Source organism: Vibrio sp. D417a, assembly GCF_030248595.1.
GTDB lineage: Bacteria > Pseudomonadota > Gammaproteobacteria > Enterobacterales > Vibrionaceae > Vibrio > Vibrio alginolyticus.
In genome coordinates this window covers 171464-229134 of sequence record NZ_JAHGAM010000003.1, presented here as the reverse complement: position 1 = coordinate 229134, position 57671 = coordinate 171464, and the positions used below count along the sequence as shown (strand labels likewise).

Genomic DNA, 57671 nt, shown 5'->3' with positions numbered 1-57671 from the left:
AAGCCAGATATGTCCAAGGTGGAGTGGACCGATAAAAAGGTCGCAATCATTGGAGCAGGCCCAGCTGGCTTGGCTGCCGCAGATATCCTAGTGCGCAATGGCGTTAAGCCCGTCGTGTTTGACCGCTACCCTGAAATTGGAGGCCTTCTGACCTTCGGCATTCCTTCATTCAAGCTTGAAAAAGGCGTGATGGAAAACCGCCGCCGTGTGTTCACTGAAATGGGCGTCGAGTTCCGCATGAACATGGAAGTAGGCAAAGATGTCCAAATGCAAGAGCTACTTGATGAATACGATGCTGTTTTCTTGGGCGTTGGCACCTATAAATACATGCGTGCAGGTCTAGATAATGAAGATGCGCCGGGTGTGTATGACGCGCTGCCATTTTTAGTTTCGAACACCTACAAAGTCATGGATCTTGAGAGTAACCAACCCTTTATCGATATGGCAGGAAAGAAAGTCGTCGTACTGGGTGGTGGTGATACAGCAATGGACTGCGTTCGTACCTCAATTCGCCAAGGTGCCTCCAACGTAGTTTGTGCTTATCGTCGTGATGAGGCCAACATGCCAGGCTCTCGTCGCGAGGTAAAAAACGCAAAGGAAGAAGGCGTGAAGTTCATGTTCAACCTTCAGCCTTTGGGAGTGGAAGTGGATGCGTCAGGCAAAGTCTCGGGGGTCAAAGTGGTGAAAACCGCACTTGGTGAACCTGATGAAGCGGGTCGCCGACGTCCAGAGCCCGTTGAAGGCAGCGAGCACGTTCTACCAGCAGACGTCGTTATCATGGCGTTTGGTTTCCAGCCGCACAAAATGGACTGGTTAGCACCGTTTGATGTCGATTTGGATCAATGGGGTCGTATCAAAGCCCCAGCGAAGCAAGAGTTCCAGTTCCAGACCAGCAACGAAAAGATCTTCGCGGGTGGCGATGCGGTACGAGGTTCTGATCTTGTCGTAACCGCAATTGATGAAGGGCGAAAAGCGGCAGAAGGCATTCTCGATTACCTCGAAGTTTAATCTCAGCTAACCTCACAAAAAGGGTCCTGTTATTGGATCCTTTTTCTTTTGTATCCATATAATTAGAAACAAAATTATAAGAGTAAATACAATGAAAAAAGCCGCTCTCCTTTCCATTACTTTGCTCGGCTTAACTGCTTGTAGCCAAGGAGTCACAACCATGACGGATCGTTCTCAATCACCTTGTGGTGACAAACCAAACTGCGTCTCCACCCAAGACACGCGAGAAAAATACAACCTAACGCCATTCATCTTAGTGGATTCAGCGAACATCGACGCTATTGAGCAAGTTGCGCTTGAACTGCCAGGCGCGAAAACCGCGGTGAAAGAAAGCAACTACCTTCGTATCGAGTGCACATCTAAAATCATGCGCTTCGTGGATGACCTCGAACTAAAAATAGCAGGAGACCAACTGATTGTGCGCTCGGAATCTCGTGTGGGCTACTCTGACTTTGGCGTAAACAGAAAGCGCGCCGATCAATTACGAGAAAAGCTCACTCAAGCGAAGCTCATCAAATAGAAAACTGCCAACGGGGAGTGCTATACTCTCGGCCAACTAAAATATTTACTTAAAGAGAGTGTTATGAAAGTTGGTATCATCGGTGCGATGGAACAAGAAGTGACCATCCTGAAGCAAGCAATTACAAACTGCAAAACTGTAAATAAAGCAGGTTGTACGTTTTTCTCTGGTCAAATTAACGATGTTGAAGTCGTCGTACTACAATCGGGCATCGGTAAAGTTGCAGCGGCAGTGGGCACGACAATCCTTCTTGATGAATACCAACCAGACGTTGTGATTAACACAGGCTCTGCTGGCGGTTTCGATTCAAGCTTAAACCTTGGCGATGTAGTTATCTCTACAGAAGTTCGTCATCACGATGCAGACGTAACCGCTTTTGGTTATGAAATTGGCCAAATGGCCGGTCAACCAGCTGCATTCAAAGCGGATGACAAGCTAATGGACTTAGCAGAAAAAGCCCTAGCACAAATGGAAAACACTCATGCGGTTCGCGGCCTAATTTGTACTGGCGATGCGTTTGTTTGTACTGCTGAGCGTCAAGAGTTTATTCGTAAACACTTTCCGTCTGTTATCGCTGTAGAAATGGAAGCATCTGCTATCGCTCAAACTTGTCACCAATTCAACACACCGTTTGTTGTTGTGCGTGCAATCTCTGATGTCGCTGATAAAGAATCACCAATGAGCTTTGATGAGTTCCTACCTCTAGCAGCAAAAAGCTCTTCCGAAATGGTATTCAAAATGCTGGAACTCATTAAGTAAACGACTCATTCATGGAAGAAGTTTTTCAGTCATTTTATGCCAACGGTGCGCTCCTTATAATGTGGGGCGCACTGATCTTGCACCTTCTAGTGCCAATCCCCCATTCAGCGCACCCCATCACTTTATGGCGAAAGCTAGCAGAACAGCTAGCCAACAAAGTGAACAATAATCACAATTACTCACAGAGTGTAATCTCAGGCAGTCTTGCACTAGGCTTGATGCTGTTTCCTTGCTTGATATTACTGATTGCAGTAAAGCCATTTGTTTGGCAAATCCCTTTATATGAACTGGTTCTATTGATCATTGCGCTAGACTGGCGCAACAGCGAAACGTTAACGAAACAGCTCGTCACAAGTATCTCTTCGGAAGACAAAGCTCAGTGTCGAGCATTACTGAGACCATATCTTAATCGCGATACTGGTAGCCTCTCGATCGTTGGCATAGGTAAAGCTGGCTCAGAAACCCTGATTATGGGATACAGCCGCAACGTGATCGGCGTGCTATTTTGGTACGCACTAACAGGTGGTATTGGTGCGTTAATGTATCGACTCACAACAGAATTAGCGCGAGTGTGGTCCCCTAGCCGACGCCAATATTTGCCCTTTGGTAAACCTGTGATTCAACTGGTTGCTACTCTGGATATTATTCCACTTCGTCTCTTTGCCATACTTTTAGCTGCCGGAAAGAATACAAGTAATGTGCTCTCTGGAATACAACAGCAAGCGAAGTCTTGGCCCTTACCAGGACCTAGCTGGGTGTTATGTACTATCGGACACAAACTACAACTGTCTTTATGCGGCCCTGCTATCTATCAAGGTGTGCGTGCAGAGCGCGCAAAAATCGGTGGGCGCATTGCGCCATCGGCTATTCACCTTTCACAAATACATACGCTGCTCGTTTGGCGCGTCCTGGCTTGGATCGCAATCCAAAGTTTGCTTTTAGGAATAATTTATCAAGGATTATGATGAATAAATTATGCTTCGCATTAACGCTGTTTGTTTCGACAGCGACCTTCGCTCAACCCGCTCAACGCATTATAAGTTTAGCTCCACATGCCACCGAAATTGCCTTTGCAGCAGGGCTAGGAGAGCAGCTTGTTGCTGTCAGCGAAATGAGCGATTATCCAGAACAGGCAAAGCAGCTAGAAAGAGTCTCAAATTATCAAGGAATTAAATTAGAGCGCATTATTGCTCTTCAGCCGGACTTAGTGATTGCTTGGCCAGCCGGAAACCCCGCTAAAGAGTTGGAGAAAATTAAACAGTTCGGTATTCCTATCTATTACTCCACTACAGGTTCATTAGAAGATATCGCCAATAATATTGAGCAACTCAGCCAATACAGCGAAACTCCACAAGTAGGAAAAAAGGCCGCTGAAGATTTTAGAACGCAGCTGAGTACACTAAAAGAACAGTACAACACGAACGAGAAAGTTAGTTACTTTTATCAGTTGAGTGAAAAGCCTATCATCACTGTCGCTGGAAAGAACTGGCCAAGTGAAGTCTTTACTTTTTGCGGTGGTGAGAACATTTTCGCCGCATCCAGCGCGCCTTATCCTCAAGTTAGCATCGAGCAAGTCATTACTCGCCAGCCAGAGGTTATTTTTACTTCTCGTCACGCAATGAGTAACGATGGTATGTGGGCTGAGTGGAGTAATGAGCTTCTTGCTCTTAAAAACAAACACATCTGGTCCCTAAACTCTGATTGGATTAACCGTCCGACACCACGCACATTGAACGCGATCAAGGAAGTGTGTGAGCACTTTAAAAGCGTTCGTCAAAAACGCTAACGATTTCGTGGCAAATACCGTACAATTTCCGCCCATTTTTTCTCACACTATTTAAAGGTACTAAGTAACATGGACTCCATGCTGCTTTATATGATCGATTTGTTCGGTACCGCTGTTTTCGCTATCTCTGGCGTATTACTGGCGGGCCGTTTAAAAATGGATCCATTCGGCGTTATCGTGCTCGGCAGTGTGACTGCTATAGGTGGCGGAACAATCCGAGACATGGCGCTTGGTGCCACTCCCGTATTTTGGATAACAGATACGACTTACTTATGGGTGATATTTGTTACGTGTCTACTAACCATGCTTGTTATTCGAAGACCCAAGCGACTCTCATGGTGGGTATTACCCGTTTGTGATGCCATCGGTCTCGCTGTATTTGTGGGAATAGGAGTAGAAAAGGCACTCGCCTACAATGCATCTGGGATGGTCGCGGTGATAATGGGGGTTATTACTGGCTGTGGCGGTGGCATTATACGAGACGTGCTGGCTCGCGAAGTTCCTATGGTATTAAGAAGTGAAGTCTATGCTACGGCATGTATTATTGGCGGCATCTTCCATACGATGGCGGTAAACATGGGTTATGACCACTCAACGGCTTTACTCGCTGGTGTAATCTCAACGCTCATTATACGTCTCGGTGCGATTCGTTGGCATCTATCCCTGCCAACTTTCGCCATTAACCGTTAAACACCAACAACATCACTCATTATGGAGTCGACCAAGTGTCGGCTCCTCTCATTTATGCTCATTTGATTCGCCAATTCTTGGGCAATTCGCTAAATTATCTCAACCATTCCTAACTTTCATTAATCATTATGTTGCTTGAAGGTATTGAAACGTTACTTGTCCTCAGTAAAGAAAAAACCATGAGCCGCACAGGCAGTCAACTCTATATTAGTCAATCTGCCGTGAGTAAACGTATTTCAAATCTAGAGAAGAAGTTAGGAAAAAAATTGATAGAGCCAAATGGTCGGCACATAAAGCTGACCTCCGATGGCCTTGCCCTCATAAACACAATAGAACCCACGTTCAATGAGTTAAGAGGAAAAATCCACGATCAACAACAAATAGAAGATACTTCTTTAATCAAAATGGACTGCTCTGAAACCTTAGTGGCGGGATACCTCAGCATGATCATGGCAGAACACTTTGCCCATGATCAGTACATACGAATATCGACCAATCATACGCCACGCATTATTGAGAATGTGAAATCAGGCAAAGCAACATTGGGATTTTGCGCTGGCTATCTACCACCTCATCATGGATTAATGAGCCTTCACCTCGCCGATGAACCTTTCTCAATTGTCAGTCGACATTCACTTTCACAACTACCTAAAGCTATTTTGACCAATGACCTAACTAACCCTGCCAACACATATCAACAAGCTATTTTATCCAAACACGGAATCGAACCTTTGATGGAAATGGATTCGTATACTGCGGCAGCACAACTGGCTTTGGGAGGTATGGCTCCCGCTTTAATCCCTAAATCTATCCTAACGACACTTAATATCACATCTAAGTTCTGCTATGACTTTGAAGAGCTAGATCAGTTAGTTCGACCAATACATATCTGCTTACGTCACAGCACATATCGTAGCGAGCGAGTTAAAGCACTGACAGAATCCATTGCTGATGTTGTTGCCAAAGAAGTTTCGTTGCCATAAGCATCGACATCACTATAACTAGAGGACGAATCCATTTTTGCCCTTTACTTACCACGACCTTCGCCCCTAACTGAGCACCAAGAAAACCGCCAACAGCCATAGTTAAGCCAAGCTTCCACACTGGCAACCCAGCTAAGATAAAAAAGAGTAGTGCCGCTATGTTTGACGTGAAATTGAGGATTTTGGTTCTAGCTGTGGCTTCGACCAAAGAAAAGTGACCTAGTGCAACAAAACAAACAGTAAAAATAGATCCAGTCCCAGGGCCAAAAAAGCCATCATAGAAACCGATCCCGCCACCAATGCATAGCGCAAACATCGCTTCAGATAACTTTGGTTCTCCATCGATTTTTCGCGTACTTGGCGCGAGTAAAAAATAGAGGGAAATGGCTATCAAAAGAACAGGGATCAAACTGGTGAGTACGCTAGCATCAATAAACTGCACAGCCTCGGCACCGATTGCAGCGCCTATAAAAGTGCAGAGTATCGCAAAACGCATTTCCTTTAAGCTAACAATACCGTTACGCACGAAATACCAGCTAGCAGAGAAACTGCCAAACGAACTTTGTAACTTATTGGTTGCTAGAGCTTGAGTCGGACTCAACCCCGCAGCCAAGAGCGCAGGGAGCGTAATGAGCCCTCCCCCACCAGCCATCGCATCAATAAAGCCTGCGGCAGTCGCAACCAAAAATAAGGCCAACAAAATTTCAACCGTGATTTCCACTACACTTCCTTTTTGAAGAGGTATCAAAGAGGAAGAAACGGTAGCACTTATTCACAAAACTACCAATGGAAAGTCAAGACACCAATCTATTCCTAATTTTCATCAGTCAATAAATCTAGAGAATGATACATTAAAAATATCAATTACATCCAAATATAGAGCCTCACCTCAAGAGCCTCTTAATATTTTGATAGAAAAAGAAAATGCTGTCTTAATAGGAAATATTTAATCTGATAAAAAACGAAAATAATGGAAGCCTTACTAACTCGACCATCAATAAAAGAGCAGCAATTACGCTTAAAAATCGAACAGATAGTGAATGTTAATCAGCTATTCAGCGTTATTGACGCTAAACCAGAGACTAGCGGTGCGGGTGTAATTTATATTGATAACAAATTCACCGTTGTACGCTTAAGAGACTTTAAATCCACATGCCATATCAATCCTACCTTTATCATTCTACGAGAACCGATAAAATTACAATCATCTCAAGAATTTGCAAAAAAAAATAAAACAGGAAGAGTCAAAATCAAGATTCAATCAAGAGCTTCTATCAGCGAGCATTAGCTGTATTGGTGCAGCGATTGGCTGGATTGGGGTAGTTGGTTCGGGGCTAACAATACCAGTAAGTGGTCCTGTGGGCGTAACTATGTCCTATATCTCACACGCCGCTACTGTTGCTGCCACAGCTCAATGTGCTATTGGAGTAGCAAGAACCCGTATGGTATCTAAATCACCAGACAAATTATCGGATATAGACAGTAATGAGTGGTATCAAAATACAACTAAAGCTTTAGATTACATCTCCTTAGCTGGAGCGGGCGCTAGTGGATATCAAACGATAAAAATGGTTCAATCTCTTAAGCAAACCACTAAGAAAGGCGTTCCCGAGATTCTAAAAGGCTTAAACAGACAAGAAAGAACAAGATTAACTAAAGAAATCATCCGTAAAAACCTTCCGAGCATTTCGAATAAAGCTCGTAAACAGCTAATGTTGTCAGGAGAAATTCCTAAGAGGTATTCACAAGCAACAATATCCGCATCCATTTCTCATCAGCTTCTAGATGCAATTGGAGGCTCAATTAGCATAGTAGGAAGCGGTTATTCGGGAGAGTTAAGAAATCTTGCAATTGGAATCTATGAGGAATTGAAAGTTGAATACTAAATCAATTAGCATAGCAAACATCTCACTAAGTATATGTTTATACTTGGCATTGACTATTGGTCTGGCTATTAGCTTGAGCATTTGGAATGACTGGTTTTCTTTCACTCAACACATTGCTCTAGATACTTACCTTCTTACATTGGGAGCTATTACGGTTGTTTTTGTATGCATTCCAAACATTCTGACAATAAGCAAAGGATTAAGTATTGCTGCAAAAATAAACTTACTTACTATCTCTTTTATCATTCTCACTTGCAGCATTAATTTTGTTGCAGCAAGTGGTAGTACTATTTCTTCATCTTTGGGTACATTGCTTGCCATCATTAGCTTAATGATCTTCAAAAGCGAAGCATACCAATCGTTCCTAGCACACTTTAATGCTCTTCATTTTAGAAAAACCTCGATATAAAAAAGCCCGCTCAAATGAGCGGGCAATGAGGTTGTCATGTAAGCCCTGATTAATGAGCTTACTGATTTTTATCTGTTACGCGTCTAGACTCGCTTTCACTTTAGCGTGCAACTCTTGAACCGAAGTTACTGACGCTTTTGCGTCTGCAGTATGAGACATACATGTAGCGAACGCTGCATTCAGTGTCGTTGTGTAGTTCACTTTTTCTGCCAGTGCACCACGGCGTAGAACTTTCGAATCTTCAATCGCTTGACGACCAGCAGCCGTGTTTACGATATAGGTGTATTCGTTGTTCTTGATGCGGTCAAGAATGTGTGGACGACCTTCGTGTACTTTGTTTACCAAACGTGGGTTAATACCCGCTTCGCCCAGAATTACAGCAGTACCGTGTGTCGCATCCAACTGGTAACCCAGTTTCACTAACTTAGAAGCTAGGTCAACAACACGCTCTTTATCACCTTCACGTACAGACAGTAGCGCACGACCACCTTCAGGATAAACCGCACCACAACCTAGCTCTGCTTTCGCGTAAGCTTCTGCGAACGTTGCACCCACACCCATTACTTCACCTGTTGAGCGCATTTCAGGGCCCAATAGAGGGTCAACACCAGGGAATTTGTTGAACGGCAGAACCACTTCTTTCACTGAGTAGTAAGGAGGGATAATCTCTTTAGTAAAGCCTTGTGACTCTAGAGATTGACCCGCCATTACACGTGCAGCGATTTTCGCTAGAGGAGCGCCTGTCGCTTTCGATACGAATGGTACCGTACGAGCAGCACGAGGGTTCACTTCAATTAGATAAACGTCGTTGTCTTTCACAGCAAACTGCGTGTTCATCAAACCGCGTACACCGAGTTCGAATGCTAACTTCTCAACTTGCTCACGCATCTTGTCTTGAATTTCCTGACTTAGCGTGTATGCAGGCAGTGAACATGCAGAGTCACCAGAGTGAACACCCGCTTGTTCGATGTGCTCCATGATACCACCGATAACGACGCGTTCACCGTCACAGATAGCATCAATATCAACTTCGGTTGCATCATCCAAGAAACGGTCTAGCAGAACTGGAGACTCGTTCGATACGCTTACTGCTTCGTTGAAGTAGCGACGCAGGTCTTGCTCGTCGTATACGATTTCCATCGCACGACCACCGAGTACATAAGATGGACGAACAACTAATGGGAAGCCAATTTCTTTCGATTTCTCAACCGCTTGCTCCATCGTTGTTACTGTCGCGTTTTCTGGCTGAAGTAGACCTAAACGGTCAACAGCGGCTTGGAAGCGTTCGCGGTCTTCCGCACGGTCGATAGCATCTGGGCTAGTACCAATGATTGGCACACCAGCCGCTTCTAGAGCACGAGCCAGTTTAAGTGGCGTTTGACCACCGTACTGAACAATCACACCTTTTGGTTTTTCAACGCGAGCGATAGACAGTACATCTTCCAGAGTTACTGGCTCGAAGTACAGACGATCAGACGTATCGTAGTCAGTAGATACCGTTTCTGGGTTACAGTTAACCATAATGGTTTCGTAACCGTCTTCACGCAGCGCAAGTGATGCATGAACACAACAGTAATCGAATTCGATACCTTGGCCGATACGGTTTGGACCGCCACCAAGAACCATGATCTTATCTTTGTCTGTTGGGTTTGCTTCACATTCTTCATCGTAAGATGAGTACATGTAAGCCGTGTCAGAAGAAAACTCTGCTGCACATGTATCCACACGTTTGTAAACCGGATGAATATCAAACTGCTCACGAGCACGGCGAATTTCACTTTCAGCGACACCAAGCAATTTAGACAAGCGAGCATCAGAGAAGCCTTTGCGTTTCATCTGACGAAGCACTTCTTTGGTCAAACCTGCGTAGCCGCCCGCCTTGACTTGTTCTTCGAGTTTTACAATTTCTTCGATTTGAACCAGGAACCAGCGGTCGATTTGAGTCAAGTTGAACACACCGTCGACTGACATACCCGCTCGGAATGCATCGGCGATGTACCAGATACGCTCTGCACCTGCTTCTTTAAGTTCGTGACGAATCTTAGTCAGTGCATCTGGCGCTTCCAGATCGACCATCTCATCAAAACCAGTTGCGCCAACTTCTAGGCCACGCAGTGCTTTGTGAAGAGATTCTTGTTGGTTACGACCAATCGCCATTACCTCACCAACCGATTTCATCTGAGTTGTCAGACGATCGTTTGCACCAGCAAATTTCTCGAAGTTAAAGCGAGGGATCTTAGTTACGACGTAGTCGATAGTTGGTTCAAATGACGCAGGTGTTGCACCACCTGTGATGTCGTTTTGTAGTTCGTCTAGCGTAAAGCCAACAGCCAGTTTCGCGGCAATTTTCGCAATTGGGAAGCCTGTTGCTTTTGATGCTAGCGCAGAAGAGCGAGATACACGCGGGTTCATCTCGATGATGACCATACGACCATCTTTCGGGTTGATACCAAACTGTACGTTTGAACCACCTGTTTCAACACCGATTTCACGCAGAACAGCTAGCGATGCATTACGCATAAGCTGGTATTCTTTGTCAGTCAGTGTTTGTGCTGGAGCAACCGTGATTGAGTCACCCGTATGGATGCCCATTGGGTCAAAGTTCTCGATTGAACATACGATGATACAGTTGTCCGCTTTGTCACGAACGACTTCCATTTCGTACTCTTTCCAACCGATGAGTGACTCATCGATAAGAAGTTCGTTGGTCGGAGATAAGTCCAGACCACGACGACAGATTTCTTCGAACTCTTCTTTGTTGTACGCGATACCACCACCAGTGCCACCCATGGTGAACGATGGACGGATGATACAAGGGAAGCCAACCATATCTAAAACTTTGTAAGCTTCTTCCATGCTCTTCGCTGTATCTGCGCGAGGACACTCAAGGCCGATAGACTTCATCGCTTTATCAAAACGAGAACGGTCTTCCGCTTTGTCGATTGCATCAGCCGTTGCACCAATCATCTCTACGCCAAACTCTGCGAGAACGCCGTGCTTCTCTAAATCTAACGCACAGTTAAGTGCTGTCTGACCACCCATAGTTGGCAGAACTGCATCAGGACGTTCTTTCTCGATGATCTTGCGTACAACTTCCCACTGAATCGGCTCGATGTAAGTCGCATCTGCCATCTCTGGGTCAGTCATAATCGTTGCTGGATTAGAGTTAACTAGGATAACTCGGTAGCCTTCTTCGCGAAGAGCTTTACACGCTTGTGCGCCAGAGTAGTCAAACTCACATGCCTGACCGATAACAATCGGACCAGCACCAAGAATTAGAATACTTTGAATGTCAGTACGTTTTGGCATTATCTACTACTCCGAATTAAGCGCTGTGTTTTTTGATTAGTTCGATAAAGTGGTCAAATAGCGGTGCCGCGTCATGTGGACCAGGGCTCGCTTCTGGGTGACCTTGGAAGCTAAATGCTGGCTTGTCTGTGCGGTGGATACCTTGCAAAGAGCCATCAAATAGCGATACGTGAGTAGCACGTAAGTTTTCCGGTAATGTTGCTTCATCTGCCGCAAAGCCGTGGTTTTGCGAGGTAATCATCACAACGTTACGCTCTAAATCTTTTACTGGGTGGTTTGCACCGTGGTGACCAAACTTCATTTTCACCGTTTGCGCACCTGATGCTAGCGCCAGAATTTGGTGACCTAGACAAATACCAAAAATTGGCAGGCCTTTTTCTAGGAACACTTTGGTTGCTTCAATCGCGTAAGTACATGGTTCTGGGTCACCAGGGCCGTTTGATAAGAATACGCCATCTGGATTTAGTGCCAGAACTTCTTCCGCTGACGTTTCTGCAGGTACAACCGTTAAGCGGCAGCCACGGTCAACCAACATTCGTAAGATGTTGCGTTTTGCGCCGAAGTCGTAAGCGACAACGTGGTATGGCAGCTCGCTGTCATCTTTCGCCTCTGGAAGTCCACCTTCAAGCGTCCACGAACCTTGCTTCCATTGATACGCTTCTTTTGTTGTAACTTCTTTCGCAAGGTCCATTCCTTTTAAGCCTGGGAATTCTTTTGCTTTCGCTAGTGCCAAAGCTTCGTCTAGGTTGTTGCCCGCAACAATACAGCCGTTTTGAGCACCTTTTTCACGCAGGATACGAGTGAGCTTACGAGTATCGATATCAGCGATGCCAACGATATTTTGAGACTTAAGATAATCAGAGAGGGATTGTTCGTTACGGAAGTTAGAAGCGATTAGAGGAAGATCGCGAATCACAAGGCCTTGTGCATGAATGGAAGAGGATTCTTCATCTTCGGAAGTGGTTCCGGTATTGCCAATGTGAGGATAAGTGAGAGTGACGATTTGCTGAGAATAGGAAGGATCAGTGAGGATTTCTTGATACCCCGTCATCGAGGTATTAAAAACGACTTCACCAACGGAAAGACCATCTGCCCCTATGGACACTCCGCGGAACACTGTCCCATCTTCTAGGACCAACAGTGCTAATTTACCCAAGACAACCTCCAGAATAAAAATGCAAAAAAAATAAATCAAACTGCAAACATGCCTTCCTTTACCTATAAAATCTACATAAATAGGTATTTCAGACAAATTGGCGGTATTCTAAAGTTGGACTCGAAACCTGTCAACCTACAATCAAAAATAAATGATTAATTTCTAGCGAGTAAGGTCATTTTGAATCAGTAAGGCCCAAAAAAATAACTTTTACATGCTATTACATAGAGAGGCATAGAGGTTTAATGAATTTTACAAATTTGAACTTTTTAGAGATCACAAAAAAGTATGAATTTTTCACGCAAACGTTCACTCGACAAAAAAGACATTAGTTTTTAGACATCAAAACCCAAAACACCCACAAAACAACCAAAACAACGACAAAAGTAAGCACCAAAATACTTTCTGTTAGAATCATTTCATTTACAAATAATTCTATAGATATAAAAAAGCCGGCTACCGCCGGCGAATAATTATGTATTTAGAGTTCATTCAATCCCAAAACATCTGTCATGGTATAAAAGCCCGCTGGTTTGGCACTCAACCAAACAGCGGCCTTGACGGCGCCATTAGCAAACGTCATACGATCGGTCGCTTTGTGCGTTATCTCCACTCGCTCCCCGATATCAGCAAACATGGCTGTGTGCTCACCGACAATATCGCCAGCGCGAATTGTAGCAAAGCCGATCTCATCTTTAGTACGTTCACCTGTGATACCTTCTCGCGCATAGACAGCTACATCATTCAGCTTGTTGCCCATCGCACCAGCAATGGCTTCGCCCATCCCGATAGCGGTACCAGAAGGAGCATCAACTTTATGACGATGATGTGCTTCGACAATCTCAACATCACAGTAGTCGCCCATCACTTTGGCTGCTTTCTCAAGAAGCTTAAATACTAGGTTCACACCAACAGAGTAGTTAGGAGCCATGACAACAGGCACTTGCTTAGCGGCTTCGTCAATCAGTTCACGCTCTGCATCACTGAAACCAGTCGTCCCAATCACAATACTCTTTCCATGCTTCTTACACAGTTCAAGATTCGCCAACGTACTTACTGGGGCAGTAAAATCGATGATTACATCAAAATTATCGACGTCTTTAGCAAGATCATCCGTTAAGAACACATCGAATTTGCCTTCACCACAAAGTTCACCGATATCGACACCGACAAGTGAGGACTCAGGTCGTTCTGATCCCGCGCTCACTGTCGCCTCTGGGTTAAGGTGTGAAGCTTTAACCAAATTACGGCCCATTCGGCCTGCTGCTCCTGCGATTGCAATACGAACCATTGCGCTTTCTCTCCTTCTCTGGATAACGAGGTTTGCTCTCGTTCTCTCGTTTCGCTTAATCTATTTAAACTAACAACATACCGTGGTTACCACAAGCAAGTTCATCAGGCTTAAGCGAACTCTTTTACGACACGCTCCAAGATAGGCACGTTCGCTTCAGGAAAGGCATAGTTACCCAATTCTCTTATCTCAACCCAGCAACCTTCTTGACCTTCTCGGCCGTAAGGCTCATTACTGAACTTAGATACCGTAATAAAATCAAACTTAAGTGATTTGTCTGGATAGTCATATTCCAAATGCTCGAAAAGGGCTTGCTCAGTAACTTCAATTCCTACTTCTTCTTCAAGTTCTCTTGCTAGAGCATGTTCAATACTTTCTCCTGACTCGACTTTCCCGCCGGGAAACTCCCAAAACCCGCCTTTATGCTTGTCGTCTGGACGCTTTGTAATAAAAATTTTTGATTTGTCTTGGTTAAAAATAATAGCCGCGACTATGTGAATTCTTTTCATAGGGGTTCCTAACTCTCAAGCCGTTACACTTCAACGGTCTTTGCATCTCTAAAACTATCCGATGCTATCAAAACTTATGAAATTCGACAGCCACAGAATTTGCTTAAAAAAAGAGCCGCCTAGGCGACTCTTTAAAAAATTATCTGACTAATACGTTAGTCGATCTTGCCGTGGCACTGTTTATACTTCTTACCACTACCACAAGGGCAAGGCTCATTGCGACCTACTTTACGTTCATCACGTACCATTGGCTGACTTGAGCCTTCTTCAGATTCTTCACCTTCAGAAAGAGGGTTTTGTGCTGCTGCGTGTTGCGCTTGAGCACGACGAGCGGCCTCTTCAGCTTGCGCACGACGTTGCTCTTCCATACGTTCAACTTCTTCTTGTTGCTGGACTCGAACGCGAGATAGAACAGTAATCACATCAGTTTTCAGCGCTTCTAGTAGACCTTCAAACAGTTCAAACGATTCACGCTTGTATTCCTGTTTCGGGTTCTTCTGCGCATAGCCGCGTAAGTGAATACCCTGACGCAAGTGATCCATTGCTGCCAAGTGCTCTTTCCAAAGCGTATCCAGAGTTTGAAGCATAACCGATTTCTCGAAGTTACGAAGCACTTGCGCACCCACCACTTCCTCTTTCTCTTTATACACTTCAACGGCTAGATTGATGATCTTCTCGCGTAGCGCCTCTTCGTAAAGCTTATCGTCTTCTTCAAGCCATTGCTTCACTGGCGCATCAAGATCGAAGTCTGCTTTCAAGCGCTCTTGCAGACCTTCAACGTCCCACATATCTTCTAGTGATTGTGGCGGGATGTACTCATCAATAACCGCTGTTAGCACATCTTCACGGTTTTGCTCGATCATACCGCTGATGTCTTCAACGTTCATCAATTCGTCGCGCAGCTCGTAGACAACCTTACGCTGATCGTTCGCCACATCATCGTATTCTAGTAGCTGCTTACGGATATCAAAGTTACGACCTTCCACTTTACGCTGTGCTTTTTCAATTGAGCGAGAAAGCATTTTCGATTCAATTGCTTCACCTTCTTCCATACCACTTTGGATAAGGCTCGCCATACGATCAGAAGTGAAAATACGTAACAAAGAGTCTTCCATAGATAGGTAGAAGCGAGATGAACCCGCATCTCCTTGACGACCAGAACGACCACGTAGCTGGTTATCAATACGGCGAGATTCGTGGCGCTCAGTACCAATGATGTGTAGACCACCAGCATCTAGTACTTGATCATGTACCACTTTCCACTCTGCTTTAATCGCATCGATTTGTTCTTGAGTTGGGTTCTCCAAAGCTTCCACTTTTGATTGCCAACTACCGCCAAGCACAATGTCCGTACCACGACCGGCCATGTTGGTCGCGATAGTTACCGCACCAGGCATACCCGCTTCAGCAACAATTTCCGCTTCCTTTTCATGGAATTTCGCATTCAGTACGTTGTGTTTGATCTTCGCTTTCTTCAATGCGTTAGAAAGAAGTTCTGATTTTTCAATCGATACGGTACCAACCAATGTTGGCTGACCTTTCGCAACGCGCTCTTTGATATCTTCAATGATTGCAGCAAACTTCTCAGCTTCGGTACGGTACACCACATCCGGCATATCGTTACGAATCATTGGTTTGTTGGTTGGGATAACCACCGTTTCCAAGCCATAAATAGATTGGAACTCAAACGCTTCAGTATCCGCAGTACCTGTCATACCAGACAGTTTTTCGTATAAGCGGAAGTAGTTCTGGAAGGTAATCGAAGCCAAAGTTTGGTTTTCGTTTTGAATCTTAACGCCTTCTTTCGCTTCTACTGCTTGGTGAAGACCTTCAGACCAACGACGACCTGGCATTGTACGACCAGTATGTTCATCAACAATTACTACTTCACCTTCGTCAGTAACGATGTAATCAACGTTGCGCTCAAACAACACATGAGCACGCAAAGCGGCATTCACGTGATGTAACATGCTGATGTTAGTCGGAGAGTAAAGTGTGTCACCCTCTTCCATAAGACCATTTTTCACCAACAGTTCTTCAACGTACTCTTGGCCCGTTTCTGTGAGGTATACTTGCTTTGATTTCTCATCAACAGTGTAGTGACCATCACCACGATATTCTTCAGAGTCTTCTTTGTCTTGCTTTTTAAGATGCGGGATCAAAAGGTTGATTCGGGTGTATAGCTCAGAGCTATCTTCAGCAGGACCAGAAATGATCAAAGGAGTACGAGCTTCATCAATTAGGATTGAGTCCACCTCATCGACAACTGCAAAGAAGCGATCACGCTGTACACGGTCTTCGCTACGGAAGGCCATATTGTCACGAAGGTAGTCAAAACCAAATTCATTGTTCGTTCCGTACAAGATGTCAGCTTGGTACGCTTCTTTTTTCTCTTGAGGAGGCATGTTTGGCACGTTTACGCCAACAGTCATACCTAAAAATTCAAATAGAGGGCGGTTTGTCTCTGCATCACGTTTAGCTAGATAATCGTTCACTGTTACAATATGAACGCCTTTACCAGCTAGGGCATTTAGGTAAGCAGGAAGCGTTGCCGTCAGCGTTTTACCTTCACCCGTACGCATTTCCGCGATTTGACCCGCATTTAGAACCATACCGCCGATAAGCTGGACGTCGAAGTGGCGCATACCGTAGACACGCTTAGATGCTTCACGAACCGTAGCAAAAGCTTCTGGAAGTAGTTTATCAAGAGTTTCACCCTTCTCTAGGCGCTCACGGAATTCAACCGTCTTTGCTTTTAACTCTTCATCACTTAGAGCCTCGAATGTTGGCTCATAGTTATTAATTTCTTTTACAATTTTTCTAAGGCGGCGCAGTGTTCGGTCGTTGCGACTGCCAATCACTTTTGTCAGTAGCTTAGTTATCATTTTTCGTGAATCTCTCTTTATTCAGACCGTTCCCGATCTACTCATAATGCCTTCAGTCTCTGCCAGTTTGGAACTAAGAATACTGAGATAAATCATTTATCAAAGATATTGAGTTCAAACATCCATATTTCAAGGCTAAGTTTTGAAACAATGTGGCTTAGTGTAAGGATTTTTAATCGATACAACCATAAATAGACGTATTTGTTTGAAGCACTCTGAAGTTTTTACTTAAAGTGGTGACTGATTAGCCGATATTGCATACCGCAATATGTGTAATCCATCCAGAGCAAACTTTGCTTTTTACCTTGCTACATTGTAAAACTGAAGCTAAAGACGTTAATGTAAACTATACCTTGATAGAAAGCTGCTCTAGAATAGCTATATCTCAACAAAATTAGATTTTACCTATGCGTGATCACCGTCCAACCTCGACTGAAGATGTTATTGCTGAGTCACAGTTCAAGCAGATTCAAGAACATGCTGGAGAAATCTTACAGCTTAACCAAGCTTTGCAAGAGGTCTTACCCACGGGGACGGCCGATCATTGCCGAGTAGCGAATGTTCGTAACGGCCATCTATTGATCGATGTCTCTAGTGCCGCGATCAAAATGAAGATCGATTACGATCGCCTCATGATCCTAAATAAACTTCGTACTCAAGGCTTTGCCAAGCTGATGAGCGTTGAAGTGAGGATCAATCCTTCACTATATCGAAACCGCTTTCAACAAGACGACAGACCTAAGCGTCCACCACTAACAGAATCTGCAGCAAAGTCATTAATGACGATTGCCGACATGGCGCCACCGAAAATTCAAGAGCGTTTAAAACGATTAGCCGATATGGCAGAAAAGGAAGATCGTAAGTGAACGTTATTTCAATATGCTGAAAGCTTGAATGTTATTGATAAATCCAGGATTAAAGCCAAATAGCAAAAAACCAGGCATAAGCCTGGTTTTTTATTAATTCTAATGCCAAGTATTTACGCAAGCACCATATTTGGTTCTGCGAATGCTACTGGTGAGCCGACTTCTTCTTCGAATGTAGTCCACTCCCACGCTTCCTGATCTGCAAGAACAGCACGTAACAGTTGGTTATTTAAACCGTGGCCAGATTTAAAGGCACGGAATTCACCAATGATTGGGTGGCCACACATGTAAAGGTCACCAATCGCATCCAACACTTTGTGAGTCACAAACTCATTTTCAAAGCGTAGACCTTCTTCATTAAGAATACGGTAATCATCCAAAACGATAGCATTGTCAAAACTACCACCCAAAACTAGGTTTTGAGATTGTAGATATTCGATATCACGCATAAAGCCAAACGTACGTGCTCGAGAAATCTCACGAACAAAGCCTTTTGACGAGAAATCAAACAGCAAACGTTGCTCGTCTGATTCAATCGCTGGGTGATTAAACTCAATTTCGAAGTCCATACGGAAGCCGTTAAATGGTACAAATTCTGCCCATTTATCACCATCTTCAAAACGAACTGGCTTTTTGATACGGATGAAGCGTTTTGGCGCATTTTGCGTTTCGATACCTGCTTGTTGTAGCAAGTATACAAATGGGCTTGCACTACCATCCATGATCGGAATTTCAGGTGCGTCTACTTCGACAACAATGTTATCGATGCCCATACCAGCAAGTGCCGCATTCAAGTGCTCAACAGTTGAAATACGCACACCTTCATCGTTTACCAATGCAGTACAAAGCATGGTGTCACGAACCGAAGCTGGATCAGCTGGAAAATCTACAGGTGGATTTACATCTGTACGACGGTAAATGATACCTGTATTTGCAGCAGCCGGGCGCAGAGTAAGTGTGACTTTACGACCAGAGTGGAGACCCACACCAGTTGTTTTCACTATTTCTTTCAGAGTACGTTGTCTGATCATCTGCTTGCCTCTCAAAAATTTGCTACAAAACACGGCCGTCTGTAACGTCGACCGTGAATGCTACCATAATTTTGAGCCATGTCAAATTTATGGGTTAAAGATTAATCAGCCTGACGACGCAAAAATGCCGGTATATCTAAATAACCACTTTCCTTTTCTTGCTTTGGAGCCGCAGAACTTTGGCTCGACGAAGCTGGAGAAGAAGGAGCAGTGTTTGTCGGCTGAGGAGTTACCTGTGGCTTCTCTTGCACTTGATTATTCTGCAAAGTCTGTGCCGGCTTTTCTTCAGCTTGCGTTGCCGCTGCTTGTTGCTGTGGTTGAGCTTGCGGCGTCGGTGCCACTTTCGCTTTACCACCCGCAACTAGCGTGATATCTGGCTTTTTCTCATTACCAATACCTGTCGCTACAACTGTTACGCGGATTTCGTCAGTCATATCAGGGTCTAGAGAAGTACCGATAACAACTGTCGCATTGTCAGAAGCGAATGCCTTCACTGTATTACCAACCGTCTCAAACTCGTCAAGACGCATATCCAGACCAGCAGTAATATTGACAAGAACACCACGAGCGCCCGCTAGATCGATGTCTTCCAGAAGTGGGCTAGAAATTGCCATTTCAGCCGCTTCTTCAGCACGGTCTTCACCTTTGGCGATGCCGCTACCCATCATTGCGTGACCCATTTCAGACATTACAGTTCTTACGTCCGCAAAGTCGACGTTGATCATGCCAGGGCGAGTAATTAGCTCAGCAATACCTTGAACGGCATTCTTAAGAACATCGTTAGCGCTTGCAAAAGCTTCTAGTAGTGTTACACCACGACCAAGTACTTTAAGTAGCTTTTCGTTTGGAATCGTGATCAAAGAGTCAACATGCTTAGACAGCTCATCGATACCTTGCTCAGCAAATGCCAAACGCTTTTTACCTTCAAAACTAAACGGTTTAGTTACTACCGCTACTGTTAGAATGCCAAGCTCTTTAGCCACTTCAGCAATAACAGGCGCTGCACCAGTACCGGTACCGCCACCCATACCAGCTGCGATAAACACCATATCGGCGCCAGTCAGGGAATCTTTAATTCGATCTCTGTCTTCGAGAGCTGCGTCACGGCCAACCTGTGGATTAGCACCTGCACCCAGACCTTTAGTGATATCACCACCGATCTGAATAACATTGCCAACGCTTGTCTTACGAAGTGCTTGCGCATCAGTGTTGACGCTGATGAATTCCACACCTTCGATGGATTCACGCACCATGTGTTCAACAGCGTTACCACCGCCGCCACCAACCCCAACGACCTTGATTACTGCATCGTCAGACATTTCCATCATCGGTTCAAACATGTGTTGTCTCCGTTTATCCTGCAACTCAGGTTAAAACTCTTTTTGTATCCAGTTACGCAATTTATCGAAAAAGCCAGTTACAGATGAGCGTTTAGGTTCATTATAATCGCTATCGTCGCTAGACTGCATGTCTCTTGCGTAATGAAGTAATCCAACTGCCGTAGAATGGTACGGCTCTTTTACATAGTCAGTTAATCCGCTGACTTCGAGCGGTTTGCCGACCCTTACTTGATTGCGGAATACGCGTTCCGCACATTCTACCACTCCGTCCATTTGCGCAGCACCGCCGGTGAGTACAACTCCCGCAGCCAGATGGTGCTTGATACCCTCTTCGCGCAATTTTGCTTGTACAGAGTCGATAGTTTGGTTAACCAGTCCCATAAGCTCAGAGTAGCGTGGCTCAATCACTTCTGACAACGTTTGACGTTGCAGGCTACGTGATGGTCGTCCACCTACGCTTGGTACATTAACCGTGTCATCCTTACTGACCAGTTCACTCAAAGCACAGCCATATTTGACTTTTATTTCTTCAGCATCGCTCACTGGCGTGCCAAAAGCAAAAGCAATATCACTGGTTACAGCATTTCCTGCGTACGAAAATACTTCTGTGTGACGTAACGCACCGCCAGTCCAGATGGCCACATCCATCGTGCCGGCGCCAATATCAACCACACAAACTCCAAGCTCTCTTTCATCCTCGGTGATTACTGCGTTACTAGCAGCAAGCCCAGAAAATACAAGTTGTTCTACTTTAAGGCCGCAGCGTTCTACCGCCTTAATAATGTTGCGTGCCATGTCATTATGGCATGAGATAAGGTGGACACTCACTTCCATTCTTACCCCAGATAAACCAAGCGGATTTTTGATTCCTTCTTGGTAATCAATGGTGAACTCTTGTGGGATCACATGAAGAATTCGCTGTTCATCACCGATTTTAATCGATTTTGCGGTATGGATAGCGCGATCCATGTCTTCTTGAGACACCTCTTCATCAGAAATCGTGCCCATACCTTTTTCAATTCGGCTTGCGATATGCTTACCAGACAACGAAATGAAGACTCGGCTGATCTGGCACTCTGCCATTAATTCAGCTTGATCAATTGCACGTTGTACTGATTTTACAACCGACTCCAAATCATTCACGCCACCTTTATCCATGCCACGTGAGGGGCTACTACCTGCGCCAATAATATTAATTTGACCGTCTGGTAAAACCTCACCCACTAGAGCCGATACGGTTGCAGTGCCTATATCAAGACCAACAATAATGTTGTCATCAGCGGCCTTAGTCATCTGTACTCTCTTCTAACTCTTGTTCAGGAAACCAACCAACTGCGGCTCCTGTATCGTACCTAAGATCGATATAACTGATTCTTTGCGTGTCACTGCCAAGCTTGTTATAGAGCTTAAAAAAGCGCTCTATACGCTCAAGAAGAGACTCTTTACCGAGCTCTAATCGAATACCGTTATCAAGGATGATTTGCCAAGCTCGTCGCTCGTTTAATACCAGAGACGATATCGCTAAACCCAATTGCTGAAACTTAGGACTCAAATCACGGTAAGTCTGTAAGACTTCCGGTCCGCTATCTTTGGGTCCGTACAGCTTCACTTTTTCTTCTTGCAACAGAGCAACATCTCCATCAAAAACGAACCCGTTTTTATCTAACAGTTCGTTGCCATTCCAAATGGCTTCTGGTTGATGCTCCGTCAAAAAAACTTTTACTGTATCCGGCCACTGCTTTCGGATTGCGGCATGCGCTACCCATGGCAGAGCTTCGACACTTTGCTGTAATACATCAATATCCTGAGACATAAATGTACCGATGTGATCAATTCGACTAAATGCAGCCTGCACATCGTCAGCTTGGACATACTCCAGTTTCCCCTGAAGTACTATTTTGGAGAGAGGTAACCTTTGGTCATCCCACATCCAACTGATCGCCGCGTACAAAACAGAACTAATTAAAGTCACAACCACAACGAAAAATAACGCACCCAAGATTTTTTCTTGGCGACCACGGTTGTTGCCCGTGTTTGGTCGCTCGTCATTCAGTGCAATATTCAACAACGTCTTCGTTTCCTGACTTTTGTCGTGTACTTTTTACCCATATAATTGCGCAGAGGTAAAAGTCTTGACTTTAACCTTGGGATTATACTGAGCTCTTGTAAACTATCAAACACTGATAGCAATAAATCACAATGATATTGACGCAAAATCGAGATCTGAGTCTTTATCTGTCCTTCGCATCAACAATATGTGTCAGCCAAGCATCTTGTTTATATTCAATTTAAGACCTGCCAGCTGTTTCGCCACTTTACCAATATCACCCGCACCTTGCGTTAAGATTAGGTCGCCGTCTTGTACAACGTTAGCTAAAACTGAAGGTAATTGCTCGATTTCTGGAACAAAAATCGGGTCTACCTTGCCTCGGCTGCGAATTGTGCGACATAAAGCGCGCCCATCAGCACCTGCAATCGGCTTTTCACCCGCTGCGTAAACATCCAGCATGATCAATACATCCACCTGTTCAAGCACATTCGCGAAATCATCGTATAAATCACGAGTACGGCTATAACGGTGCGGTTGGAAAATCATCACCAAACGCTTGTCTTGCCAACCACTGCGTGCTGCATTAATGGTTACATCCACTTCTGTTGGGTGATGGCCGTAATCATCAACAAGCATTGCATGGCCGTTGCCAGTATCAAACTCGCCAAGGTGATCAAAACGTCTTCCCGTACCTTGCGTACCAGCCATTGCCTTTAGGATCGCATCGTCTTCAATGTCATCTTCAGTAGCAACCGCAATCGCAGCAGACGCATTCAATGCATTGTGACGACCTGGAATATTCAGCGTGATATCTAAGTTAGCTCGCCCTTTACGTACTACCGTAAATTTGCCTTGCTGCCCCTCTTGACGATAATCTTCAATACGTACGTCGGCATCTTCAGAAAAACCGTAAGTTATCACTTGACGACTAATACGTGGGATTAACTCTCGAACCACAGGATCATCAATGCAAACAATTGCTTGGCCGTAAAACGGTAGATTATGAAGGAAATCGATGAAGGTTTGCTTTAAGGTTTCAAAGTCACCACCATAGGTATCCATATGATCGGCTTCGATATTGGTAACAATGCTCACCATTGGTTGCAAGTGCAGGAATGACGCGTCACTTTCATCTGCCTCTGCAATTAGAATACGACTCGAGCCTAGACGCGCATTTGTACCTGCGCTTTTCACCAAACCGCCATTCACAAACGTTGGATCAAGACCGGCTTCAGAATAGATTTGAGTGACAAGAGCGGTCGTCGTGGTTTTACCGTGTGTACCCGCAACGGCAATACCGTGACGGAATCGCATCAATTCAGCCAACATCTCTGCGCGGCGTACAATAGGGATGCGTAATTCACGTGCCGCCATCACTTCTGGGTTTTCTTCGTTGATCGCCGTTGACACAACAACCACACTTGCTTTTTCTACATTACTGGCTTGATGACCAATAAATACCGTCGCACCTTTTGATACCAAACGCTCTGTCACAGCGTTCTCTGATAGATCAGAACCTGTGATTTGGTAGCCTTCGTTCAACAGCACTTCTGCAATGCCGCTCATGCCCGCACCACCAATACCGATGAAGTGGATGGATTTCACGCGGCGCATCTCTGGCACCATTGCGCGAATCTGAGCTAAGTCTTGTGTATGTTGGATTGTCATCAATTCTATTCTCAATAATTCGGTTAACGCTTTTCGGTCAAAGCGACAATGGCTTGTGCGACAACTCGGTCAGCATTCAATTTTGCAGCGCCACGCGCTTGCTCAGCCATTGTAAGTAAAGCTTGGCGATCCAATTGTTGGATCTGCTGAGTCAGAGACTCAACGGTTAAATCTGGTTGTTCAATCATTTTCGCCGCGCCGCAATCCACCAAGTGGTCTGCATTAAGTGCTTGCTGGCGGTCTTTGTGCATGAATGGAACAAAAATAGCGCCTACACCTGCCGCCGAGACTTCAGAAACGGTTAACGCTCCAGAGCGACAAACTAAAAGGTCAGCCCATGCGTAAGCTTCTGCAACGTCATCAATGAATTCCATTACTTCTGTATTTACCACACCATTAGCTTGGTATGCTGCATTCACTTCTTCGGCGGCACCTTTGCCCGCTTGATGACGAATACAGTAATCTTCGCCCAATTTCGACATCACTTCTGGCAGAGTTTGGTTAAGAATACGTGCGCCTTGGCTGCCACCCATCACCAAAATGCGAATTGGACCTTGGCGCTCTTGCATGCGCTCAGTTGGCGCTGCTAATTGAGTCACGTCTTCACGAACTGGGTTCCCAACCACTTCGGCATTTGGAAAAGCGCCTGGGAAAGCCTGAAAAACCTTCTTAGCGATTTTCGATAACCATTGGTTCGTTAAACCTGCTACTGCATTTTGTTCATGCAGAACAACAGGAATGCCACTCATCCAAGCGGCAATACCGCCCGGGCCGCTAACATAACCGCCCATACCAAGCACTGCGTCTGGCTGCCAGCGTTTCATGTGAGCACGAGCCTGCATAATGGCATTGATAATTTGAAATGGTGCTGCAAGAAGACGTTTAACGCCTTGACCTCGTAACCCTTTCACTTTGATAAAGTCGATTTCAATGCCATGTTTTGGCACCAAATCCGCTTCCATTCGATCCGCCGTACCTAACCAACGGATCTCCCAACCTTGCTCTTGAAGCTGTTTTGCTACCGCCAAACCTGGGAATACGTGACCGCCAGTACCACCAGCCATCACCATCAAACGTTTATTTTGTTTCATTAGCTTGTTGTTCTGATTGTTGTTGCTCGCGTTTCAAGCGGCATTCGTAATCGATACGCAGTAATATGGACACTGCGACGGACATAATTATTAGACTAGAACCACCATAACTGATGAGTGGAAGTGTTAAACCTTTTGTTGGAACAATACCGGCGGCAGCTCCAACATTAACCAAGGTTTGAAACGCAAACCAAATACCAATTCCGAAAGCCAGATAACCTCCGAACATTTCGCCTTCTTCAAATGCACGCTTGCCGATGTAAACCGCTTTTAGCACCAAGCTAAAAATCAGCATTAAGACCAGCACTACGCCTACGAAACCAAGCTCTTCAGCAAGTACGGCAAACACAAAGTCGGTATGCGCTTCCGGTAGATATTCCAGTTTTTGAATTGAATTACCGAGACCTTGACCGAACCATTCACCACGACCAAACGCCATCAAAGACTGAGTCAACTGATAGCCACTGCCAAATGGGTCTTCCCACGGGTCAAGGAAGGAGGTTACTCGTCGCATACGGTATGGCTCGACGAGAATCAAACCTACCACAGCGCCGATACCTGCCACCATCAAGGCGAGAAACTGGGTTAGTTTTGCACCTGCGATAAAAAGCATGCCAAACAGCGTGACCAGCATCACGACGACCGTCCCCAAGTCTGGCTGACCAAGTAGTAATACTGCGAAGAAGGCAAACACCATGATAGGCTTCATAAAGCCACCAAAGAACGTTTGTCGTACTTCGTCTTGCTTTCGAACTAAGTAACCAGACATGAAGATAAACAGCGATAGCTTCGCGACTTCCGCTGGCTGAAGGTTAAACAGCCCAAGGGGAATCCAACGAGACGCACCATTAACCGACTTACCCGCCAAGAGCACGATGATCAACAGTGCGAAAGAAGCCCAAAGTAAGTAATGGCTCTTCTTAAACCACTCTTGCAAAGGCACTTGCAAAATAACAGCGGAGGTCCCTAACGCCAGCACGAGAAACGTCGCATGACGAAACATAAAGTGGAACGGCTGTTCCGTTAATCGAGAGCTGATTGGAAATGATGCAGAGGTTACCATGATCAAACCAGTCAACATCAAACCCAGTGCAATCCACACTAACTGACGATCAAACATCGCCTCTGGGGCTGGATGCTTGAGCCAATTGCCAATACTGCGTTTAACGTTACCTAAACCCACGAAGTGTGTAACCTTTAATTATGCATATTTCTGAGCAAGAGCAGCGAAAGCATCACCTCTTGCCATAAAGTTGTCGAATTGATCAAAGCTAGCACATGCAGGAGACAGCATCACCATATCACCTGGTTTTAACTGCGAAGATACTTGTTGAATCACATCTTCCATAGTGTCGAAACGTATTGCAGATTCATGCAGTGGCATAAATTCATCGCCATCAGCGCCAAAGCAACACAGTTGCAAGTTAAGCGTCGCGAAGATCGGTTTTAATGGCGAGAAGTCAGCACCTTTGCCAACACCACCAACGAGTAAGTAGAGCTTGCCTGTCGATTCCAAACCAGATAGCGCAGCCATAGTGCTGGCAATATTAGTTGCTTTAGAGTCATTCACCCATTTGACGCCTTGATTATCCGCAACCACCTGGCATCGGTGTGTCAGTCCCGTGTAATTTTTAAGTGCATTCAATGCTTTGTGATAGTTTACGTCCGCAGCTTTTAATAGCGCTAAAGCAACCAGAGCGTTAGATAAGTTGTGTTTACCAACCAACTTAAGCTCATCACTTGCGACAACTCGTTGACCGTGATCGAGCAGCCAAGTACGGTTGCCATCCACCTCGAGACCAAAGTCCTGATTGTCGCTGCCAAATGTCACCAATGGCATCTCTGCGTCTGGGAAGGTTTCTTGATCATCACGGTTCACGACTGCAAGAGCAGCATGGTTAAAAATACGCAACTTAGCTTGTCGATAGTCAGACATGCCTTGATAACGATCCATATGATCTTCAGAAAGATTCAGAAACGCAGCGGCTTTGAGCTTTAAGCTTGACGTCGTTTCTAACTGGAAGCTCGAGAGTTCGAGTACATATAGGTCTGCGTCTTGTTCTAACAAATCCAGTGCAGGCACACCGATGTTACCACCAACGCCAACATCCAAACCTGCAGCCTCAGCCATCACACCTGTGAGGTCGGTTACTGTGCTCTTACCGTTTGAGCCCGTAATCGCAATCACCGGTTTCTGCACCGCCCAAGCGAATAACTCGATATCACCTACTACTGCCGTACCTTTTGCTAATACGGCTTGGATCTCTGGTGTCGCTAGCGCAATACCAGGGTTGGTCACGATAAGATCCGCGTCAGAAAGCCAGTCTGTATTCCAACCACCACTATGCAGTTGAACACTTTCCGGCAAGCGCTCTGCACCTGGAGGGTTTACACGAGTATCAATGACTTTGACCACAAGTTGTGGCTGATTTTTTCTTAGGTGTTTAACGACAGAGAGCCCGGTAATACCGAGCCCTACGACGACAACACTATGTATGTTTTGCCAACGTTCCATATTTGATCACACTGTAAATCTTGTTCTTGGAAAGTGCGATTAACGCACTTTCAATGTCGCAAGACCAATCAGAACAAGAACCATAGAAATAATCCAGAAGCGCACGATTACGCGAGGTTCTGGCCAACCTTTCAATTCGTAGTGGTGGTGAATTGGTGCCATACGGAAAATGCGCTGACCACGTAATTTGTAAGAACCTACCTGCAGGATGACTGATAGCGTTTCCATTACAAATACGCCACCCATGATCACTAACACCAACTCTTGACGAACTAGAACAGCAATGGTGCCCAATGCACCGCCAAGCGCTAGTGAACCTACATCGCCCATGAACACTTGTGCTGGGTAAGTGTTAAACCACAAGAAACCAAGGCCTGCACCTACGATTGCTGTACATACGACAACTAACTCAGAAGCATGCGGTAAGTATGGTATATGAAGGTATTCAGAGAAGTTAACGTTACCGGTCGCCCATGCAATAACCGCGAAGCCTGCTGCAACAAGAACCGTTGGCATGATTGCCAAACCGTCTAGACCATCAGTCAGGTTAACCGCGTTACTTGTACCTACAATGACAAAGTAAGTCAGAATGATATACATCAAACCAAGCTGCGGCATGATGTCTTTAAAGAATGGCACCACTAGCTGAGTTGCTGCTGTGTCTTTACCGTAAGCATACAATGCGAAAGCGACGACAAACGCGATCAACGACTGCCAGAAGTACTTCCAACGCGCGATCAAGCCATCGGTATTTTTGCGTACCACTTTACGGTAATCATCAACAAATCCGACCGCACCGTAGCCAAGTAAGACTGTCAGTACCGCCCATACGTAAGGGTTGGATAAGTCTGTCCATAGCAAAATCGTGATTGAGATGGCCGCTAAGATCATGATACCGCCCATTGTTGGGGTACCACGCTTACTAAAGTGAGATTCCGGACCTTCATTACGCACTACCTGACCAATTTGCAGCATTTGCAAACGCTTGATCATGATTGGTCCCATCCATAATGACAGACCTAGAGCGGTTAATACGCTTAGGATTGCTCGAAAAGACAAGTATTCAAACAATCGGAAAAAAGACAGGTATGGCTGTAGCAGCTCGGCAAGCCAAATAATCATTAATAATACTCCTTCAAAGCAGCAGCGACTTCAAACATACGTGCACCGTTCGCTCCTTTCACCAACATCGTATGGCTTTCAGGAACGGCTTGGTCTAGATGCTGCTTGATGTATTCAATCATCTCTTGGTGCGTCTCAAAATGAATGCCTTGGCAAAGATCACTGATCACCTTGGCGTCTGCACCATATGTGAGAACATGTTCAAATTTTTGTGGGGCAGCATGTTCCCCGACTTGACGATGAAGTGCAAGACTTTCCTCGCCCAATTCCGCCATATTACCTAAAATCAGCCAACGTTGACCTGGGAAAGCGGCCAATAAATCAACTGCCGCTTTCATGGCTGGCACGCTCGCGTTGTAGCTGTCGTCAATCAATTTTATCTTTTCGCTCAGCGCTTCAACCTCGACGCGACCTTTCACTTTGTTCAAATGTTTAAGGCCAGCACGAACCTCTTCTAATGTGGCGCCCATTTGTAACGCAATAATAGAAGCAGCGATCGCATTCGCAACGTTGTGTTGACCTATAATACCCAGAGACAGTTCAATTTCTTGTGAGCTTGCTGCGATATGTAAGTCAAAGCTTGCTTCACCTGCGGCGTTCAATACGATGTTAGAAGCGAAGAAGTCTGCATCAGTATTACTTTGTGAAAAAGTAATGACTTTCTTATCTGCTAACACTTCATCCCACTTGGCTTCACCATTGCTGTCTAGGTTAACAATCGCAATACCACCAGCTGAAAGGCCTTGGTAGATTTCACCTTTGGCTTGTTTCACGCCATCAATAGAACCAAAGCCTTCAAGGTGAGCGGCGGCTACATTGTTCACTAACGCGATATCTGGTTTTACTAACTGAGTCGTGTAAGCAATTTCACCTATATGGTTAGCACCAAGCTCAATCACGGCATAATCATCATCCTGCTGTGAGCGCAATAATGTCAACGGAACACCAATATCATTATTGAAGTTACCCGCCGTGAATAACACTTTGCCTTTCAATTGCAGGATACTCGCAACCATTTCTTTTACGGTCGTTTTACCGCAACTTCCGGTGATGGCAACGGTAGGTGTTTTGCATGCTTGATGCACCCAAGAAGCAAACTCACCCAATGCAAGTTTGGTATCCGACACCACAATTTGCGGCACATTCACATCTAAGCGTTTTTCTACGAGTAAAGCACCGGCACCTGCATCTACCGCTTGTTGGCAAAAGTTGTGCGCGTCAAAGCGCTCCCCTACTAACGCGACAAATAGAGCCCCACGATCAATCGTTCGTGTATCAGTAGAAACCGCGTCGATAAGTAGATCGTCGCCGAATCGCTCGCCACGAGTGATGTCTGCAATTTGAGATAACGTTACTTTGATCATGAGGTCAATCCTAAAAGTTGCATTGCGGACTCGCGGTCGGAGTAATGAATCGTTTCGCCATTACGAATCTGATAATCTTCATGGCCCTTCCCTGCTAACAAGATAATGTCGTTTGGCGAAGCATTTTCAATGGAATAAGACAGTGCTTTGAAGCGGTCATGCTGAACAATCGCTTCAGCAGGTTTTGACAGCCCAGCTAACATGTCTTTCACAATCTGAACCGGGTCTTCGCTGCGTGGGTTATCGTCAGTCAACACCACTCTGTCGCCTAGACGCTCTGCAATTTCCGCCATCATTGGGCGCTTACCTGCATCGCGATCGCCACCACAGCCAAAAATAGCCCACAGCTGGCCTTCACAATGAACTCGTAAAGCTTGCAGCGCTTTTTCTAAAGCATCAGGAGTATGGGCATAATCGACCACGACTTTGGCACGATCCTCAGTTTGGAATAACTCCATTCGGCCGAGTACAGGTTGCAGTTGACCTGCGGTTTCGAGTAACGCTTGTTTCTCTTTACCTAAGCTTAATAAGGTCGCAAAAGCGAGCATTAAGTTGGTTGCATTAAACTCACCAATCAATGGCGCGTGCAATTTACCTGAGCCAAACTTACCATCGAACTTAATAGTAATCCCTGACTCCGCGTAACTGACTTCCGTCGCCCAAATTGCGCTTTCAAATTCAGTGTTCGCCTTGAGCGAAACAGCGATCGCATTACTTAACTGCGACGCCCATTGATGACCTACTTCATCATCAACATTGATAATGGCACGTTCACATTGGTGTTGCGTGAACAACCCAAGCTTTGCATTGGCATACTCTTCCATCGTGCCATGATAATCTAAGTGGTCACGACTTAAGTTAGTAAACACGCCCGCCGCAAATGATAATGCTTTGACACGACCTTGCGTCAGGCCATGAGAAGATACTTCTAGCGCGGTGTATGTGGCTTGTTGATTTGCGAGAGAGGAGAGCGTTTTCTGAATTTCAACGGCATTCCCCGTTGTATTCGCAGCTTGTTGCAAGTTATTGAGGAAGCCATTTCCTGTTGTTCCCATTACCGCCGCTTTATGGTCAAGCAGTTCTAGCCATTGCGCTATTAACTGGGTAATGGTGGTTTTGCCGTTGGTGCCGGTGACACCAATCAAATCCATATCAGGGTAAGCATAGAGCTTTCCAGCAATTGCGGATAAACGTTGGTCCAACCTATCAATGTAAATGACGGGAACATCATCAATGATTTCCACCGTACCATGTGTTTTGACATCGCAGGCTTGCGCAAGGGCTGCATTTGCACCTTGCTCAATTGCAGAGGCAATGAATTTACGCCCATCCACAACATGGCCAATCACTGCTACAAACGTGGTTCCAGGTTGAACTCTTCGGCTGTCGAGCTCCAATTCAGAAACAAGAACGGACGATAAGCTAGGGCAATCCACCCAAGGGGAAAGCAGCACGTCCATACTGATGGCTTTAGTCATATTTGTTCTCCGAGCTTTGGCTCAGGTTTTCTTAATTTTGTTTGCTCAGTAAACCACAGGGCTTACTGTTGGAATTTGTTTTCGTCAGGTGCAACATTGAGTATTTGTAGCGCGCCTTTCATGATTTCAGAGAAGACAGGAGACGCTACCGAACCACCATAGTAGTCATCGCCTTGAGGCTCATTTACGATCACCACCAAAGCAATTCGCGGATCGCTAACCGGAGCAAGCCCAGCCGTGTAGGTGATGTACTCATCGCTGTACCCACCAGCAGAAGCTTTACGTGATGTACCCGTTTTCGCTCCCACTCGATAACCAGGAACTGCCGCTCTGCGAGCCGAGCCCCCTTTTTGAGTTACGGTTTCCAACATGTCTAATACTTGACGCGCATACTTCGCACTCACCACTTGACGTGACATGTCATGATCATTGCTTTCAATAATATGAATAGGCTCGTATTTGCCAAGGTTTCCAAGCGTCGCATAAGCATGGGCTAGCTGAATTGGTGTAATTGATAGACCGTAACCAAACGCAATCGTGGCGCGCTCAATTGGCGACCAACGAGTTCGTGTAGGAAAAATACCCGTCACTTCCCCAACTAGGTTTAGGCCAGAAAGCTCACCAAAACCCACTGAACTGTACAGCCCAAGAAGCGCCTCTACCGGCATTTGCATTGCTAGCTTCGTCACACCGATATTACTCGACTTTTTAAGGATCGTGGTCAAGCTCGCTTTGCCTACGCGAGAGACATCTCTGACTCGACTACCACCTAAACGTAGGACACCATTACCGGTATCTACGATGGTATCTTTATCGGCTATCCCATTTTCTAAGGCGGCTAAAATAACGAAAGGCTTAATGGTCGAACCGGGCTCCATTGAGTCCGTGATCACTCGGTTACGCATTTGATAGCTTTGCCAATCGCTACGATTGTTAGGGTTGTAAGAAGGAGCATTAACCATGGCCAATACGGCGCCCGTTTTTACATCCAACATGACAACGGAACCTGAAGTGGCGCGGTGGTCCGCAACGGCTTGCTTAATCGCACGATACGCAATCGCCTGTAGGCGCTGATCGATGGTTAACTGAAGTGATTTACCTTCTTGCTTGTCTTGCCAAGCAATGTTTTCCACAACACGACCATAACGGTCTTTACGAATAGTTTTCTTACCCGCCGCGCCAGTGAGCCACTCATCGTAGCTACGCTCCACACCTTCTAGGCCATGCCCGTCAATGCCTGTCACACCGACTAAGTGAGCACTAACCTCACCTGCAGGATAATAACGACGAGATTCCGACTTAAGGCCAACACCTGGCAGCTTTAACTCACGAATATAGTTCGCCATGGCCGGACTGACCTGGCGCTGCAAGTAGATAAAGCGGCGTTTTTCATTGCGCTTGATTTTGTCTATTAACCCTTGTCGGTCAATACCAAGAACATCCGCTAATGCATGCCAACTTTTGGTCTGGCTTAACGCGTTTTCTTTAAATATCGTGGCAGGATCTGCCCAAACCGCCTCAACCGGTACACTGACAGCAAGCGGCTCACCATTTCGATCCGAAATAATACCGCGAGCAGAAGGAATGGATTTAACACGAACCGAACGTAGGTCACCTTGTTTAATCAGGTTATCTGGCTCAATGATTTGGATGTAGGCTACGCGTGCCACCAAAAGGGCAAATGCACAAAAAACAAAAAACAGTAATAGATGGAAGCGCCAACGAATCAAGAAAGATTCTTCGACCGCCACTTTCACTGCTTTGTTATCGTTTTTCTTATCCCCCGTAGCCGCTTTCTCTTTTGCTACAGGTTTACGCTTATTGGCTTGTTTCGTGTTGGATTTTTTTCTAATCATTTGAGCGTGACAACCACTTCTTTATCGCCATCAGGTCGTTTCATTTCAAGTTCTTTTTTGGCAAGGTCTTGAACACGACTGTGTTCCGCGAGGGCAGTTTCTTCCAACATTAAGTTACGCCATTCGCTATCTAATCGTTCTCGTTCAACCAACGTGTGATCTTTCTCAGTGATCGCTTGACGCGCATGGTGGGTAGCAAATACCACTCCCATTGCCGATGCCACGATCAATAGCAACAACAGTAATGGCCAGCGACCAACGGTGAGGAGATCCGTCGCAATCAACTTAGCAAGATTAGGAGTGGATTTCGTCATAATAATTAAAGCTTTTCCGCAATTCTTAACACAGAGCTGCGCGAGCGAGGGTTCATTTCAATTTCTTGTTTGCTTGGCTTAATCGCTTTGCTCACCGCTTTCATATTCGCACTACCAAGAGCACGAATTTGCTCTTCCGTCATTGGAATACCGTGTGGCACTTCAGGCCCTTTGCTCTCTTTACGGATAAAACGTTTGACCATACGGTCTTCCAGAGAGTGGAAGCTAATCACAGATAAACGGCCTTCAGGAGCCAGAATGCTCGCAGCGCCTTTAAGTGCCGTATCAATTTCTTCTAACTCACTGTTGATGTAAATACGAAAAGCCTGGAAAGCACGAGTCGCAGGGTGTTTTTTCTCTTTAAAACTTTTCGGTGCGGCATCTGAAATCAATTTTGCCAGCTGACCAGTGCGAACCATTGGCTCATTTTCTTCGTCTTCACGGTAGGCAACAATCGCTTTTGCAATACGGCGCGCATGTTTATCTTCCCCAAACTCGCGAATGACCCAAGTGATATCATCGAGGTCTGCTTCCATCAACCATTGAGATACTGGAACACCTGATGTCGGGTCCATACGCATATCTAGCGGACCGTCTTTCATAAAGCTAAAGCCACGCTCTGCGTCGTCTAACTGAGGAGAAGAAACGCCTAAATCCAGAAGAACACCATCCACTTTTCCAACTAGCCCATACTCTTCAGCATACTCAGCAATACCAGAAAATGGACCATGAATAATGGTGAAGCGAGGGTCATTGATTTTGCCTGCCTCAGCGATCGCTTGAGGGTCACGGTCGATACTGTACAGTCGGCCATTTTCACCGAGTTTAGATAGAATTGTCCGGCTGTGACCGCCACGGCCAAATGTTCCATCAATATAGACGCCGTCTGGTTTGATAGCTAAGCCATCAATGGATTCATTTAATAACACGGAAATATGTTGGAAGGTTTCGGTCATAGCTTTCTCGTTGAATGATCTTGAAGCGATTCTTTAGTGTACTGATTTCCTACATCATCGCCACCACAAGTCTAAAGTTAGACGTGATTTACGCCAAGTTTATTGGTAATGACATAGTTTGCGTCAATTAAATGCAAAAAACCCATCACTACCGAAGTAGAGATGGGTCTCGAATAGGTGGAGCCGACACATAAGCCGGGTTCTGTTCCGCTTGCGCGGCGGTAGCCATTCGTCTAGGCCAGCAATCACTCACTGGCTCGAGCAACCTACCCGCCTCCTTACGCGAGCAACGCAATGTGGAGGCCTATTTGGTCTTGCTTCAGGTGGAGTTTACCCTGCTACGAACTATTGCTAGTCGTCCGGTGCGCTCTTACCGCACCCTTTCACCCTTACCTGTACCCTTACGGGCCATCGGCGGTCTTCTCTCTGCTGCACTTGTCGTAGGCTTGCGCCCCCCAGGCGTTACCTGGCACCTTGCTCTATGAAGCCCGGACTTTCCTCCCCTTTGTCAGTCTCCCGAAGGACGTCAACGTCAGTCTCCCAAAGGGACTTCGACGTCAGTCTCCCGAAGGGACTTCGACGTCAGTCTCCCGAAGGACATCAACAAAGCAGCGACTACCCAGTCAGCTCCGAGGGCGGATTGTATAGAGTTCTCACTTCAGAGTCTAGTTAGATCACAGATATGATGAAATGAATGCACTAAGTGATGACTTTTTAGTCAACGTGCCAAAAATAGATAATAAAAAGGCCGATGCCTAAACATCAGCCCTCATTGACCATTTATCTCGCTAGTGGCACTTAGTCTAAGTTTTCTAAGCCCCATTTATATAGCGCATTCTTCTTCAAGTTATGTATTTCTGCCACCAAAGCAGCTGCTTTTTTCAAAGGCAGCTCTTTGGTCAAAATCCCTAACGTGCGTAAAGCATCTTCAGGTAGTGAGTCGTCTGTTATTTCACGATGGCCATGTACCAACAATACCATTTCACCACGCTGTTGGTTATCGTCACTTTTCACCCATTCAATCAGCTCACCTAACGGCATGCCTTTAATGGTTTCAAAGGTTTTTGTTAGCTCTCTTGCCAACACAACTTCTCTATCTGGGCCAAGAACGTCTAACATGTCTTGTAGAGAGTCTAAAATACGGTGCGGTGACTCGTAAAAAATACACGTACGCTCTACCGAAGCAATCTCTAGGAATTTATCCTTACGACCTTTGCTTTTCGGGGGTAAAAAACCTTCGAAGCTAAAGCGATCCGATGGCAAGCCAGAGGCACTTAACGCCGTAATGACCGCACAAGCACCTGGAAGAGGCACAACTCTAACGCCCGCTTGACGACATTTTGTCACCAAATGGTATCCTGGGTCGCTGATAAGTGGCGTACCAGCGTCAGAAACTAATGCGATAGACTGACCGGAAAGCAGCTTTTCTACCAAAACTTGTGCTTTTTGCTGCTCATTGTGGTCATGTAGAGCAAAAGTTTTGGTTTGAATATTGAAGTGAGACAGTAATTTGCCCGTATGTCGAGTATCCTCAGCGGCAATGATGTCCACAGTCGACAGAATTTCGATAGCACGTTGGGTGATATCCGCTAAATTTCCGATTGGAGTCGGTACGATATAGAGAGTTGGCCCCTCATTCGGCAACTTATTTTTATCTGTCATTTGTTTACCATCACTTCAACGATTAATATAGAGACAATTTTGTACAAAATTATAGAGAACTCACGGCAATGATTAACCATAAGAGACTCAGTGTACCACGCATACTTACTCCTGTTGCACTAGCAATTACGCTCGCCGCCTGTTCTTCAGGTCCAAGACAGCCTGATGGCGTTGATGTAACACTTGAGCCTACTCAGTCTGTTCAGAACTATATGATCCAAGCTGATAGCGCGGAAGGCAGTTTACAAAATGACTGGTTGATCATGGCAACCAAAGCCGCGATTCAAGCAAACCAGTTTGATCAAGCAGAAATGTTGATCAAGCGCCTGGCTCGTCAACAGTTAACCGAAGTTCAGCAAGCAGAGTGGCAACTAGCGCGTGCGACCATACAGCAAAAACAGGGTAATTACTCTCAGTTGCTGCAATTGTTGAATTTTAAACCTTGGTGGAAGTTGCCAAATGAGCAATGGAAAGACTATTACTTAATGCGTGCCGACGCTTATCAAGGTCTTAACCAAGCGTTTGAGGCAAACCGCCAACTGGTTGCATTTGGCCAATATGCATCGTCCGCGGAGCAGAGAGAGATTTCTAGCCGTATTTGGATGAACTTTGGCAGCTACTCCGAGTACGAACTGACCTCATTAGAAACAGAGCCAAATGAAGATGTTTTGGATGGTTGGCTACAACTCGCTATTTATGCGAAAACGCTGTCGGGCAACTTATCCCAACTAAAAAATACCCTCGAACGCTGGTTAAACGAGAACCCATCGCATCCAGCCGCTATCTACACACCAGAAGAGATTCAAAACATTCTCTCTCTAGACATCGTTAAACCAAACAACACCGCTTTGTTACTGCCGCTTACTGGTAAATTCTCGCCACAAGCGCAATTAATTCGTGATGGTTTTGTGTTTGCGATGATGAATGATCGTAACCGTGATCCAAGCGCTACCCTCACGGTAATAGACACTAATGCGTATAACGCCGACCAAATTAAACAACGTTTGATCAATGAAAACATCGATTTTGTTGTTGGTCCTCTAGAAAAAGAGAACGTTGAGCTATTGCACACAACCATGGATGGCTCAGAAAATGGTCCTACGATTCCAGCCCTTGCGCTAAATATTCCCGAAGATGTGCAACCAGATAGCAATATTTGCTACTTGGCATTATCACCGGAACAAGAAGCCGCACAAGCAGCGAAACACTTGTTCAGCGAAGGCTATAACTTCCCTCTGATTCTGGCACCAAAGGGCAGCTTTGGTGAACGTGTAACTGAAGCGTTCAACAAAGAGTGGCGCAAGTACAGCTCTAATAAAGTCGCAGCAAGTTATTTTGGTGACAAGCGCCAACTTCAAAAAGACATCAATGAAGTATTTGGTCTGCAAGAAAGCAAACAACGTATTGCTCAGATGCAATCACTAATGCGTATCAAGCTTGAAACACAGCCACGTAGCCGTCGTGATGTCGATGCGGTTTATATTGTTGCTAGAAGCACGGAACTGACTTTGATCAAGCCGTTTATTGAGGTAGCGATTAACCCAGACGCCAAAGCGCCACAAATTTTCTCTAGCTCGCGTAGCAACAGTGGCGGCGCGACTTACGAAGATCTAACAGGCATCATCTACAGCGATATTCCATTACTGATTGACCCAGACCCTAGCGTGACCGCTGAAATGAACGAGCTGTGGTCAGAGCAATCTAACATGGAAAAACGTTTGAAAGCACTGGGTATGGATGCGTATAAATTGATTGGGGAGCTGCCACAAATGAAGGTCGTTCCGGGCTACTCAGTTGGCGGCCAAACCGGTATTTTAAGTATCGACAATAATTGTGTTGTACAGCGTGAGCTAAGCTGGGCTGAGCGTGGGGCTCTTTAGCAAGCGCCAAATCGGAAATCAATATGAAGCTCTGGCGAAGCAGTATTTACAACGCCAGGGCTTAAACTTTATTGAACAAAATTTTCTGACTAAGGTCGGTGAGATTGATTTAATCTTCCAACAAGGTGAAACTATTGTGTTTGTTGAAGTCAAATACCGTAAGAACAATCACTTTGGCTCGGCAGCAGAAATGGTGACGCACGCTAAAATGCGCAAGCTAGTCAAAACCGCACAAGTTTGGCTTAGCCAACAAAAGCGCTTAAAACACAATATCGATTATCGATTTGATGTCATCGCCATTCATGATAATGGGCGAGATATCAACTGGATAGAAAACGCAATCTCTGAAGGATAAGCGATGCTAGACAGCATTAAAGACAGCTTTACAGAAAGTATTCAAATTCAAATCGCAGCAGCAGAGGCGCTGCCTGATGCCATTACTCATGCAGCTCAAGCGATGGTGTCGAGCCTGCTTAATGGCAATAAAATTTTATGTTGTGGTAATGGCGGCAGTGCTTCAAACGCTCAACAATTTGTTTCTTGTCTTTTAAACCGTTTTGAAACTGAGCGCCCTAGCCTACCAGCAATGGCCTTAACCGCCGATAATACCACCCTAACCGCAGTGGCCAACGATTACCACTACCAGGAAATCTTCTCAAAACAGGTACGAGCGTTTGGTCAACCAGGCGACATTTTGCTTGCCATGTCGACTAGCGGTAACAGTAAAAATATTATCAAAGCGATGGAAGCAGCCGTAACTCGAGACATGACGATTATCGCGCTCACAGGAAAAGATGGCGGAGAGATGGCAGGACTGCTCGGTGAGAACGACGTCGAAATTCGTATTCCATCACACCGCACTGCACGTATTCACGAAGTACATATGGTAACACTCCATTGTCTTTGTGATCTTATTGACCAGGTGCTTTTCCCTGCTCACGAAGAGTAACCAAGACTGAGAGTCAGAATTATGATACGTAGCCTCGTTATCTTATTAACAGCATTGAGTTTAAGTGGTTGCGCAGGTTTGTTTATCGCAGGTGCAGCAACCACAGCGAATATTGTCACGGACACACGCACGACAAAACAAATCTGGCAGGACAATAACATCGAATTCGAAGTTGCGGCGATCGGCAATAAAGCACCGTTTAAAGGTGAAGTTCGTGTCGTTGCTAGTTCATATAATGGGACTGTAGTCCTTATGGGACAAGCTCCGACACAAGACCTTATCCTTGCTTTAGAGCGAAGAGCTAGAGAAGTTAGTGGTGTAAAAGTCATACACAATCAAATCAAACAAAAAGAACCACTCACTGTTACTCAGATTAGCAATGACAGCTGGATCACAACCAAAGTAAAGTCAGCTTTGCTTACTGACTCTGAGCTTAATGGTGTTAAGGTTAAAGTGATCACCGAAGATGGCGATGTTTTTCTGTTTGGTTATGTCACACCAGAACAAGGCGATCGAGCGACAGAAATCGCGCGTAATATCTCGGGCGTAAAACAAGTCATTAAAGGGTTCCAATACGGCGAAATGGAGCCTGTTGAAGTAGACTTACCGAGTGACGGTGTACAAACAATAGAAAGTGAGGCAAGTACAGAAAGTGAAGAGAACGTCGAAGCCTTTACGATTAGTGAGTAATTTCCAAAGTCTGGCTTGAAATCATCTTCAACAAGTTAAAAAGAAAAAAGCAGCGTAACGCTGCTTTTTTATTATTTAATCACTCTTAAGCTTGGTTTGCCTTTTGGTCGAGGAGCATCGTCCTCTTCGGCATCTGAATCAGAGGCTAACTCAGAAGGCTCATCGCTAACCGTTGTGAACGATGGGGATGATTCTTCCTCGGTCATCGCTTCTTCTTCGATGTGAGTGTACGCTTCTTCTGGTTCAAACATAGTACCAGCACCATTCTCACGTGCATAAATAGCTTGAACAGCATACACAGGCACGATCACTGAGTGCGGACGACCGCTAAAGCGAGCATGGAAGGTAATCGCATCATTACCTAACTCAAGATTACCCACTGCACGTGGCGCAATATTCAAAATAATTTGACCATCTTGAATAAATTCAACCGGGACACGCACCCCTGGCATTGTTGCATCCACAACCAAGTGAGGAGTCAAGTCATTGTCTACTAACCAGTCGTAAAATGCGCGAAGCATATACGGGCGGCGAGCAGTCATTTTTGCAATATCCATAACGTGTTTTAAATCGCTTAGCGAACTAGGCGCATTTCACGTTCAGCTTCAGTCAAAGAAGCAAGGAACGAATCACGTTCAAATACGCGGTTCATGTATACCTTGATTTCTTTTGAACCAGGGCCAACAAGATCGATACCAAGTTGAGGCAAACGCCACAATAGTGGAGCTAGGTAACAATCGATCAAGCTGAATTCTTCGCTCATGAAGTACTCATATTCAGCAAAAATTGGCGCTAACGTCAGAAGATCATTACGCAGCTTTGTGCGTGCTTTTTCTGATTCTTCCGCATTACCTTTCATCACTTTTTCAGCGAGTGAATACCAGTTGCGTTCGATACGGTACATCATCAAGCGGCTGTTGCCACGAGCAACAGGGTAAACCGGCATTAGAGGTGGATGAGGGAAGCGCTCGTCCAAGTACTCCATGATGATTTTTGAATCGTAAAGAGCTAGCTCACGGTCAACAAGAGTTGGCACTGATTTATATGGGTTTAGCTCAACAAGCTCAGCAGGAAGGTTTGCTTCGTCAACAAGCTCAACTTCAACACTTACGCCTTTTTCAGCTAGTACAATGCGAACCTGATGGCTATACAAATCTGATGCACTTGAGAAAAGAGTCATCACAGAACGTTTATTGGCAGCTACAGCCATGGAGCCCTCCAGTACACTTACAAATAAAAACAATGGAGGCTAAGCCTCCATTGTACATCAATTAAAATTGGGAATTAGCACGGTATTTTAGCACAATTAATGCACATCGCGCCAATACTCTTTCTTGAGCATCACAACAACGATGGTTAGAAGCACTAAGAAGCCCATTACCCACCAGCCTAAAGCATGACGCTCAAGCTGCACTGGGTCACCTGAATAAACTAAGAAGTTAACGAGATCGCCAACCGCTTTGTCATATTCGCCTTCACTCAGCTCACCCGTGCCATCGGTTTCAGTACCAACAACAACTTGTACTTCTTCGCCATCTACGATTTTCGTATCGTAAATCGGCGTCGGAATGCCCTGTAGCTCTTCAAGTACATGCGGCATACCAACACTCGGGAAGACGATGTTGTTCACGCCGAATGGACGAGATGGATCAACATAGAAAGAGCGTAAGTAAGTGTATAACCAATCAGCACCACGAACTCGTGCAACCAACGTAAGATCTGGTGGTGGAGCACCAAACCAGTTTGCCGCTTGCTTCGGTGGCATTGCATTGACCATTAGATCACCGATTTTCGCTTCAGGATTGAAAATCAGGTTTTCTTTCATTAAGTCTGTTGGAATTTCCAAGTCTGTTGCTACACGCTCGTAACGCTGGTATTGCGTAGAGTGACAAGCAAAACAGTAGTTCATGAACAACTTCGCGCCGTTTTGTAGCGAAGCTTTATCCGTAAGGTCAACATTCGCTTTATCCAGCGGAACATTGGCCCCAGCTGCCATCGCTAGTGATGGCAACATAGCAAATAGAATTACAATCCACTTCTTCATTTGAATGTCACCCTCTCTGGTAATGGTTTGGTTGCTTCATTTTTGCTGTAGAAGAACAGCAACACAAAGAACATGAAGTAACACAAGCTAAAGATCTGAGATAGTAGTGTGTACGTTGGTGTTGCAGGTAACGCACCTAAAATACCCAGAGCGATAAAGGCGATAGTGAACTGTACAATATTCAACAGATGAAGTTTGCTACGGTAACGGTATGAACGAACTTTACAACGATCCAACCAAGGTAGAACAAACAGCACTGCAATTGACGCACCCATTAGGATAACACCTAATAGTTTGTCTGGAACCGCACGTAGGATTGCGTAGAACGGCGTGAAGTACCATACCGGAGCAATATGCTCTGGTGTCTTCAGTGGGTTTGCAGCTTCAAAGTTAGGCGGCTCAAGGAAGTACCCACCCATTTCTGGGTTAAAGAACAGCACGTAACAGAAGAAGAACAAGAAACCAGCAACACCGACCAAGTCCTTAACCGTGCCGTACGGATGGAAAGGAATCGAATCAATGATGTCATATTTTTTCGTGTAGTAATCGTGGAACTTGAATTGCGTTTTGTAATCGTCGCCCATTGAGCCTTTTGGCAGCTTAGTTTCGATACCATCCGGGTTGTTTGAGCCTACTTCGTGCAGCGCCAATACGTGCAGAACAACAAGAAGAAGCAAAACGATAGGCAGTGCAATAACGTGTAGTGCAAAGAAACGGTTTAGCGTTGCACCAGAGATGATGTAGTCACCACGAATCCAAAGCGTTAAGTCATCACCGATAACAGGAATAGCACCAAACAGGGAAATGATTACCTGCGCACCCCAGTATGACATCTGACCCCATGGAAGTAGGTAACCCATGAACGCTTCAGCCATGAGAACTAGGAAGATCAACATACCGAAGATCCACAATAGTTCACGAGGTTTTTGGTATGAACCGTAGATCAAACCACGGAACATGTGAAGATACACAACAACGAAAAACGCTGACGCGCCAGTGGAATGCATGTAACGCAGAAGCCAACCGTACTCTACATCACGCATAATGTATTCGATAGACGCAAATGCACCGTCACCTGAAGGAACATAGTTCATCGTTAGCCAAATACCCGTTAGGATTTGGTTAACAAGAACCAGCATCGCCAGAGAACCGAAAAGGTACCAAAAGTTGAAGTTCTTAGGCATTGGGTATTCAGACAAATGCTTTTTATAAGCATTCATTGCAGGAATACGCTTTTCAACCCAATCTAACATTGCTTGCATTATGCATCTCCCTCATCAACACCCACAATGAGCTTGGTATCGCTCAAATACATGTGCTTAGGAACGACAAGGTTCAACGGAGCAGGTACTCCTTGGAACACTCGACCAGCCATGTCGAACTTAGAACCATGACAAGGACAGAAGAAGCCAGATCTTACGCCCTGCACCTGCTCTGAGAAAGAGTCAGGTAGATAGGTTGGTGAACAACCTAAGTGGGTACAGAAACCAACTGCGACGAAAAACTCTTCCTTAATCGAACGAAACTCATTCTGAGCGTACTCAGGCTGCTGCTCCATTTCAGATTGTGGATCGCGAAGCTTATCACCGATCGATTTTAAGTTATCCAGAACGCTTTGAGTGCGGCGAACAATCCATACAGGTTTTCCCTGCCACTCAACACGAACCAGCTGACCTGGTTCAATTTTACTTATATCCACTTCCACCGGTGCGCCCGCCGCTTTGGCTTTAGCACTCGGATTCCATGATTTGATAAAAGGCACGGCGACGGCGACTGCCCCTAACCCACCAACAACTGCCGTTGTAGCGGTTAGAAAACGCCTGCGACCGTTATTTAAAGGCGCGTTGCTCATCCAAACATTCTCCCATTTGCTCCCTTTGGATCGTTATTATTCCGCTTATAAGAGCATGGCTAACAAATAATGAATTTAGTTCTATTTATTGGAGGGAAATGATAAAGAAAACCCTACTTTTTGACAAGATAAAGCTACCTTTTTGTAACATTTGTGAGGCAAATCGCTCGCGTCGTCACAAAAGCGGCAGAATTATAAAAAATTGATGTGATTTGTAACAAGAAAGCACCACATAGAAGCCCCGCTGAAAGCGGATAAAACCTTTTATCTTGGTAGTTTTCAGTTAATTACACAGAGAAATATTTCGTATTACGCGTTCAGCTTACTGTGTTTATATTTTCAATTTTGTAGCACGCAGAATGCTCAAAAAGGAACGTAAGTCATTTTAAAACATGTTACAGGAAGAATAAGATACAAAGACATTCCTGCTGATGAATACATCTATGCTGCATCACAAGAGAAAGCGTGGTGAGTCGCGATTAAATAAGGCACACATATAAAACGGCACTGACAACCTTTCGACGAAGAGGACGAATAAGAAGGCCTGCTCGGAGTGTGATGATAAGTGAAGGCTGTTCGTTGCTTGAAGACAAGTATGATGTCTTTAAATACAAAAAAGCCCGGCATAGAGCCGAGCTTTTGGTACACAGTTTCCAGAGTAACTCTGAAAGCATAATTCCCGATAAGAGGAAATTAACGCTTAGAGAACTGTGGACGACGACGTGCTTTACGTAGACCAACTTTCTTACGTTCAACGCAACGAGCGTCACGAGTAACGTAGCCAGCTGCGCGTAGAGCAGGACGTAGAGACTCATCGTATTCCATAAGCGCGCGAGTGATACCGTGACGGATAGCACCAGCTTGACCAGAAATACCGCCGCCTTTAACTGTTACGTAAAGGTCTAGCTTTTCAGTTAGTTCAACTAGCTCTAGAGGTTGTTGTACAACCATACGTGCTGTTGGACGACCGAAGTATTCGTCAAGGTTACGCTTGTTTACTACAATGTTACCGCTGCCTGGTTTAATGAAAACACGTGCAGCTGAGCTTTTGCGACGGCCAGTGCCGTAGTATTGATTCTCTGCCATTTTCGAAATCCCCAATTAGATGTCTAGTACTTGTGGTTGTTGAGCAACATGGTTGTGCTCAGCGCCCGCGTAAACTTTTAGCTTACGGTACATAGCACGGCCTAGAGGACCACGTGGAAGCATGCCTTTAACTGCAAGCTCAAGAGCCATCTCAGGTTTACGATCGATCAACTTTTCAAAAGTGATAGATTTTAGACCACCTGGGAATTCAGAGTGACGGTAGTACACTTTGTTCTTAGCTTTGTTACCAGTTACAGCAACTTTCTCAGCGTTGATAACGATGATGTAATCACCAGTGTCAACGTGAGGAGTGTATTCAGCTTTATGTTTGCCACGTAGGCGAGATGCAATTTCACTTGCTAGACGGCCAAGAGTTTTACCTTCAGCGTCTACAACGTACCAGTCGCGTTTTACAGTTTCTGGTTTAGCAACGAAAGTTTTCATGCTAACAATAACCCGTTAATTAAATTTTAAACTTTAAAGGAACACCCAATAGTGCTCCCACACTGTCTAAGAGCCCAGTCATCACCCCTTCGAGTCGTTGGTACTCTCGACCTTCAATTTCGAAATAACTTCGATAATCAGGTCTGCAGTAACGGTGGGTCGCAGGATTATAGAGAAGAGCGAAGAAAAAATCACCTTTTTTTGCGCCAAATCACTAATTTTTTCTTCACTTTTTTAAGAACCCATTGGATCTAGGCCAAATGTTCACGCGCGAGATACTCATGACTTTGCATCTCAGTAAGCCGAGACAAACAGCGCTTAAATTCGAACTCTAACTGCCCGTCAGTATATAAGTCGGCCATTGGCACTTCAGCAGAAATAATCAACTTAACATTGCGCTCGTAAAACTCATCGACCAGCGCGATAAAGCGTCTCGCCGCATCATCTATTTTTCGGTTCATTTGTTGAACATCTGCCAGTAATACAGTGTGGTAAATACGAGACAATTCAATGTAGTCATTTTGACTGCGAGCAGTTTGACACAACTGAGCAAACGACGCATGCAGCACCCCGTCGCTTGCTTCAATCACCGCTAGTTGACGGTGGTTAACTTCGATTTGATGAGCAACAAACTGACGCTCTACAGTCAGCTGCTGATAATATTTGTTAAGGTTTATGCTAGCCAGCTCATCAAGCGGGTAATGGTATATTTCAGCCTGTTCTAACGTTCTTAAGCGATAATCAACGCCACTATCGACATTCAACACTTCACAACGTGCCAAAATCATATCGATCGCGGGCAAAAAGCGCGCTCTTTGCAAACCGTTACGATATAAGTTCTGCGGCTCAATGTTTGAAGTCGCGACTAGGATCATCTGCCGCTTGAACATTTCTTGAAGTAGCGTTGCAAGGATCATCGCATCAGTAATGTCGGAAACAAAAAATTCATCAAAGCAAACCACATCGGCTTCTTCTTTAAATTTATCCGCCACTTTTGATAGCGGATTTTCGACATCACCTAACAGCTTCAACTCATCATGTACTCGATACATAAATCGATGGAAGTGGACGCGCATTTTTCTTTGGGTCGGTAAAGCATCAAAAAATGCATCCATAAGGTAGGTTTTACCGCGACCTACCCCACCCCAAAAGTAAAGACCTTTTGGTGGTTCAGGCTTGTCGATTTTTTTCCCCATTAGCTTTTGCCATTTGGAAAGCTGAGGAACAGGCGCTGACTGAAATTCAACGATAGCATGGTAAAGCTTGTCTAATGCAACGACCGCTTGATACTGAGCTTCATCACGCTGAAACCCGTGTTCTGCTATGTCTTTTTGATATTGTTGTAGTGGTGTCATCGTATTAAGTCGTATAGAGGTATAGAGAAAAGGGTTACCTCGGGGTCAACTTTGAGAATAGAGAGAAGTAGTTATCAGTCCCCGAAGACATACTGCTATTTTTCTTTATCGGCTGTTCAAGCCATAGTAACATGGACGAGCACCGCGTGTAACTAAGTAGTAAAAGACTTGTTAAAACAACTATAAGGAGCAGTTATGCCTTGGATTTATGCCATTGTGGGTTTGCTGGTCGGTACAATCGTAGGCGTAGTCATTAGTAGACTAACCACCCCTGAATACAAGAAACAAAAGTCTGTGCAGAAAGAACTTGAAGCGGCCAAGTTTGAATTAGAGCAACAACGTCAAGAGCTCGTCGATCACTTTGCACAAACCGCAGAAATGTTGGACACCCTAGGTAAAGATTACACCAAGCTATACCAACATATGGCCAAGACCTCTTCTGAGCTTTTGCCAAACTTACCAGAACAAGACAACCCGTTTGATAAGAAAACGGCAATGTCGTCTGAAACCATTGCAGAAGATCAACCAGAGTTTAACGAACAACCAAAAGACTACGCTAATGGCGCCACCGGTCTTTTGAAGGATCAAGAGAAAGAAATCATTAATGCTCCCGAAGCGGTAACCGCAAAAGCATCATAATCCTCTCTTACTTCTATCTAGGGCCGATACATTTGTATCGGCCCTTTTTTGAACTTTTTCACCTCACCTTCGCTCTAACTTGGATGTGCACTGCCTCCCCTTTTGATTGTCCGAACTAGACCCTATATTAGTTATTAACAAAGTGAACTAACCGTTCGGATATTTCTTTTTGGCAGACATGTTTCAAGAGGAGTTATTGGATGAAAAAACCACTGCTTGCGCTCACCGTTCTATCTCTGAGTTTGGGGGCGATTATTGCCCCAGTTCAAGCCACTGCCGCATTACCTTTGAATGTGGATGGCCAACAGTTACCTAGCTTGGCACCAATGCTTGAGAAGGTGACCCCAGCTGTTGTGAGTATTGCTGTAGAAGGTAAACAAGTACAAACCAGCCGCATTCCCGAGCAATTTCAATTTTTCTTTGGCCCAGACTTTCCTATGGAACAAAGGCGAGAGCGCCCGTTCAGAGGTTTAGGGTCTGGTGTCATTATTGATGCGAAGAAAGGCCATATTGTCACTAACTACCATGTGATCAAGGGCGCAGATGAGATTCGAGTTCGCCTCTTTGACGGGCGCGAGTATGACGCTACGCTCGTTGGCGGTGATGAAATGGCCGATGTTGCGTTACTTAAATTAGAGAAAGCGAAAAACTTAACGCAGATTAAAGTCGCGGATTCCGACAAACTGCGTGTCGGTGACTTTACGGTTGCGATTGGTAACCCATTTGGGCTCGGTCAAACCGTAACTTCGGGTATTGTTTCAGCCCTTGGTCGTAGTGGCTTAAACGTTGAAAACTTCGAAAACTTCATCCAAACCGATGCCGCAATTAACAGCGGTAACTCTGGTGGTGCATTGGTCAACCTTAATGGTGAGCTGATCGGTATTAATACTGCAATTTTAGGCCCTAACGGCGGTAATGTGGGTATTGGCTTTGCGATTCCATCAAACATGATGAAAAACCTCACTGATCAAATTCTAGAGTTTGGTGAAGTCAAACGCGGCATGTTGGGTGTGCAAGGTGGCGAAGTAACCTCTGAGCTAGCTGATGCATTGGGTTACGAGTCGAGTAAAGGGGCCTTTATTGGTCAAGTCGTACCGGACAGCGCAGCCGATAAAGCAGGGTTAAAAGCCGGTGACGTAATTGTATCGGTGAACGGCAAAGCGATTAATACTTTCTCAGAGCTCCGCGCAAAAGTGGCAACACTGGGCGCAGGTAAAGAAATCACATTAGGTGTGGTTCGAGATGGTAAGAATAAAACCTTTGATGTAACGCTTGGCGAATCTACGAATATGAAAGCTAAAGCGGAGACATTACATGAGGGACTCAAAGGTGCGGAGTTAAGCAATACAACACCAAGTGATGTAATCCAAGGTGTTAAAGTATCGAGCGTTACAGATAACTCTCCAGCGGCTCAATATCAATTACAACAAGGTGACATTATTATCGGTGTGAACCGTCAACGAGTGAAAAACCTTGCCGAGCTTCGTACAATCGTAGAGAAACACAAAGGTGTACTGGCTCTTAATATTCAACGTGGTGAGCGTACTATTTATCTTGTCATTCGTTAACCACTTTCAAAGTGATAGGAAATAAGGTTTTCGATGCATAGTACTGAGTGATAAGACTCGATCACTTTTCCTTATCGCTCAATAACTAATGAAAAGGGCAGCGCGATGACGTGCTGCCCTTTTGTTATTTTTCAATGTAATGCTATTCTTCATCTTCGATGCCATTTTGGCGCTCACGCATGGAGAGGATATGCTCAGCTTTTTATTACGTTCTGTCTTTTTAGGCTTGGCTACTGCCGCAGTGGTATTACTGGCGGTTCCATCTTTGCGCAACAACGTAATTCCTGCCGCGCTTGATCCTCAACCTGTTAATATCGCATCAGTCGAGTTGACGTTTAATCAAGCGGTCCGAAGAGCAGCGCCTGCCGTGGTAAACATCTACAGCCGTAAGTATGTTGAGAACGATCGCAGTAAACTCTCGACTCAAGGCCTGGGGTCAGGTGTCATTGTTAGTGAGAAGGGCTACATCATTACTAACTATCATGTGGTTGCTCAAGCTGATCAAATTGTTGTGGCATTACAAGACGGCAGAGCCGCAGCGGCTCAGCTCGTAGGGACAGATAAACGTACTGATATAGCCGTACTGCGTGTCGAAGGTTCGAATTTGCCCGTAATCCCTCTGAACTCTAATTACAAACCACAAGTGGGCGATGTAGTACTAGCCATCGGTAACCCATACAACCTTGGACAAACCACAACGTTCGGCATTATTTCTGCCACAGGTCGTTCATCTATTAGCGATGGTCGTCAAGCATTCATTCAAACCGATGCCGCCATCAATGAAGGTAACTCTGGTGGAGCCCTAGTGAACACACAAGGCGAGCTCGTCGGCATTAATACCGCCTCTTTTCAGCAAGCGACAGACTTAGAAACTTACGGTATTTCTTTTGCTATCCCTGCGCCGCTAGCCAGTAAGATCATGCAGAAAATCATCGCTGATGGCCGCGTGATTCGTGGTTACATTGGAATCGACGGCCAAGACATTAATGCGGTCACTGCTCGCTTACTTGGAAATGAACACATAGGTGGTATTGTCGTACTTGGTATTGATCCAAATGGTCCAGCCAATGCGGCAGGCTTCCAAAAGCAGGACATCATTATCAGTATTGATGGCAATAAAGTGCAAGGGCGTCAGAGCGTTATGGATATCGTCACCGATTTACGTCCTGGCACCACCGTGGACGTCGGTATCATTCGCAAAGGAAAAGAGATGACCTTGAAAGTCACCATTGCCGAAGACAAGCAAGAAGCATAAAAAATCCCAGCCATTGGCTGGGATTTTTATTTGTGCGTTACTCGCTATCGCTCGGTGTTTCCGTCGTATCGGAATCATCTAGCTCAACTTCAATGCGAGTGACTCGCTGCAAACCTCTCGGTAATAACCCACCTCGGCGACCACGTTCGCCACGGAAGTTATCAAGGTCAGACGGTTTAAGACCCAACTTTCGCTTACCCGCGTACAGCGTTAGCGATGCACCTTTTGGTAAAGACATTAAGTGAGATAGTACTTCTTCTCGCTCTTTTGCTTTAGCAGCAGGAATGTTGATGATCTTATTCCCCTTACCTTTCGCCAGTTGTGGCAAGTCTTTGATTGGGAACAGCAGCATGCGACCTTGGTTAGTGATTGCTAAGATTTCATCAGAGTCTAAATCTTCAATCTCTTTTGGCGTCATTATCTCAGAGTTGGCAGGTAAAGTGACGAGCGCTTTACCACTGCGGTTTTTAGACAGCAAGTCCGCGCCTTTACATACAAAGCCGTAACCTGCATCTGAGCCCACCAGCCACAGCTGATCTTCTTCACTCATGATGACTTGGCGAATACTGCTACCAGCCGTAATATTCAAGCGACCGGTAATCGGCTCACCTTGACTACGAGCAGAAGGCAGTGAGTGCGATTCCAGAGAGTAACTTCGACCGTCACTACCTAGGAATACCGCAGGCTGATTACTCTTACCTCGAGCATGCGCTAAATACTTATCACCCGACTTATAGTTTAAGCCTTCGGCATCCACGTCATGGCCTTTCGCGTGACGAATCCAACCTTTCTCAGAAAGCACAACCGTGATTGGCTCACTTGGTACGAGGTCACGTTCAGTCAGCGCTTTTGCTTCTGCACGCTCAACCATTGGAGAGCGACGATCATCACCGTATTTCTCTGCGTCTGCTTTGATTTCTTTTTTCAGTAGTGTGTTCAGACGACGCTCAGAACCGAGTAGCTGTTCTAGCTTCTCACGCTCTTTCTCTAGCTCGTCTTGCTCACCACGGATCTTCATCTCTTCTAGTTTTGCTAGATGACGAAGTTTGGTATCTAAAATTGCATCCGCTTGGATATCGGTAATACCAAAGCGTTCCATCAGCACCGCTTTTGGATCGTCTTCAGTACGGATGATCTCAATCACTTCATCTAGGTTGAGGTAAGCAACCAACAAACCTTCCAAGATGTGTAGACGAGCCATTACTTTGTCTAGGCGATGTTGTAGACGACGACGCACAGTCGTACGACGGAACTCGATCCACTCAGACAGAATTTGCACCAGACCTTTAACTTGAGGACGGTTATCCAAACCAATCATGTTCAAGTTAACGCGGTAACTGCGCTCAAGATCCGTTGATGCGAACAAATGGTTCATCAACAAATCACAATCGACGCGGTTTGACTTAGGCACGACAACAATACGCGTTGGGTTCTCGTGATCCGATTCGTCACGAAGATCGTCAACCATTGGCAGCTTCTTCGCACGCATCTGGTTAGCGATTTGCTCAAGCAGTTTGGCACCCGATACTTGGTGAGGCAAAGAAGTGATAACAATATCAGAACCTTCTTTATGCCAAACCGCGCGCATTTTTATGCTGCCACGACCGTTGCGGTAAATCTTCTCGATATCCGCTTGCGGCGAGATAATTTCTGCTTCTGTTGGGTAATCTGGACCTTTGACATACTGCATCACGTCCGGCAGTTCTGCTTTCGGGTTGTCGATCAAATGAATAGTCGCATCTGCGATTTCACGAACGTTGTGCGGTGGGATGTCTGTTGCCATACCAACGGCAATGCCGGTTACACCGTTAAGCAGGATATGAGGCAGACGTGCTGGCAACATTTGTGGCTCTTTCATTGTGCCATCAAAGTTAGGTTGCCATTCAACCGTGCCCTGACCAAGTTCGCCAAGCAATACTTCAGCAAACTTAGACAGTTTTGCTTCGGTATAACGCATTGCCGCAAATGATTTCGGATCATCTGGCGCACCCCAGTTACCTTGACCATCCACTAATGGATAGCGGTAAGAGAATGGCTGAGCCATCAATACCATCGCTTCGTAACACGCTGAATCACCGTGCGGATGGTATTTACCTAGCACGTCACCAACGGTACGTGCAGATTTTTTGTATTTTGCTGATGCAGAGAGACCAAGCTCTGACATCGCATAAATGATGCGTCGTTGAACCGGCTTTAAGCCATCACCAATGTATGGCAAGGCGCGGTCCATGATTACGTACATCGAGTAGTTCAGATAAGCGTCTTCAGTGAACTTGCGCATTGGCAATTGTTCGACGCCATCGTAGGTAATTTCTGTAGACATCCGTTACACCTCTGCCAAGTCGCCGTTGTTTTGTAGCCAAGAACGACGGTCATCTGCACGCTTTTTACCTAGCAGCATGTCCATCATTTCCATGGTCGCCGTAGAGTCGTCAATGGTTAACTGCACTAAGCGACGCGTGTTCGGATCCATGGTGGTTTCACGCAACTGAAGTGGGTTCATCTCACCCAGACCTTTGAATCGTTGCACGTTGATTTTGGCTTTCTTCTTCGACAAGCGCTCTAAAATGCCATCTTTTTCATCGTCATCGAGGGCGTAGAACACTTCTTTCCCGCAGTCGATTCGATACAGAGGCGGCATCGCCACATAGATATGACCCGCTTCCACTAGTGCGCGGAAGTGACGAGTAAATAGAGCACAAAGCAGCGTTGCGATGTGAAGACCATCCGAGTCCGCATCGGCAAGGATACAGATCTTACCGTAACGAAGACTCTCGAGGTTGTCGCTATCTGGGTCAATACCCAAAGCAACAGAGATATCGTGTACTTCTTGAGACGCAAGAACTTGATCGGCAGAGACTTCCCACGTGTTCAAGATCTTACCACGCAGTGGCATCACGGCTTGGAATTCACGGTCACGTGCCTGTTTTGCCGAGCCACCCGCAGAGTCACCCTCCACAAAGAAGATTTCCGTGCGACTTAAGTCCTGTGCTGAACAGTCGGTCAACTTACCTGGCAGTGCTGGGCCGGACGCCACTTTCTTACGTACGACTTTTTTCGCTGCACGCATACGACGGTGTGCGTTAGCGATACAGACTTCTGCCAATTGCTCTGCGAGCTGAGGCTTTTCGTTCAACCAAAGACTGAACGCATCTTTTACAACGCCAGAGACAAATGCCGCGGTTTGACGAGAAGACAGACGTTCTTTGGTCTGGCCTGCAAATTGCGGGTCTTGAATCTTAACCGACAGCACGTAAGAACAGCGGTCGAAAACGTCATCACCCGTTAGCTTCACACCACGAGGTAATAGATTACGGAACTCACAGAATTCGCGCATCGCTTCCAACAAGCCTTGGCGTAAACCATTAACGTGCGTACCTCCTTGAGCGGTTGGGATTAGGTTAACGTAGCTTTCGGTGATCATCTCACCGCCTTCTGGCTGCCAAATTACCGCCCAGTTTGCCGCTTCAGTATCCGCCAAGAACTCACCAGTAAATGGTTCTTCAGGAATAACTGGATAGCCTTTTACACCTTCCGCAAGATAGTCTTTAAGACCGTCTTCGTAGTACCACTTATAGTCTTTGCCATTAACTTTGTCGGTTAATGTGATTTCTAAACCCGGACACAAAACCGCTTTTGCGCGCAGGTTGTTGACTAAGCGCGTCACAGAGAAGTTAGCCGAATCGAAGTACTTCGCATCAGGCCAGAAATGTACGCTGGTACCGCGATTGCGACGACCACATGTGCCAGTTACGGTCAGATCAGACACTTTCTCGCCGTGTTCAAATGCAATTTCATACACTTGACCATCACGACGAACTGTTACTTCAACGCGTTTTGACAACGCGTTTACTACAGATATACCTACCCCGTGCAAACCACCAGAGAATTGGTAGTTTTTGTTAGAGAACTTACCACCCGCATGTAGCTTACATAGAATTAGCTCTACGCCTGATACTTTCTCTTCTGGGTGGATATCAACAGGCATGCCTCGACCATCATCGATCACTTCGAGTGATTGGTCAGCATGTAGGATGACTTGTACTTTTGAGGCATGTCCGGCTAGCGCTTCATCGACACTGTTGTCGATAACTTCTTGGCCCAAATGGTTTGGGCGCGCTGTATCCGTATACATCCCTGGTCGGCGACGTACTGGCTCTAAGCCATTCAGTACTTCAATGGCACCAGCATTATATTGTTCAGTCATAATACGGAATTATTCTCAAAGTTTACTTGTTGCCTGAGTATCACCAATGGGCGTACCCATACTCAGGAAACGAAAAAGCCACCCTGTTCACATCACTAAGAGTTTGTAAACATGATGCATAACAAAGTAGCCAGGGTCCTCGACCCTTAAGATCTTTTGGCAAAACATAGTCGGAAAGCATACCGCCCATGTCAAGAAACGGTTGGATATATCAATAAAAACTATGAGCCTTTTCCAATCGCTTTCGAATTACAGTTCTAGAAATTCGATAATCTGTGCAGGATAACGCTCAAAGCCTACAAAACTGTGATCACCGCCTTGTTCTACTGTTTGCTTAGCGTCTGCAAACTTATCTACCGCTTGTCGATAGTCTAAAACCTCATCTTCTGTTTGTTGCAATAACCAAAAAGAATGTGACGACGCGATGCTTTGTACATCAAGAGCTTTTAACTCGTCAATATGACAAGCTTCAAGTGTATAGGTTTCATGCGTATATGGGTTAGTTTGCTTACCCAAATAATCTACTAGCAACTCATAAGGCTTGACTGCGGGGTTGACCACTACCGCTTTAAACCCAAACTTGTCATTTAGCCACGTTGACATAAAACCGCCTAATGAGCTGCCCACTAGACCAATTTTATAGTCGTCTTTATATTGCTCGATAATATCCAACAACATTTTCGCCGCTTGCTGAGGATAACAAGGTAACTGGGGAACAATCACCTTAATATCAGGCCTATGTTGCTCGCAGTAGGCTCTCATCACATTCGCTTTCATGGAGAGTGGAGAGCTATTAAAGCCATGGATATAGAGAAGAAGTGAAGGTTTACTCATAGATATCTCGCACAAAAAAGCGAGCCCGAACAGAGAGCTCGGGCGCGTTAGTAGCCGTTAGAAGAGAAGTCTGGTTGGAACTGGCCATCAGGAAGCCGACCTACTTGGGTCGTAATATCGCCACAAGCGTGTAGTTGCAGCTCCCGCCAACCAGGCGAATTGGTATCAAGGGCAAAATCATCCGAGTTAGGCTTAAACTGAACACAAGTTGAGGGTGTTGCCATCACTCGAATGCCCTTGTGAAGCACATTCATATCTTGATGAACATGGCCACAGAGAATGCCTTTCACGTTATCAAAACGCTCGACAACCTGCCAAAACGCTTCGGCATCTTTTAAAGTATGTTGATCAAGCCACGCGCTTCCCACCAGTAACGGGTGATGATGCAACAAAACAAGTGTGTGTCTTTCTGGGTGTTCGGCTAGCTTTTCTTCGAGTAGCGTTAATTGCTGATCACTCAAGCGCCCATGAGGAACGCCAACCACTTGCGAGTCTAAAAGAATTAACTGCCAATACTCGCCAAGCAATACATGCTCTGCGGCTTTGATTTGTGGCGAAGGCAAAACACTGCCCATATTAGGCTTGTAATCATGATTACCAGGTAGCCAAAAGCAGTCTTTCTCTAGCGGTTCAATGCCGTTGGCAAAGCGCTGATAAGATTCTGCACTATGGTCTTGGGAAATATCGCCTGTCGCCAAGATGTAATCAAACGCCACGTTGCGGCGTAAAACATCAGCAACAACAGCATTGAAGCTATCGACTGTTTTTACGCTTAGCAAACTTCCCTCATCGGCAGCAAACAGATGAGTATCCGTAATTTGTAAAAGTTTGATGCTGTCACTAGATGATTGCAAAATGAAAACCTGATTCGTCCACTATATCGTTATTTGTTATTTTCCTTTAGTGACGTGACGATCAATTGAAGGCAAGTGGTGTTCTACTGATACCACTTCGTAAACAAAACGTCAGCCATTCACCGAGGAATGTGTTTAATTGATGCTTTTCATCTTTCTGCATCAGTTGGTCATTGGGATAATCATACTTAGCTTTTATGCGAGAGAACTCTCCGCTTGAGCATACTTCGGCTACTCTCGCATCATGATAAAGCCTGACAGACATCGTCGGTAAAGGAAACACTGGCGTTTCATCACTCTGACATATCTCAACAACTGTGGTGTATTTTGTGATTTCATTCACGGTCAATTGGTAAACCATGTTCGCCGCTTGGTAGCAACGTACATCCCCAACTTCGGCAGAAGCAGGCAATAAGGCGTTCAACTTAGCGTAGTTGGTCTCATACGTTCTCATAAGGCCAGCTAAATCAACATGATATTGTTGTTTTTCAGCCAATTGTGCCATTACTCACTCTCCACCGTTTGGGATAGTCCCCATTCTGACTTTAACTCTTGATGGTGTAATTGCAGCCATTGCAACGCAATAATCGACGCACCATTTTCAAATTTTCCGTCCTTCACCCATTGATACGCCGTTTCACGACTCATGACATGAACGCGGATATCTTCATTCTCATAGTCTAAACCATGAATGCCGTGCGCTTTAGACGCATCCACTTCACCAACAAAGACGTCTAGCTTTTCCGAGCAACCACCAGCCGAAGGATAATAGGACGTAACAGGTACAACGCGCCCCACCTGAATCCCCGCTTCTTCGACAGCCTCTCGACGAATTACGGCTTCAGCAGATTCATCGCGGTCAATCATACCGGCGACAATTTCTAGCTGCCAAGGGTGTTCATGTTCCAACGCGCCAATACGAATCTGTTCAATGATTACGACCTGGTCCGTCTTTGGATCATAAGGAAGCATCGCTGCTGCGTGACCACGCTCGAACATTTCTCGCTCGACAACTCCACTCCAACCACCAGCAAATAGCCTATGCTGAAAGCGGTATTTCACCATTTTGAAAAAACCTTCAAATAAGGTTTCTTTCGAGATGACTTTTACATCTCGCGAAGTAAAATCTTGTTGTTGTTTGTCACGCTGTTGCATTCAACACCTCTCTGAGTGAATCCTGTAGTTTACTCATTGTTATTCGCTTGCTCAAAGGACTTGGCTCAACTTTTTGTATAATAGTTACAAATTAATTTAAGTCTTTGCTAAAAATTTATTGCACAAGTGGATAATTACGTGTAAAAAAGTGCAAACTTTAGAGTAAATATCGTGCAAATTGAGTTAAACTACTGAGAATTAACCAATCTATGGACCGCGGGAATAGAAAATGAAAAAATTGCTTCCACTATTTATCAGTGCAGCGCTAGGTAGCATGAGTACGTCTGCGTTCGCAGACTCTTTGGCTGAAATCTACGACTTGGCAAAACAAAATGATCCACAATTGCTCAGTGTA

52 protein-coding genes, 1 other RNA gene and 1 pseudogene (2 of these 54 running past the window's edge) are annotated in these 57671 nt (G+C 45.4%); 18 read left to right on the top strand and 36 right to left on the bottom strand.

The window, feature by feature from the left end:
• From KI742_RS03390 to KI742_RS03360, 7 genes are all read left to right on the top strand, one after another.
• On the top strand, positions 1 to 1008 hold the 3' portion of the coding sequence (locus KI742_RS03390; protein WP_005381833.1) for an FAD-dependent oxidoreductase. Its footprint begins 405 nt before the window's first position; the window shows 1008 of its 1413 coding nt (coding positions 406–1413); its start codon lies off the left edge, out of view; the stop codon is at positions 1006 to 1008.
• Between the two features lie 91 nt (positions 1009 to 1099).
• Positions 1100 to 1528: a DUF1499 domain-containing protein gene (locus KI742_RS03385; protein WP_025768418.1), complete on the top strand. Its 429-nt coding sequence runs from the start codon at positions 1100 to 1102 to the stop codon at positions 1526 to 1528.
• A gap of 63 nt (positions 1529 to 1591) precedes the next feature.
• Positions 1592 to 2287: a 5'-methylthioadenosine/S-adenosylhomocysteine nucleosidase gene (gene mtnN, locus KI742_RS03380; protein WP_005381837.1), complete on the top strand. Its 696-nt coding sequence runs from the start codon at positions 1592 to 1594 to the stop codon at positions 2285 to 2287.
• An 11-nt stretch (positions 2288 to 2298) separates the two neighbouring features.
• Entirely contained in the window at positions 2299 to 3252 is a 954-nt protein-coding gene (locus KI742_RS03375; RefSeq protein ID WP_005381839.1) for a cobalamin biosynthesis family protein, read from the top strand.
• A complete protein-coding gene (gene btuF / locus KI742_RS03370) occupies positions 3252 to 4073 on the top strand; it encodes a vitamin B12 ABC transporter substrate-binding protein BtuF (protein ID WP_017633625.1) in 822 nt (273 codons plus the stop codon). The genes KI742_RS03375 and btuF overlap by 1 nt, the downstream gene beginning before the upstream one ends.
• A gap of 69 nt (positions 4074 to 4142) precedes the next feature.
• Entirely contained in the window at positions 4143 to 4763 is a 621-nt protein-coding gene (locus KI742_RS03365; protein WP_005387377.1) for a TRIC cation channel family protein, read from the top strand.
• 128 nt (positions 4764 to 4891) lie between these two features.
• A complete protein-coding gene (locus KI742_RS03360) occupies positions 4892 to 5746 on the top strand; it encodes a LysR family transcriptional regulator (protein WP_064353625.1) in 855 nt (284 codons plus the stop codon).
• On the opposite strand, the gene KI742_RS03355 is transcribed toward KI742_RS03360, so the two are convergent.
• A complete protein-coding gene (locus KI742_RS03355; RefSeq protein WP_017821480.1) occupies positions 5688 to 6467 on the bottom strand; it encodes a TSUP family transporter in 780 nt (259 codons plus the stop codon). The two genes, KI742_RS03360 and KI742_RS03355, sit on opposite strands and share 59 nt — an antisense overlap.
• A 249-nt stretch (positions 6468 to 6716) precedes the next feature.
• On the opposite strand from KI742_RS03355, the pseudogene KI742_RS03350 reads away from it, so the two are divergent.
• Positions 6717 to 7632 (top strand): annotated as a pseudogene (locus KI742_RS03350) (hypothetical protein).
• Positions 7622 to 8041, top strand: coding sequence for a hypothetical protein (locus KI742_RS03345; RefSeq protein WP_285385156.1), 420 nt, complete (start codon positions 7622 to 7624; stop codon positions 8039 to 8041). The pseudogene KI742_RS03350 and the gene KI742_RS03345 overlap by 11 nt, the downstream one beginning before the upstream one ends.
• Before the next feature lie 75 nt (positions 8042 to 8116).
• Here the strand turns inward: KI742_RS03345 and carB are convergent, their stop codons facing one another.
• The 5 genes from carB to secA all read right to left on the bottom strand — a co-directional run bounded on the left by carB (position 8117) and on the right by secA (position 17191).
• Positions 8117 to 11350 carry a carbamoyl-phosphate synthase large subunit gene (gene carB / locus KI742_RS03340; RefSeq protein WP_005381854.1) on the bottom strand — a complete coding sequence of 1078 codons (3234 nt, stop codon included), beginning with the start codon at positions 11348 to 11350 and terminating at the stop codon, positions 8117 to 8119.
• Positions 11351 to 11366: 16 nt separating this feature from the next.
• Positions 11367 to 12506: a glutamine-hydrolyzing carbamoyl-phosphate synthase small subunit gene (gene carA / locus KI742_RS03335; protein WP_017821483.1), complete on the bottom strand. Its 1140-nt coding sequence runs from the start codon at positions 12504 to 12506 to the stop codon at positions 11367 to 11369.
• Between the two features lie 481 nt (positions 12507 to 12987).
• Complete coding sequence (gene dapB / locus KI742_RS03330; protein WP_005381860.1) at positions 12988 to 13797, bottom strand: 4-hydroxy-tetrahydrodipicolinate reductase; 810 nt, start codon at positions 13795 to 13797, stop codon at positions 12988 to 12990.
• A 110-nt stretch (positions 13798 to 13907) separates the two neighbouring features.
• Complete coding sequence (mutT, locus tag KI742_RS03325) at positions 13908 to 14306, bottom strand: 8-oxo-dGTP diphosphatase MutT (protein ID WP_047102010.1); 399 nt, start codon at positions 14304 to 14306, stop codon at positions 13908 to 13910.
• 155 nt (positions 14307 to 14461) lie between these two features.
• Entirely contained in the window at positions 14462 to 17191 is a 2730-nt protein-coding gene (secA, locus tag KI742_RS03320; RefSeq protein ID WP_047102008.1) for a preprotein translocase subunit SecA, read from the bottom strand.
• A 407-nt stretch (positions 17192 to 17598) separates the two neighbouring features.
• Between secA and KI742_RS03315 the strand changes: the two genes are divergently transcribed.
• The gene (locus KI742_RS03315) at positions 17599 to 18057 is read left to right on the top strand and encodes a DUF721 domain-containing protein (protein ID WP_033906094.1); all 459 of its coding nucleotides are present in this window, start codon (positions 17599 to 17601) and stop codon (positions 18055 to 18057) included.
• Between the two features lie 113 nt (positions 18058 to 18170).
• On the opposite strand, the gene lpxC is transcribed toward KI742_RS03315, so the two are convergent.
• From lpxC to rsmI, 16 genes are all read right to left on the bottom strand, one after another.
• Positions 18171 to 19088: a UDP-3-O-acyl-N-acetylglucosamine deacetylase gene (gene lpxC / locus KI742_RS03310; protein WP_005381871.1), complete on the bottom strand. Its 918-nt coding sequence runs from the start codon at positions 19086 to 19088 to the stop codon at positions 18171 to 18173.
• 101 nt (positions 19089 to 19189) lie between these two features.
• Positions 19190 to 20428 carry a cell division protein FtsZ gene (gene ftsZ / locus KI742_RS03305; RefSeq protein ID WP_017633617.1) on the bottom strand — a complete coding sequence of 413 codons (1239 nt, stop codon included), beginning with the start codon at positions 20426 to 20428 and terminating at the stop codon, positions 19190 to 19192.
• A 30-nt stretch (positions 20429 to 20458) separates the two neighbouring features.
• On the bottom strand, positions 20459 to 21721 hold the full coding sequence (gene ftsA, locus KI742_RS03300) for a cell division protein FtsA (RefSeq protein ID WP_005372946.1): 1263 nt from the start codon (positions 21719 to 21721) through the stop codon (positions 20459 to 20461).
• Entirely contained in the window at positions 21714 to 22496 is a 783-nt protein-coding gene (locus KI742_RS03295) for a cell division protein FtsQ/DivIB (protein WP_005387393.1), read from the bottom strand. The genes ftsA and KI742_RS03295 overlap by 8 nt, the downstream gene beginning before the upstream one ends.
• 192 nt (positions 22497 to 22688) lie before the next feature.
• Positions 22689 to 24146: a UDP-N-acetylmuramate--L-alanine ligase gene (gene murC, locus KI742_RS03290; protein WP_285385155.1), complete on the bottom strand. Its 1458-nt coding sequence runs from the start codon at positions 24144 to 24146 to the stop codon at positions 22689 to 22691.
• A 23-nt stretch (positions 24147 to 24169) separates the two neighbouring features.
• Positions 24170 to 25237, bottom strand: coding sequence for an undecaprenyldiphospho-muramoylpentapeptide beta-N-acetylglucosaminyltransferase (gene murG / locus KI742_RS03285; protein WP_054728485.1), 1068 nt, complete (start codon positions 25235 to 25237; stop codon positions 24170 to 24172).
• Entirely contained in the window at positions 25224 to 26420 is a 1197-nt protein-coding gene (gene ftsW, locus KI742_RS03280; protein WP_285385154.1) for a cell division protein FtsW, read from the bottom strand. The genes murG and ftsW overlap by 14 nt, the downstream gene beginning before the upstream one ends.
• A gap of 18 nt (positions 26421 to 26438) precedes the next feature.
• Entirely contained in the window at positions 26439 to 27752 is a 1314-nt protein-coding gene (gene murD / locus KI742_RS03275; protein WP_053306876.1) for a UDP-N-acetylmuramoyl-L-alanine--D-glutamate ligase, read from the bottom strand.
• A 39-nt stretch (positions 27753 to 27791) separates the two neighbouring features.
• On the bottom strand, positions 27792 to 28874 hold the full coding sequence (gene mraY / locus KI742_RS03270; RefSeq protein WP_005372931.1) for a phospho-N-acetylmuramoyl-pentapeptide-transferase: 1083 nt from the start codon (positions 28872 to 28874) through the stop codon (positions 27792 to 27794).
• Positions 28874 to 30238 (bottom strand): UDP-N-acetylmuramoyl-tripeptide--D-alanyl-D-alanine ligase, encoded by a 1365-nt coding sequence (murF, locus tag KI742_RS03265; RefSeq protein WP_213964145.1) that lies wholly within the window; start codon positions 30236 to 30238, stop codon positions 28874 to 28876. The genes mraY and murF overlap by 1 nt, the downstream gene beginning before the upstream one ends.
• Entirely contained in the window at positions 30235 to 31716 is a 1482-nt protein-coding gene (murE, locus tag KI742_RS03260; protein ID WP_285385153.1) for a UDP-N-acetylmuramoyl-L-alanyl-D-glutamate--2,6-diaminopimelate ligase, read from the bottom strand. The genes murF and murE overlap by 4 nt, the downstream gene beginning before the upstream one ends.
• A 62-nt stretch (positions 31717 to 31778) precedes the next feature.
• Positions 31779 to 33572 (bottom strand): penicillin-binding transpeptidase domain-containing protein, encoded by a 1794-nt coding sequence (locus KI742_RS03255; RefSeq protein WP_005372922.1) that lies wholly within the window; start codon positions 33570 to 33572, stop codon positions 31779 to 31781.
• Positions 33569 to 33886 (bottom strand): cell division protein FtsL, encoded by a 318-nt coding sequence (gene ftsL / locus KI742_RS03250; RefSeq protein ID WP_005372920.1) that lies wholly within the window; start codon positions 33884 to 33886, stop codon positions 33569 to 33571. The genes KI742_RS03255 and ftsL overlap by 4 nt, the downstream gene beginning before the upstream one ends.
• 5 nt (positions 33887 to 33891) lie before the next feature.
• The gene (rsmH, locus tag KI742_RS03245; protein ID WP_005372918.1) at positions 33892 to 34842 is read right to left on the bottom strand and encodes a 16S rRNA (cytosine(1402)-N(4))-methyltransferase RsmH; all 951 of its coding nucleotides are present in this window, start codon (positions 34840 to 34842) and stop codon (positions 33892 to 33894) included.
• A 175-nt stretch (positions 34843 to 35017) separates the two neighbouring features.
• Positions 35018 to 35473, bottom strand: an RNA gene (gene rnpB / locus KI742_RS03240) — RNase P RNA component class A.
• 167 nt (positions 35474 to 35640) lie between these two features.
• Complete coding sequence (gene rsmI, locus KI742_RS03235) at positions 35641 to 36504, bottom strand: 16S rRNA (cytidine(1402)-2'-O)-methyltransferase (protein ID WP_285385151.1); 864 nt, start codon at positions 36502 to 36504, stop codon at positions 35641 to 35643.
• A 68-nt stretch (positions 36505 to 36572) separates the two neighbouring features.
• Here rsmI and KI742_RS03230 point away from each other — a divergent pair, with 68 nt between their 5' ends.
• The 4 genes from KI742_RS03230 to KI742_RS03215 are packed head-to-tail and all read left to right on the top strand — an operon-like array spanning position 36573 to position 40023.
• Positions 36573 to 38384 carry a penicillin-binding protein activator gene (locus KI742_RS03230; protein ID WP_285385150.1) on the top strand — a complete coding sequence of 604 codons (1812 nt, stop codon included), beginning with the start codon at positions 36573 to 36575 and terminating at the stop codon, positions 38382 to 38384.
• Complete coding sequence (locus KI742_RS03225) at positions 38371 to 38739, top strand: YraN family protein (RefSeq protein WP_005372903.1); 369 nt, start codon at positions 38371 to 38373, stop codon at positions 38737 to 38739. The genes KI742_RS03230 and KI742_RS03225 overlap by 14 nt, the downstream gene beginning before the upstream one ends.
• A gap of 3 nt (positions 38740 to 38742) precedes the next feature.
• Complete coding sequence (locus KI742_RS03220; protein ID WP_005372901.1) at positions 38743 to 39333, top strand: phosphoheptose isomerase; 591 nt, start codon at positions 38743 to 38745, stop codon at positions 39331 to 39333.
• Between the two features lie 21 nt (positions 39334 to 39354).
• The gene (locus KI742_RS03215; protein ID WP_239945570.1) at positions 39355 to 40023 is read left to right on the top strand and encodes a BON domain-containing protein; all 669 of its coding nucleotides are present in this window, start codon (positions 39355 to 39357) and stop codon (positions 40021 to 40023) included.
• A gap of 71 nt (positions 40024 to 40094) precedes the next feature.
• Here KI742_RS03215 and sspB read toward each other — a convergent pair whose 3' ends face one another.
• From sspB to zapE, 8 genes are all read right to left on the bottom strand, one after another.
• Positions 40095 to 40580, bottom strand: a complete 486-nt coding sequence (sspB, locus tag KI742_RS03210) for a ClpXP protease specificity-enhancing factor (protein WP_031780550.1) — start codon at positions 40578 to 40580, stop codon at positions 40095 to 40097.
• 17 nt (positions 40581 to 40597) lie between these two features.
• Complete coding sequence (gene sspA / locus KI742_RS03205) at positions 40598 to 41233, bottom strand: stringent starvation protein SspA (RefSeq protein ID WP_005372897.1); 636 nt, start codon at positions 41231 to 41233, stop codon at positions 40598 to 40600.
• 96 nt (positions 41234 to 41329) lie between these two features.
• Positions 41330 to 42067, bottom strand: coding sequence for a cytochrome c1 (locus KI742_RS03200; RefSeq protein ID WP_005372881.1), 738 nt, complete (start codon positions 42065 to 42067; stop codon positions 41330 to 41332).
• Positions 42064 to 43329 (bottom strand): cytochrome bc complex cytochrome b subunit, encoded by a 1266-nt coding sequence (locus KI742_RS03195; protein ID WP_005372880.1) that lies wholly within the window; start codon positions 43327 to 43329, stop codon positions 42064 to 42066. Before KI742_RS03195 ends, KI742_RS03200 begins: the two co-directional genes overlap by 4 nt.
• Positions 43329 to 43919: a ubiquinol-cytochrome c reductase iron-sulfur subunit gene (gene petA / locus KI742_RS03190; protein ID WP_005372877.1), complete on the bottom strand. Its 591-nt coding sequence runs from the start codon at positions 43917 to 43919 to the stop codon at positions 43329 to 43331. The genes KI742_RS03195 and petA overlap by 1 nt, the downstream gene beginning before the upstream one ends.
• 693 nt (positions 43920 to 44612) lie before the next feature.
• Positions 44613 to 45005, bottom strand: coding sequence for a 30S ribosomal protein S9 (gene rpsI / locus KI742_RS03185; protein WP_005372876.1), 393 nt, complete (start codon positions 45003 to 45005; stop codon positions 44613 to 44615).
• A gap of 15 nt (positions 45006 to 45020) precedes the next feature.
• Positions 45021 to 45449 (bottom strand): 50S ribosomal protein L13, encoded by a 429-nt coding sequence (gene rplM / locus KI742_RS03180; protein WP_005372872.1) that lies wholly within the window; start codon positions 45447 to 45449, stop codon positions 45021 to 45023.
• A gap of 251 nt (positions 45450 to 45700) precedes the next feature.
• Entirely contained in the window at positions 45701 to 46804 is a 1104-nt protein-coding gene (gene zapE, locus KI742_RS03175; protein ID WP_285385149.1) for a cell division protein ZapE, read from the bottom strand.
• 195 nt (positions 46805 to 46999) lie between these two features.
• On the opposite strand from zapE, the gene zapG reads away from it, so the two are divergent.
• From zapG to degS, 3 genes are all read left to right on the top strand, one after another.
• Positions 47000 to 47443, top strand: coding sequence for a Z-ring associated protein ZapG (gene zapG, locus KI742_RS03170; RefSeq protein WP_005379861.1), 444 nt, complete (start codon positions 47000 to 47002; stop codon positions 47441 to 47443).
• A gap of 200 nt (positions 47444 to 47643) precedes the next feature.
• Positions 47644 to 49011 (top strand): Do family serine endopeptidase, encoded by a 1368-nt coding sequence (locus KI742_RS03165; RefSeq protein ID WP_285385147.1) that lies wholly within the window; start codon positions 47644 to 47646, stop codon positions 49009 to 49011.
• A gap of 190 nt (positions 49012 to 49201) precedes the next feature.
• On the top strand, positions 49202 to 50266 hold the full coding sequence (gene degS / locus KI742_RS03160) for an outer membrane-stress sensor serine endopeptidase DegS (protein WP_017633606.1): 1065 nt from the start codon (positions 49202 to 49204) through the stop codon (positions 50264 to 50266).
• A gap of 37 nt (positions 50267 to 50303) precedes the next feature.
• On the opposite strand, the gene parC is transcribed toward degS, so the two are convergent.
• The 6 genes from parC to nudF all read right to left on the bottom strand — a co-directional run bounded on the left by parC (position 50304) and on the right by nudF (position 57316).
• Positions 50304 to 52589 carry a DNA topoisomerase IV subunit A gene (parC, locus tag KI742_RS03155; RefSeq protein WP_017633605.1) on the bottom strand — a complete coding sequence of 762 codons (2286 nt, stop codon included), beginning with the start codon at positions 52587 to 52589 and terminating at the stop codon, positions 50304 to 50306.
• A gap of 3 nt (positions 52590 to 52592) precedes the next feature.
• Positions 52593 to 54473 (bottom strand): DNA topoisomerase IV subunit B, encoded by a 1881-nt coding sequence (gene parE / locus KI742_RS03150; protein WP_005387417.1) that lies wholly within the window; start codon positions 54471 to 54473, stop codon positions 52593 to 52595.
• A 249-nt stretch (positions 54474 to 54722) separates the two neighbouring features.
• Complete coding sequence (gene yqiA / locus KI742_RS03145; RefSeq protein ID WP_285385146.1) at positions 54723 to 55307, bottom strand: esterase YqiA; 585 nt, start codon at positions 55305 to 55307, stop codon at positions 54723 to 54725.
• A gap of 47 nt (positions 55308 to 55354) precedes the next feature.
• Positions 55355 to 56161: a 3',5'-cyclic-AMP phosphodiesterase gene (cpdA, locus tag KI742_RS03140; protein ID WP_285385145.1), complete on the bottom strand. Its 807-nt coding sequence runs from the start codon at positions 56159 to 56161 to the stop codon at positions 55355 to 55357.
• Positions 56162 to 56222: 61 nt separating this feature from the next.
• A complete protein-coding gene (locus tag KI742_RS03135) occupies positions 56223 to 56666 on the bottom strand; it encodes a DUF1249 family protein (RefSeq protein ID WP_017633603.1) in 444 nt (147 codons plus the stop codon).
• Entirely contained in the window at positions 56666 to 57316 is a 651-nt protein-coding gene (gene nudF, locus KI742_RS03130) for an ADP-ribose diphosphatase (protein ID WP_017633602.1), read from the bottom strand. Before nudF ends, KI742_RS03135 begins: the two co-directional genes overlap by 1 nt.
• Positions 57317 to 57545: 229 nt before the next feature.
• Here nudF and tolC point away from each other — a divergent pair, with 229 nt between their 5' ends.
• Positions 57546 to 57671, top strand: partial view of an outer membrane channel protein TolC gene (gene tolC / locus KI742_RS03125; RefSeq protein ID WP_005379884.1) — the 5' portion only. The gene runs 1203 nt beyond the window's last position; only the first 126 of its 1329 coding nucleotides appear in the window; the start codon lies at positions 57546 to 57548; its stop codon lies off the right edge, out of view.

Coding starts and splice junctions, on each gene's coding strand:
- parE (WP_005387417.1), bottom strand. CDS start 54,473: ATGACTGAACAATATAATGCTGGTGCCATTGAAGTACTGAATGGCTTA.
- KI742_RS03230 (WP_285385150.1), top strand. CDS start 36,573: ATGATTAACCATAAGAGACTCAGTGTACCACGCATACTTACTCCTGTT.
- zapE (WP_285385149.1), bottom strand. CDS start 46,804: ATGACACCACTACAACAATATCAAAAAGACATAGCAGAACACGGGTTT.
- parC (WP_017633605.1), bottom strand. CDS start 52,589: ATGTCTACAGAAATTACCTACGATGGCGTCGAACAATTGCCAATGCGC.
- rsmI (WP_285385151.1), bottom strand. CDS start 36,504: ATGACAGATAAAAATAAGTTGCCGAATGAGGGGCCAACTCTCTATATC.
- rsmH (WP_005372918.1), bottom strand. CDS start 34,842: ATGACCGAAACCTTCCAACATATTTCCGTGTTATTAAATGAATCCATT.
- ftsA (WP_005372946.1), bottom strand. CDS start 21,721: ATGACTAAGGCCGCTGATGACAACATTATTGTTGGTCTTGATATAGGC.
- KI742_RS03200 (WP_005372881.1), bottom strand. CDS start 42,067: ATGAAGAAGTGGATTGTAATTCTATTTGCTATGTTGCCATCACTAGCG.
- rpsI (WP_005372876.1), bottom strand. CDS start 45,005: ATGGCAGAGAATCAATACTACGGCACTGGCCGTCGCAAAAGCTCAGCT.
- rplM (WP_005372872.1), bottom strand. CDS start 45,449: ATGAAAACTTTCGTTGCTAAACCAGAAACTGTAAAACGCGACTGGTAC.
- nudF (WP_017633602.1), bottom strand. CDS start 57,316: ATGCAACAGCGTGACAAACAACAACAAGATTTTACTTCGCGAGATGTA.
- mtnN (WP_005381837.1), top strand. CDS start 1,592: ATGAAAGTTGGTATCATCGGTGCGATGGAACAAGAAGTGACCATCCTG.
- KI742_RS03195 (WP_005372880.1), bottom strand. CDS start 43,329: ATGCAAGCAATGTTAGATTGGGTTGAAAAGCGTATTCCTGCAATGAAT.
- dapB (WP_005381860.1), bottom strand. CDS start 13,797: ATGGTTCGTATTGCAATCGCAGGAGCAGCAGGCCGAATGGGCCGTAAT.
- murG (WP_054728485.1), bottom strand. CDS start 25,237: ATGAAACAAAATAAACGTTTGATGGTGATGGCTGGTGGTACTGGCGGT.
- murD (WP_053306876.1), bottom strand. CDS start 27,752: ATGGAACGTTGGCAAAACATACATAGTGTTGTCGTCGTAGGGCTCGGT.
- KI742_RS03315 (WP_033906094.1), top strand. CDS start 17,599: ATGCGTGATCACCGTCCAACCTCGACTGAAGATGTTATTGCTGAGTCA.
- sspB (WP_031780550.1), bottom strand. CDS start 40,580: ATGGATATTGCAAAAATGACTGCTCGCCGCCCGTATATGCTTCGCGCA.
- mraY (WP_005372931.1), bottom strand. CDS start 28,874: ATGATTATTTGGCTTGCCGAGCTGCTACAGCCATACCTGTCTTTTTTC.
- KI742_RS03360 (WP_064353625.1), top strand. CDS start 4,892: ATGTTGCTTGAAGGTATTGAAACGTTACTTGTCCTCAGTAAAGAAAAA.
- KI742_RS03255 (WP_005372922.1), bottom strand. CDS start 33,572: ATGATTAGAAAAAAATCCAACACGAAACAAGCCAATAAGCGTAAACCT.
- ftsZ (WP_017633617.1), bottom strand. CDS start 20,428: ATGTTTGAACCGATGATGGAAATGTCTGACGATGCAGTAATCAAGGTC.
- petA (WP_005372877.1), bottom strand. CDS start 43,919: ATGAGCAACGCGCCTTTAAATAACGGTCGCAGGCGTTTTCTAACCGCT.
- KI742_RS03220 (WP_005372901.1), top strand. CDS start 38,743: ATGCTAGACAGCATTAAAGACAGCTTTACAGAAAGTATTCAAATTCAA.
- mutT (WP_047102010.1), bottom strand. CDS start 14,306: ATGAAAAGAATTCACATAGTCGCGGCTATTATTTTTAACCAAGACAAA.
- carB (WP_005381854.1), bottom strand. CDS start 11,350: ATGCCAAAACGTACTGACATTCAAAGTATTCTAATTCTTGGTGCTGGT.
- lpxC (WP_005381871.1), bottom strand. CDS start 19,088: ATGATCAGACAACGTACTCTGAAAGAAATAGTGAAAACAACTGGTGTG.
- KI742_RS03215 (WP_239945570.1), top strand. CDS start 39,355: ATGATACGTAGCCTCGTTATCTTATTAACAGCATTGAGTTTAAGTGGT.
- sspA (WP_005372897.1), bottom strand. CDS start 41,233: ATGGCTGTAGCTGCCAATAAACGTTCTGTGATGACTCTTTTCTCAAGT.
- zapG (WP_005379861.1), top strand. CDS start 47,000: ATGCCTTGGATTTATGCCATTGTGGGTTTGCTGGTCGGTACAATCGTA.
- murF (WP_213964145.1), bottom strand. CDS start 30,238: ATGATCAAAGTAACGTTATCTCAAATTGCAGACATCACTCGTGGCGAG.
- KI742_RS03135 (WP_017633603.1), bottom strand. CDS start 56,666: ATGGCACAATTGGCTGAAAAACAACAATATCATGTTGATTTAGCTGGC.
- KI742_RS03385 (WP_025768418.1), top strand. CDS start 1,100: ATGAAAAAAGCCGCTCTCCTTTCCATTACTTTGCTCGGCTTAACTGCT.
- degS (WP_017633606.1), top strand. CDS start 49,202: ATGCTCAGCTTTTTATTACGTTCTGTCTTTTTAGGCTTGGCTACTGCC.
- secA (WP_047102008.1), bottom strand. CDS start 17,191: ATGATAACTAAGCTACTGACAAAAGTGATTGGCAGTCGCAACGACCGA.
- btuF (WP_017633625.1), top strand. CDS start 3,252: ATGAATAAATTATGCTTCGCATTAACGCTGTTTGTTTCGACAGCGACC.
- ftsL (WP_005372920.1), bottom strand. CDS start 33,886: ATGACGAAATCCACTCCTAATCTTGCTAAGTTGATTGCGACGGATCTC.
- murE (WP_285385153.1), bottom strand. CDS start 31,716: ATGACTAAAGCCATCAGTATGGACGTGCTGCTTTCCCCTTGGGTGGAT.
- yqiA (WP_285385146.1), bottom strand. CDS start 55,307: ATGAGTAAACCTTCACTTCTTCTCTATATCCATGGCTTTAATAGCTCT.
- murC (WP_285385155.1), bottom strand. CDS start 24,146: ATGACAATCCAACATACACAAGACTTAGCTCAGATTCGCGCAATGGTG.
- KI742_RS03375 (WP_005381839.1), top strand. CDS start 2,299: ATGGAAGAAGTTTTTCAGTCATTTTATGCCAACGGTGCGCTCCTTATA.
- KI742_RS03165 (WP_285385147.1), top strand. CDS start 47,644: ATGAAAAAACCACTGCTTGCGCTCACCGTTCTATCTCTGAGTTTGGGG.
- KI742_RS03365 (WP_005387377.1), top strand. CDS start 4,143: ATGGACTCCATGCTGCTTTATATGATCGATTTGTTCGGTACCGCTGTT.